Source organism: Streptococcus sp. CCH5-D3, assembly GCF_001556435.1.
Classification (GTDB): domain Bacteria; phylum Bacillota; class Bacilli; order Lactobacillales; family Streptococcaceae; genus Streptococcus.
Genome location: NZ_LSIW01000172.1, coordinates 1 through 56,282 on the forward strand (window position 1 = coordinate 1; position 56,282 = coordinate 56,282).

General features: G+C 40.8%; 46 protein-coding genes and 5 pseudogenes. 42 read left to right on the top strand and 9 right to left on the bottom strand.

Translation table 11 applies throughout. The features are described 5' to 3' along the window. Positions 1-129 precede the first annotated feature (129 nt). Positions 130-408, top strand: a pseudogene (tnpA, locus tag AX662_RS10510) (IS200/IS605 family transposase); the annotation flags it as partial. 551 nt (positions 409-959) lie between these two features. Next, positions 960-1,457: a sigma factor gene (locus AX662_RS09790; RefSeq protein ID WP_060972338.1), complete on the top strand. Its 498-nt coding sequence runs from the start codon at positions 960-962 to the stop codon at positions 1,455-1,457. 112 nt (positions 1,458-1,569) lie between these two features. Here AX662_RS09790 and AX662_RS09795 read toward each other — a convergent pair whose 3' ends face one another. Next, positions 1,570-2,412: a mechanosensitive ion channel family protein gene (locus AX662_RS09795; RefSeq protein ID WP_060972339.1), complete on the bottom strand. Its 843-nt coding sequence runs from the start codon at positions 2,410-2,412 to the stop codon at positions 1,570-1,572. Positions 2,413-2,554: 142 nt separating this feature from the next. On the opposite strand from AX662_RS09795, the gene tig reads away from it, so the two are divergent. From tig to AX662_RS09835, 8 genes are all read left to right on the top strand, one after another. Then, positions 2,555-3,838, top strand: coding sequence for a trigger factor (gene tig, locus AX662_RS09800; protein ID WP_060972340.1), 1,284 nt, complete (start codon positions 2,555-2,557; stop codon positions 3,836-3,838). A gap of 157 nt (positions 3,839-3,995) precedes the next feature. Further along, positions 3,996-4,571: a DNA-directed RNA polymerase subunit delta gene (rpoE, locus tag AX662_RS09805; RefSeq protein WP_002885605.1), complete on the top strand. Its 576-nt coding sequence runs from the start codon at positions 3,996-3,998 to the stop codon at positions 4,569-4,571. Positions 4,572-4,823: 252 nt separating this feature from the next. Next, positions 4,824-6,428, top strand: coding sequence for a CTP synthase (locus AX662_RS09810; RefSeq protein WP_002889723.1), 1,605 nt, complete (start codon positions 4,824-4,826; stop codon positions 6,426-6,428). A 94-nt stretch (positions 6,429-6,522) separates the two neighbouring features. Then, on the top strand, positions 6,523-6,993 hold the full coding sequence (locus AX662_RS09815; RefSeq protein ID WP_037598883.1) for a DUF3013 family protein: 471 nt from the start codon (positions 6,523-6,525) through the stop codon (positions 6,991-6,993). A 15-nt stretch (positions 6,994-7,008) separates the two neighbouring features. Then, positions 7,009-7,455 carry an NUDIX hydrolase gene (locus AX662_RS09820; RefSeq protein ID WP_037604207.1) on the top strand — a complete coding sequence of 149 codons (447 nt, stop codon included), beginning with the start codon at positions 7,009-7,011 and terminating at the stop codon, positions 7,453-7,455. Further along, positions 7,456-8,409, top strand: coding sequence for a 50S ribosomal protein L11 methyltransferase (gene prmA, locus AX662_RS09825; protein ID WP_048673993.1), 954 nt, complete (start codon positions 7,456-7,458; stop codon positions 8,407-8,409). It abuts the gene before it with no gap. Continuing rightward, positions 8,410-9,153, top strand: a complete 744-nt coding sequence (locus tag AX662_RS09830) for a 16S rRNA (uracil(1498)-N(3))-methyltransferase (RefSeq protein WP_060972341.1) — start codon at positions 8,410-8,412, stop codon at positions 9,151-9,153. Between the two features lie 165 nt (positions 9,154-9,318). Further along, the gene (locus AX662_RS09835) at positions 9,319-11,859 is read left to right on the top strand and encodes a bifunctional 2',3'-cyclic-nucleotide 2'-phosphodiesterase/3'-nucleotidase (protein ID WP_060972342.1); all 2,541 of its coding nucleotides are present in this window, start codon (positions 9,319-9,321) and stop codon (positions 11,857-11,859) included. A 41-nt stretch (positions 11,860-11,900) separates the two neighbouring features. Here the strand turns inward: AX662_RS09835 and nrdI are convergent, their stop codons facing one another. After that, positions 11,901-12,359 carry a class Ib ribonucleoside-diphosphate reductase assembly flavoprotein NrdI gene (gene nrdI, locus AX662_RS09840; protein ID WP_022496522.1) on the bottom strand — a complete coding sequence of 153 codons (459 nt, stop codon included), beginning with the start codon at positions 12,357-12,359 and terminating at the stop codon, positions 11,901-11,903. Positions 12,360-12,525: 166 nt separating this feature from the next. Here nrdI and AX662_RS09845 point away from each other — a divergent pair, with 166 nt between their 5' ends. From AX662_RS09845 to ilvA, 4 genes are all read left to right on the top strand, one after another. Then, the gene (locus tag AX662_RS09845; RefSeq protein ID WP_060972343.1) at positions 12,526-14,745 is read left to right on the top strand and encodes a RelA/SpoT family protein; all 2,220 of its coding nucleotides are present in this window, start codon (positions 12,526-12,528) and stop codon (positions 14,743-14,745) included. A gap of 12 nt (positions 14,746-14,757) precedes the next feature. Beyond that, on the top strand, positions 14,758-15,201 hold the full coding sequence (gene dtd, locus AX662_RS09850) for a D-aminoacyl-tRNA deacylase (RefSeq protein WP_060972344.1): 444 nt from the start codon (positions 14,758-14,760) through the stop codon (positions 15,199-15,201). Positions 15,202-15,586: 385 nt separating this feature from the next. Next, entirely contained in the window at positions 15,587-18,988 is a 3,402-nt protein-coding gene (locus AX662_RS09855) for a glycoside hydrolase family 66 protein (RefSeq protein ID WP_060972345.1), read from the top strand. Between the two features lie 110 nt (positions 18,989-19,098). Next, positions 19,099-20,349: a threonine ammonia-lyase IlvA gene (ilvA, locus tag AX662_RS09860; protein WP_048673985.1), complete on the top strand. Its 1,251-nt coding sequence runs from the start codon at positions 19,099-19,101 to the stop codon at positions 20,347-20,349. 126 nt (positions 20,350-20,475) lie between these two features. Here ilvA and def read toward each other — a convergent pair whose 3' ends face one another. Together def and AX662_RS09870 are read right to left on the bottom strand one after the other, a co-directional pair. Then, positions 20,476-21,090 carry a peptide deformylase gene (gene def, locus AX662_RS09865; protein ID WP_060972346.1) on the bottom strand — a complete coding sequence of 205 codons (615 nt, stop codon included), beginning with the start codon at positions 21,088-21,090 and terminating at the stop codon, positions 20,476-20,478. A gap of 93 nt (positions 21,091-21,183) precedes the next feature. Next, on the bottom strand, positions 21,184-21,822 hold the full coding sequence (locus AX662_RS09870) for a Crp/Fnr family transcriptional regulator (protein WP_060972347.1): 639 nt from the start codon (positions 21,820-21,822) through the stop codon (positions 21,184-21,186). Between the two features lie 107 nt (positions 21,823-21,929). On the opposite strand from AX662_RS09870, the gene AX662_RS09875 reads away from it, so the two are divergent. Together AX662_RS09875 and rpsO are read left to right on the top strand one after the other, a co-directional pair. Further along, positions 21,930-23,093, top strand: a complete 1,164-nt coding sequence (locus AX662_RS09875; protein ID WP_060972348.1) for an MFS transporter — start codon at positions 21,930-21,932, stop codon at positions 23,091-23,093. 141 nt (positions 23,094-23,234) lie between these two features. Then, on the top strand, positions 23,235-23,504 hold the full coding sequence (gene rpsO, locus AX662_RS09880; protein WP_008535715.1) for a 30S ribosomal protein S15: 270 nt from the start codon (positions 23,235-23,237) through the stop codon (positions 23,502-23,504). Between the two features lie 454 nt (positions 23,505-23,958). On the opposite strand, the gene AX662_RS09885 is transcribed toward rpsO, so the two are convergent. Next, complete coding sequence (locus tag AX662_RS09885) at positions 23,959-24,549, bottom strand: VanZ family protein (RefSeq protein ID WP_049529346.1); 591 nt, start codon at positions 24,547-24,549, stop codon at positions 23,959-23,961. A 298-nt stretch (positions 24,550-24,847) separates the two neighbouring features. Between AX662_RS09885 and AX662_RS09890 the strand changes: the two genes are divergently transcribed. Next, positions 24,848-27,415, top strand: coding sequence for an SEC10/PgrA surface exclusion domain-containing protein (locus AX662_RS09890; RefSeq protein ID WP_060972349.1), 2,568 nt, complete (start codon positions 24,848-24,850; stop codon positions 27,413-27,415). Positions 27,416-27,504: 89 nt separating this feature from the next. On the opposite strand, the gene AX662_RS09895 is transcribed toward AX662_RS09890, so the two are convergent. Further along, positions 27,505-28,245 (bottom strand): amino acid ABC transporter ATP-binding protein, encoded by a 741-nt coding sequence (locus AX662_RS09895; RefSeq protein ID WP_002886432.1) that lies wholly within the window; start codon positions 28,243-28,245, stop codon positions 27,505-27,507. Next, a complete protein-coding gene (locus AX662_RS09900; protein ID WP_014633815.1) occupies positions 28,245-29,792 on the bottom strand; it encodes an ABC transporter substrate-binding protein/permease in 1,548 nt (515 codons plus the stop codon). The genes AX662_RS09895 and AX662_RS09900 overlap by 1 nt, the downstream gene beginning before the upstream one ends. 205 nt (positions 29,793-29,997) lie before the next feature. On the opposite strand from AX662_RS09900, the gene AX662_RS09905 reads away from it, so the two are divergent. Beyond that, positions 29,998-30,852, top strand: a complete 855-nt coding sequence (locus tag AX662_RS09905; RefSeq protein WP_002883622.1) for an undecaprenyl-diphosphate phosphatase — start codon at positions 29,998-30,000, stop codon at positions 30,850-30,852. Positions 30,853-30,913: 61 nt separating this feature from the next. Here the strand turns inward: AX662_RS09905 and AX662_RS09910 are convergent, their stop codons facing one another. Beyond that, complete coding sequence (locus AX662_RS09910) at positions 30,914-31,285, bottom strand: DUF3021 family protein (RefSeq protein WP_041826644.1); 372 nt, start codon at positions 31,283-31,285, stop codon at positions 30,914-30,916. 206 nt (positions 31,286-31,491) lie between these two features. On the opposite strand from AX662_RS09910, the gene mecA reads away from it, so the two are divergent. The 23 genes and pseudogenes from mecA (at position 31,492) to AX662_RS10025 (ending at position 54,577) form a co-directional block, all read left to right on the top strand. Next, complete coding sequence (gene mecA / locus AX662_RS09915; protein ID WP_014633817.1) at positions 31,492-32,241, top strand: adaptor protein MecA; 750 nt, start codon at positions 31,492-31,494, stop codon at positions 32,239-32,241. Positions 32,242-32,244: 3 nt separating this feature from the next. After that, positions 32,245-33,402, top strand: coding sequence for a glycosyltransferase family 4 protein (locus AX662_RS09920; protein ID WP_014633818.1), 1,158 nt, complete (start codon positions 32,245-32,247; stop codon positions 33,400-33,402). Positions 33,403-33,564: 162 nt separating this feature from the next. After that, positions 33,565-34,335: a Fe-S cluster assembly ATPase SufC gene (gene sufC, locus AX662_RS09925; protein ID WP_002883600.1), complete on the top strand. Its 771-nt coding sequence runs from the start codon at positions 33,565-33,567 to the stop codon at positions 34,333-34,335. A 36-nt stretch (positions 34,336-34,371) separates the two neighbouring features. Continuing rightward, positions 34,372-35,634: a Fe-S cluster assembly protein SufD gene (gene sufD, locus AX662_RS09930; RefSeq protein ID WP_060972350.1), complete on the top strand. Its 1,263-nt coding sequence runs from the start codon at positions 34,372-34,374 to the stop codon at positions 35,632-35,634. A gap of 53 nt (positions 35,635-35,687) precedes the next feature. Further along, complete coding sequence (locus AX662_RS09935; RefSeq protein ID WP_060972351.1) at positions 35,688-36,920, top strand: cysteine desulfurase; 1,233 nt, start codon at positions 35,688-35,690, stop codon at positions 36,918-36,920. After that, the gene (gene sufU, locus AX662_RS09940; RefSeq protein WP_060972352.1) at positions 36,907-37,338 is read left to right on the top strand and encodes a Fe-S cluster assembly sulfur transfer protein SufU; all 432 of its coding nucleotides are present in this window, start codon (positions 36,907-36,909) and stop codon (positions 37,336-37,338) included. Before AX662_RS09935 ends, sufU begins: the two co-directional genes overlap by 14 nt. A gap of 75 nt (positions 37,339-37,413) precedes the next feature. Further along, positions 37,414-38,832, top strand: coding sequence for a Fe-S cluster assembly protein SufB (gene sufB / locus AX662_RS09945; RefSeq protein ID WP_002883666.1), 1,419 nt, complete (start codon positions 37,414-37,416; stop codon positions 38,830-38,832). Between the two features lie 174 nt (positions 38,833-39,006). Then, positions 39,007-39,366 carry a hypothetical protein gene (locus AX662_RS09950; RefSeq protein WP_002886442.1) on the top strand — a complete coding sequence of 120 codons (360 nt, stop codon included), beginning with the start codon at positions 39,007-39,009 and terminating at the stop codon, positions 39,364-39,366. 79 nt (positions 39,367-39,445) lie between these two features. Then, complete coding sequence (hslO, locus tag AX662_RS09955; RefSeq protein ID WP_002883609.1) at positions 39,446-40,312, top strand: Hsp33 family molecular chaperone HslO; 867 nt, start codon at positions 39,446-39,448, stop codon at positions 40,310-40,312. After that, positions 40,305-41,282, top strand: coding sequence for a tRNA dihydrouridine synthase DusB (gene dusB, locus AX662_RS09960; protein WP_002883588.1), 978 nt, complete (start codon positions 40,305-40,307; stop codon positions 41,280-41,282). The genes hslO and dusB overlap by 8 nt, the downstream gene beginning before the upstream one ends. A gap of 163 nt (positions 41,283-41,445) precedes the next feature. Next, entirely contained in the window at positions 41,446-41,889 is a 444-nt protein-coding gene (locus AX662_RS09965; RefSeq protein ID WP_038675197.1) for a zinc-dependent MarR family transcriptional regulator, read from the top strand. Between the two features lies 1 nt (position 41,890). Continuing rightward, positions 41,891-42,598, top strand: coding sequence for a metal ABC transporter ATP-binding protein (locus AX662_RS09970; RefSeq protein WP_038675201.1), 708 nt, complete (start codon positions 41,891-41,893; stop codon positions 42,596-42,598). Beyond that, positions 42,591-43,403, top strand: a complete 813-nt coding sequence (locus AX662_RS09975; protein ID WP_049529339.1) for a metal ABC transporter permease — start codon at positions 42,591-42,593, stop codon at positions 43,401-43,403. The genes AX662_RS09970 and AX662_RS09975 overlap by 8 nt, the downstream gene beginning before the upstream one ends. A 163-nt stretch (positions 43,404-43,566) precedes the next feature. Further along, positions 43,567-44,506: pseudogene (locus AX662_RS09980) on the top strand (AEC family transporter). 153 nt (positions 44,507-44,659) lie between these two features. Continuing rightward, positions 44,660-46,846: a PTS transporter subunit IIBC gene (locus tag AX662_RS09985; protein ID WP_049529337.1), complete on the top strand. Its 2,187-nt coding sequence runs from the start codon at positions 44,660-44,662 to the stop codon at positions 46,844-46,846. A gap of 97 nt (positions 46,847-46,943) precedes the next feature. Further along, on the top strand, positions 46,944-47,759 hold the full coding sequence (locus tag AX662_RS09990) for an endonuclease/exonuclease/phosphatase family protein (RefSeq protein WP_037600399.1): 816 nt from the start codon (positions 46,944-46,946) through the stop codon (positions 47,757-47,759). Positions 47,760-47,862: 103 nt separating this feature from the next. Continuing rightward, complete coding sequence (locus AX662_RS09995; protein ID WP_022496539.1) at positions 47,863-49,212, top strand: glucose-6-phosphate isomerase; 1,350 nt, start codon at positions 47,863-47,865, stop codon at positions 49,210-49,212. 184 nt (positions 49,213-49,396) lie between these two features. Further along, positions 49,397-50,197: an SDR family oxidoreductase gene (locus AX662_RS10000; RefSeq protein ID WP_022496540.1), complete on the top strand. Its 801-nt coding sequence runs from the start codon at positions 49,397-49,399 to the stop codon at positions 50,195-50,197. Between the two features lie 62 nt (positions 50,198-50,259). Then, positions 50,260-52,087: pseudogene (locus AX662_RS10005) on the top strand (BglG family transcription antiterminator). Beyond that, positions 52,087-52,584, top strand: a complete 498-nt coding sequence (locus AX662_RS10010; RefSeq protein WP_022496542.1) for a transcriptional regulator GutM — start codon at positions 52,087-52,089, stop codon at positions 52,582-52,584. Before AX662_RS10005 ends, AX662_RS10010 begins: the two are co-directional and overlap by 1 nt. Next, positions 52,581-53,123, top strand: a complete 543-nt coding sequence (gene srlA, locus AX662_RS10015; protein ID WP_022496543.1) for a PTS glucitol/sorbitol transporter subunit IIC — start codon at positions 52,581-52,583, stop codon at positions 53,121-53,123. Before AX662_RS10010 ends, srlA begins: the two co-directional genes overlap by 4 nt. 16 nt (positions 53,124-53,139) lie before the next feature. Then, complete coding sequence (gene srlE / locus AX662_RS10020) at positions 53,140-54,120, top strand: PTS glucitol/sorbitol transporter subunit IIB (RefSeq protein ID WP_022496544.1); 981 nt, start codon at positions 53,140-53,142, stop codon at positions 54,118-54,120. A gap of 94 nt (positions 54,121-54,214) precedes the next feature. Beyond that, positions 54,215-54,577 (top strand): PTS glucitol/sorbitol transporter subunit IIA, encoded by a 363-nt coding sequence (locus AX662_RS10025; protein WP_022496545.1) that lies wholly within the window; start codon positions 54,215-54,217, stop codon positions 54,575-54,577. A gap of 353 nt (positions 54,578-54,930) precedes the next feature. Here the strand turns inward: AX662_RS10025 and AX662_RS10035 are convergent. Beyond that, a pseudogene (locus AX662_RS10035) lies at positions 54,931-55,413 on the bottom strand (transposase); the annotation flags it as partial. On the opposite strand from AX662_RS10035, the pseudogene AX662_RS10040 reads away from it, so the two are divergent. Beyond that, positions 55,405-56,282: pseudogene (locus AX662_RS10040) on the top strand (transposase); the annotation flags it as partial. The pseudogenes AX662_RS10035 and AX662_RS10040 overlap by 9 nt on opposite strands.

Sequence of the window (56,282 nt, forward strand, 5' to 3'; positions counted from 1 at the left end):
CGAGTCCTACTGGCGGAGTATAATTCTCATTGCTAGACCTAGGTCTAGCTTTTTTTGTTTTACGAAAACCACTAGCTGGGCTAGTGGTTCCGAAAAGCTTTTAGCGATGTATCAAAAAAGTCCCCCTAATTGGTGAGTATACCACCGAAACTAAGTATTTCCTCATTTATGGGATATTTAAAGGGTAAAAGTAGCTTAATGATATTTGATCGACACGCTAATTTAAAGTATAAATCTGGAAATCGCAAATTTTGGTTTCGAGGGTTTTATGTTGATACGGTTGGGCGAAATCAGAAGTGACTTGAAGAATATATTCGTAATCAATTACAAGAAGACGTGATAGCAGATCGGCTCAGTCTTTTTGAGGAATATGATCCGTTTACAGGTGAGAAGAATAAAAGAAAGTAGTCTTAAAGAGACCCACTAGTCGGGTCAGCTAGCAAAGGTAGTGCTGAAGGGAAACCATTCGGTAGGCCTTTAGGCCTCGGCCGGTAGCAGAGGCTTTTAGCCGAAGAGCAAGCCACCGGTTCTCACGGGTGGTTTTGACTAATCTGTTTATCAATTATAGTGAGTGGCGAAAAGCTAATATCTAGAGTGGATATAGTGGTATAGGGTAATCTAGTTTTGTTTAAATCTGGATATGAGTGACAGTTTCAAAAACAAGGGAAACCTTAATATTTTACTCTTTATTTCCGATTAATTCTGTGGTATTCTTAATAAGTCTTATAAGTTCTTCCTAATGATGGTTTGGTCGCTTTTCATTATAGTTCTTATGGGAATTTTTGTGTATACTCAAAAAGCTCTATAATCTCTACAGTGGTTTTACCCACTTCAGAAATTATAGAGCCTATCATTTTTATAGTGACATATATGTCTCTATTTTATTTCTTATCTATCTCTTATAATAGATTTCGTAATTATTTTAATTACAAATATTTTATCTATTTATAGGAGGTTTAATGGAACAAGAAGTTTTTGTTCACGCATATGAAGTTGTAAGGCCGATTGTACTTAAGGCTAGTAGACAATATTTCATCCAACTTTGGGACCAAGCTGATATGGAGCAGGAAGCAATGATGACACTTTATCAGCTTTTAAAAAAGTTTCCTGAGTTAGCGTCTGATGATGATAAGCTTCGACGTTATTTCAAAACTAAGTTTAGGAATAGGTTGAATGATGAGGTTAGAAGACAGGAGTCTGTAAAACGACAAGCTAATAGACAATGTTATATCGAAATTTCAGATATTGCTTTTTGTCTTCCGAATAAAGAGTTAGATGCGGTAGATAGGCTTGTTTATGATGAGCAGCTTAATGCTTTCCGTAATCAGTTGTCTTCGGAAGATGCTACTAAGTTAGACCGTCTGCTAGCTGGAGAATGTTTTAGAGGTCGAAAAAAGATGATCAGGGAGTTAAAATTTTGGATGGTAGATTTTGATCCTTATAATGAAGATGATTAATTTTGAATATAGATTCTAGTCTAGTATTATTGAGTAAAAGTCATAAAAAACACTTCGAAAGTAGATTTCTGTTATCTATCTTTTGAAGTGTTTTTAATGTAGTGTAAAGAATTTATTTTACTGCTATAGGGTTCCCAATGAATCTTGGAAGTTCAATATTTTCTTTGGTTAGGGCTTCTTGGTAAAGTTTTAAGAAATCAGCATAGATATGAGTTTGTTGTCCATTTTTCGTAAAAATATCAATACGAAATACTAGTTGTCCAGAAGGAGTTGTGCTTAATCCAATGATATTTGGAGCTCCACAGATTTGAGGATAGTTTTCAATGTTTTCTTGATTTACTTTTTGTATGATGCTTGTCACCTTATTGATATCGGTTGACGGATAGACTGGGATATCAATTTGAGCTCTCATGTCCCCTCGAGATTTGTTAGATACAATTGTGATATTTCTGTTAGGTATAAAATGGAGGGTTCCATCAAATCCTCGAATTTGAGTAGTTCGAATACCTACGGTTGAAACAAGGCCTGTAACGGCTCCTACTTCAACTGCGTCACCGACTTCAAATTGGTTTTCTAACAATATGAAAAAACCATTAACGACATCAGATAGGAAGCCTTGAGCTCCTAGACCAAGAGCAACCCCAGCAAGTCCTGCCCCAGCAAGGAGGCTAGATACTGGGACCCCAAGGATACTAAGAAGACAGTAAACAAGGAAGAAGTATAGCACGTAGTTCATGCAATTGTGTAGTAATCGTTCAATGGTTTTTTGTCGAGCAGGTGTTTGAATTGTCCAAGCTAGAGAGCGTCCCACTGTATGTTTAAAAAGGAAGTTGATAATCTTCTTACTAAGAAGAAAGATGATGAGGAGAATAAGGAGTTTAATCCCTTTCGTAATGAGTACCATTAGGGTCTCTTCAAAATTAAATTGTTGGATGTATCTTTGTAAAATATTCATAGCTCTAGTTTATCAAAATTTTGAAAAAGTAGCAGTTTCTAACGATTTTCTTGTGATTAAATTGGATAAAAAAACTTTTAAAAGGCTTTGAAATATGGTAAACTAAACTGTATCTATAAAAAATTTTAAGGAGAATGACTACATGTCTGTATCATTTGAAAACACAGCCACTAACCGTGGTGTGGTGACATTCACTATCGGTCAAGATAAAATTCAACCAGCTTTGGATCAAGCATTTAACAAGGTTAAAAAGAATTTGAACGCTCCAGGCTTCCGTAAAGGACACATGCCTCGTGCCGTATTTAACCAAAAATTTGGTGAAGAAGCTCTTTACGACGATGCTTTGAATGCAATTCTTCCAGCAGCTTATGAAGCAGCGATTGCTGAACTTGGTCTTGATGTTGTTGCACAACCAAAAATTGATGTAAAATCAATTGAAAAAGGTCAAGATTGGACACTTACTGCAGAAGTTGTTACAAAACCTGAAGTAAAACTTGGTGCATATAAAGATCTTGAAGTTTCAGTTGATGCTTCTAAAGAAGTTACTGATGAAGAAGTTGATGCTAAGCTTGAAAACGAACGCAAAAACTTGGCTGAATTGGTTGTTAAAGAAGGTGCAGCTGAAAATGGTGACACTGTTGTTATCGACTTTGTTGGTTCAGTAGACGGTGTTGAATTTGATGGTGGTAAAGGTGAAAACCACTCTCTTGAACTTGGTTCAGGTCAATTTATCCCAGGTTTCGAAGACCAATTGGTTGGAGCAAAAGCTGGTGATGAAGTAGAAGTTAAAGTAACTTTCCCAGAAGACTATCAAGCTGCTGACCTTGCAGGTAAAGCTGCTGTATTTGTTACTAAAGTTAACGAAGTTAAAGCTAAAGAAGTTCCAGCTCTTGATGATGAGTTGGCTAAAGATCTTGACGATGAAGTTGAAACTCTTGATGAGTTGAAAGCTAAATACCGTAAAGAACTTGAAGCAGCTAAAGAAATCGCATTTGATGACGCTGTTGAAGGTGCTGCACTTGATTTGGCTGTTGAAAACGCTGAAATCGTTGAATTGCCAGCAGAAATGGTTGAAGACGAAGTTCACCGTGCTATGAACGAATTCATGGGCAACATGCAACGTCAAGGTATCTCTCCTGAAATGTACTTCCAAATCACTGGTACAACTCAAGAAGATCTTCACAAACAATATGAAGCTGACGCTGACAAACGTGTGAAAACTAACCTTGTTATCGAAGCTGTTGCTGCTGCTGAAGGATTCGACGCTACAGAAGAAGAAATCCAAAAAGAAATTAACGATCTTGCAGCTGAGTACAACATGGAAGTATCACAAGTTTCTGCACTTCTTTCACCTGAAATGCTTAAACACGATATCACTATGAAGAAAGCTGTTGAAGTTATCACAAGCACAGCAAAAGTTAAATAATATGACTAAAATCAAGTTTCTGTTGAGACTTGATTTTTTCTTCTATAAATGCTTTGACTATTGACTCTTTTTAGCGTAAAATAAAAGGTAGCGAAAAATTGATTGCTGAGCTATTTCTGATAGAAACTAGCTTGAGTAAGAATGAAGGAGAACCACTTTGGAACTAGACGTATTTGCTGGACAAGAAAAAAGTGAATTATCAATGATTGAAGTGGCCCGTGCTATCTTAGAAACACGTGGTCGTGATAATGAAATGTATTTCAATGATTTGGTCAATGAAATTCAAAATTACTTAGAAAAATCGGATGCTGATATCCGCAATGCTTTGCCATTCTTTTATTCAGATTTGAATACGGATGGAAGTTTCATTCCACTAGGTGATAACAAATGGGGCTTGCGTTCATGGTATGCAATTGATGAAATCGATGAAGAGGTCATCACATTGGAAGATACTGATGAAAATGCACCAAAACGTAAGAACAAGAAAGTTAATGCCTTCATGGATGGTGATGAAGATGCCATCGATTATAATGACGATGATCCAGAAGACGAGAACTTTACACCTGATTCTGATAGTCTTGAATATGACGACGATAGCGAAGATGATGAGAAAGCTGAAGTGGAATCTTATGACTCTGAGCTGAATGAAATTATTCCAGATGATGATTTGGATGATGTTGAGTTGTCAGAAGAAGATGATGACGATGACTATGAGGATGAGTCAAACGACTAAGTTTTCATTGACAAATGGTCTTGGATAGTTTAGACTATTTATCGGGCACCTCTTTTGAAGAGGTCATGATTAAGGCTCCCAGAGTAAAACTCTTGGGGGTCATTTTTGTTTTTAGTCATTTACTGGACTTGTCTAAGGTGAGGTACTTTGTACGGCTCCAATCAGGTACTAGGAAAGGACTATCGTGATTATCTGAGTGGGTAACCAATCTGCTATCTGTAGTTGTTTTGAATTATATTATAAGGAGTTAACATGACAAAATATATTTTCGTCACTGGTGGTGTGGTATCTTCAATTGGTAAAGGGATTGTAGCTGCAAGTCTTGGGCGTTTGCTTAAGAACCGTGGTCTTAAGGTTACGATTCAAAAATTTGATCCTTACATCAATATTGACCCAGGAACAATGAGTCCTTACCAACACGGTGAAGTTTATGTCACTGATGATGGTACTGAAACTGACCTTGACCTTGGTCACTACGAACGTTTTATTGATATCAATCTTAATAAATACTCTAACGTGACTACTGGTAAGATTTATAGCGAAGTTTTGCGTAAGGAACGTAAAGGAGAGTATCTTGGTGCGACTGTTCAGGTGATTCCGCATATCACAGATGCTTTGAAAGACAAGATTAAGCGCGCAGCGACAACAACTGATTCAGATGTCATTATCACTGAAGTTGGTGGTACGGTTGGTGATATTGAAAGTCTTCCATTCCTTGAAGCTCTTCGTCAAATGAAGGCTGATGTGGGCTCTGACAACGTTATGTATATCCACACAACGCTTCTTCCTTATTTGAAGGCTGCTGGTGAAATGAAGACAAAGCCAACGCAACACTCTGTTAAGGAATTGCGTGGTTTGGGTATCCAACCAAATATGTTGGTTATTCGTACAGAACAACCTGCTGGTCAAGGAATCAAGAATAAATTAGCTCAGTTCTGTGATGTTGCACCTGAGGCTGTTATCGAATCACTCGACGTGGAACATATCTATCAAGTGCCACTTAATATGCAGGCTCAAGGTATGGATCAAATCGTTTGTGATCATTTGAAACTGGATGCTCCAGCTGCAGATATGACAGAGTGGTCTGCTATGGTTGATAAGGTGCTTAACCTTAAGAAAACAACTAAAATTGCTCTTGTTGGTAAGTATGTGGAGCTTCACGATGCTTACTTGTCAGTAGTTGAGGCACTTAAACACTCAGGTTTGGCAAATGATACTGCCATTGATATTGACTGGGTCAATGCTAATGATTTGACTGCTGAAAATGTTGCTTCTCGTTTGGCTGATGCTGATGGTATTATTGTTCCTGGTGGTTTCGGTCAACGTGGTACTGAAGGTAAGATTCAAGCTATTCGTTATGCACGTGAGAATGATGTGCCAATGTTGGGTGTCTGTCTCGGTATGCAATTGACATGTATTGAGTTTGCTCGCCACATTCTTCACTTGGATGGCGCTAATTCAGCTGAGCTTGATCCAAACACAAAATATCCAATTATCGATATTATGCGTGATCAAATTGACATTGAAGACATGGGTGGTACTCTTCGTCTTGGTCTTTACCCATGTAAGTTGAAACCAGGTTCTAAGGCAGCTGCAGCTTATGGCAACCAAGAAGTTGTTCAACGTCGTCACCGTCACCGTTATGAATTTAATACTAAGTTCCGTGAACAGTTTGAGGCTGAGGGCTTTGTATTCTCAGGTGTGTCACCAGATAATCGTTTGATGGAAGTTGTAGAACTCCCAGACAAGAAATTCTTTGTGGCAGCGCAATACCACCCAGAATATCATAGCCGTCCAAACCATGCGGAAGAACTTTACAGTGCCTTTGTGACAGCAGCAGTTGAAAATGCTAAATAATTATCTAAGACAGAGTGGGATAGCCTACTCTGTTTTTTATTAGTTCCTTTTATGCTAAAATAAAGGGAATAATAAGAAAGAACGAGGAAAACAAATGGCTAAATTTGGCTTTTTGTCAGTATTAGAAGAAGAACTGGATAAGCACTTGGACTATGATTTTGCTATGGACTGGGATAAAAAGAATCATGCTGTGGAAGTAACGTTTATCCTGGAAGCGCAAAACAGTAGCAATGTCGAGACTATTGATGATAAGGGTGAAGTGTCTGATGAAGATGTCATTTTTGAGGATTACGTGCTCTTTTACAATCCAGCAAAATCACGTTTTGATGAAGAGGACTACCTAGTGACAATTCCATATGAACCTAAGAAAGGTCTATCTCGTGAGTTTTTGTCCTATTTTGCGGAGACCTTGAATGAGGTGGCAACAGAAGGATTGAGTGACTTGATGGATTTTCTATCTGATGATGGACCTGAGGAATTCGGTTTGGTTTGGGACAAAGAAGCTTTCGAAAAAGGGAAAGCTCAACTTGAAGAGAAGGAATTTTTTGCTTATCCAAGGTATTAAAGGGAGCGAAAAGGGATGGATGCTTATTTAAAAGATCAGTTCGATTTTACAGGTGTTAAGGCTGCCTTACTCGTAGAGCAAAGTATTTTGGTCATTCTCAGAGATAATAAACCAGATATTCCTTGGCCAAATACATGGGAGTTGCCAGGTGGTGGAAGAGAAGGTCAAGAAACGCCTCTTGAATGTCTTCAACGTGAGGTCTGGGAGGAGCTGGGCTTGACTTTGAAAGAGGAATCGATTATTTGGTCGAAAATCTATCCTAGTATGTTGGATAAAGATAGGTCAGCTGTCTTTGTGGTTGGCCAAATTAGCCAAGAGCAGTATCGTGAGATTCGTTTTGGTGACGAGGGACAGGAATTTAAACTAATGCCTGTAGAGGATTTTATAAAAGCAGAAGGTGTCATTGCCCAGTTGCAGGAACGCTTTAAAGACTATTTAGTAGGAAAGGAAACAGAGAAATAAATGGACAAATGGCAAGAATTAACGATTGAAGTTAATCGTGAGGTCGAAGAAGCGGCTTCTAATATTTTAATTGAGTCTGGGAGCCAGGGTGTGGCTATTGATGATAGTGCAGATTATTTGGAAAATGCGGACCGTTTTGGGGAACTTTATCCTGAGGTTGAGCAGGTTGAAACGGTTAAAATTACGGCTTATTATCCAGAGTCAGCAGATATCGAGGCCATTACTAAGCAGGTCAATGAGCGTTTGGCTGAGTTGACAGATTTTGGTCTTGAAACTGGAGATATTCACTTAGCTACTCAAGAATTGGTTGAAGAAGATTGGGCTGAGAATTGGAAAAAATACTATGAACCAGCTCGCATTACCCATGACCTGACTATCGTACCGTCATGGACGGATTATGAGGCATCAGAGGGGGAAAAGGTCATTAAGTTGGATCCTGGTATGGCCTTTGGGACAGGAACACATCCAACAACTAAGATGAGCCTCTTTGCCTTGGAGCAGGTGCTTCGTGGTGGTGAGACGGTGATTGATGTGGGGACTGGTTCAGGAGTCCTCTCGATTGCTAGCTCTCTGCTTGGTGCCAAGGAAATCTACGCTTATGACCTTGACGATGTAGCGGTTCGAGTGGCACAGGAAAACATTGATATGAATCCTGGTATGGAAAATATTCATGTTGCTGCGGGAGATCTTTTGAAGGGCGTGACGCAAGAAGCTGATGTTATCGTGGCTAATATTCTGGCGGATATTCTCATCCACCTGACAGAAGATGCCGACCGTTTGGTTAAGGATGAAGGTTATTTGATTATGTCAGGGATTATCTCTGAAAAATGGGATATGGTGCGTGAATCGGCTGAGAAAGCTGGTTTCTTCCTAGAAACTCACATGGTTCAGGGAGAGTGGAATGCCTGTGTCTTCAAGAAGACAGATGATATTTCAGGTGTGATTGGAGGCTAAATGCAACAGTATTTTATAAAGGGGCAGGTTGAAAATCCAGTAATTATCAAAGACAAGGATACTGTGAAGCATATGTTTAACGTTATGCGTTTAACAGAGGATGATCAGGTTGTCTTGGTTTTTGAAGATGGTATCAAGCGTCTTGCGCGTGTGACTGACCGTGAGAATCACGTCTTTGAAGTGATTGAAGATTTAACTGATAATGTCGAGATGCCTGTATCTGTAACCATTGCCTCAGGTTTTCCCAAGGGAGATAAACTGGAGTTGGTGACACAAAAGGCAACAGAGCTTGGAGCTCAGGCTATTTGGGCCTTCCCTGCCGACTGGTCTGTGGTTAAGTGGGATGGTAAGAAGCTAGCCAAGAAGGAAGATAAGCTTGCCAAAATTGCTCTAGGAGCTGCAGAACAATCCAAGCGTAATCGTGTGCCAGAAGTCAGATTGTTCGAGAAAAAAGGGGAATTTCTATCAGAATTAGATAATTTTGATAAGATTTTTATCGCCTATGAGGAAACAGCCAAAGCAGGTGAGTTGGCTACTCTAGCTCGTGAGTTGGCTCAGGTAGAGAATGGTCAGAAAATTCTCTTTATCTTTGGACCAGAAGGTGGTATTTCTCCGTCTGAGATTGATGCATTTGAAGAAGCTGGTGGCGTTAAAATTGGCCTTGGACCGCGCATTATGCGGACGGAAACCGCTCCTCTCTACGCTTTGAGTAGTGTCAGTTATGCCTTGGAATTGAATAAGTAAGAGAAAGTTGGCCTTGTTCCAACTTTTTTTGTATTTGACACTTTTAAGCTAAGATTGCATCGTGCCATTAGTTTTGTATGACAAATCGAGCATTTCTAAAAAAGTTGATAATCTTATTTAGATTTAATATAATTGTACTATCTTTATAAAAGGGGAAGATTTTTAATGAAAACGAATCGTTATGTGACTCAATCTGCCGTGGTTTTGGGCCTTTTTGCTCTTTTGACTGTGCCACAAGTCCTAGGTCAAGCTGATGAGGCAACGGCACCAGTACCAACTACTTCTACAGAAACTGTGACAGATAGTGGAGCTGCTACCGTATCAGTACAAGGAACTGCGGGAACAGCTGTTCAAGGAGGAACAGAGACTGTATCTCCTACATCAACAACAGTAGCGACAAATGCATCTGCAGAGTCATCAGCTAATACCTCGACGGCCCAATCAAGTCAAGAAGCCAGTGCTGTTTTGACGAATGCCAATCAGGTGACACCAGCGGTGCCAGTACAGGCTGAAACTGTTACAGAGCCTGCTCATGAGGGGCAGACCGTTGATATGCAGATTTTGTCAACAACAGACCTTCATACCAACTTGGTTAACTATGATTATTATCAAGATAAGCCGTCTCAAACAGTTGGTTTGTCTAAAACTGCTGTCCTTATCAAAAAAGCCCGTGAAACTAATCCCAATACGGTCTTAGTGGACAGTGGGGATACGATTCAGGGAACTCCTTTTGGGACTTATAAGGCTTTGATTGACCCTGTTGCCCAAGGTGAGACTCACCCTATGTACAAAGCCTTTGAGATGCTGGGCTACGATGCCGAAACACTTGGAAACCACGAGTTTAACTATGGTCTAGAATTTTTGGATCGTATGGTTAAGGCTGCTAAGATTAACATTATCAATGCCAATGTGCGTAATGCTCAGACAGGTGACTACTATTACAACCCTTATAAGATTGTTAACAAGACCTTTACTGATACAGATGGCAAACAGGTAACGCTAAAAATCGGTATTACAGGTGTCCTTCCAACACAGATTTTGGTTTGGGATAAGGCCAATCTTGAAGGTAAGGTAACTGTTGACGATCCAATGGAGGCTGTTAAGGCTATCGTTCCTAAGATGAAGGCTGCAGGAGCTGACTTTATCCTTGTTGCTGCTCACTCTGGTATTGGTGACAATGAATACACTAAGAATGAGGAAAATGAAGGTTACCAAATTGCTGGTATCGAAGGTGTTGATGCTGTTGCGACAGGGCATTCTCATGCGGATTTCCCAAATGGGGATGGTACAAGTTTTTATGCGAAATACCCTGGTGTAGATGATGTCAATGGTCTCATCAATGGGAAACCTGTGGTTATGGCTGGTAAATTCGGAGATCATCTAGGCATCATGGATGTCAAATTGACTTACACGGATGGTAAATGGAAAGTTGTTAACAGTAAGGCCAAGCTTGAAAAGATTGATACTAAGTCAGATGTTGCGGACAAGGATTTAATTAATATGGCTGCTCATGACCATAATGGAACAATCAACTATGTTCGTAAGGAAGTTGGTGAGACTACTGCACCAATCACTAGCTACTTTGCTCAGGTTCAGGACGATCCATCTATTCAAATCGTTAATAATGCACAACTATGGTATGCTAAAAAACAAGTAGCTGGAACAGCAGATGCGAATCTTCCACTCCTCTCAGCTGCAGCACCTTTCAAGGCGGGGACTCGTGGGGATGCGACCTACTATACCGATATTCCAGCAGGACCATTAGCCATTAAGAATGTCGCGGACCTCTACCTCTACGACAATGTTACTGCCCTACTCAAGGTGACTGGTGCACAAATAAAAGAATGGTTGGAAATGTCTGCAGGACAGTTCAATCAAATTGATCCTAATAGCAAAGAGCCACAACAACTCATTAATAGTAGCTATCGCTCATACAATTACGATGTGATTGATGGGTTGACTTATAAGTTTGATTTGACACAACCTAACAAATACGATCGTGAAGGTAAGTTGGTTAACCCAGATGCTAGTCGTGTTCGTGACTTGACTTATCAAGGTAAACCCATTGATTTGAATCAGACTTTCCTTGTCATGACTAACAACTATCGTGCGACTGGTAACTTCCCTGGTGTTAAGGATGCTGCAGAAAAACGTCTCCTCAATCTTGAGAATCGTCAGGCAATCATTGATTATATCGTTAGTGAGAAAACGATTAACCCAACTGCTGATGGAAATTGGAGTTTCGTTCCTAATATTACGAATGCAGATATCCGTTTTGCCTCATCTGACAATGCACGTGCCCACCTTGCTGGTCAGGATGCCATTAGTTATGTAGGACCATCAACACAAGCAGGATTTGCAGAGTACCGCTTGGTTGTTAAGGAAAAGGCAAATCAAGTTGAGGATACGACTAAGAAAGAATCGGAGAAGTCACCAAAAGGTGTTGAGATGGCAGACCAAACTAAGCATGTGAAACCAAATGCTACTGCAGTTGCTAGCATGGCTAAATCTGCTTCAGCTATCCAATTGTCAAACGCTCAAGTCGTTATCTTACCTCAAGCTCAAGAACAAGAAGCTCAAGGTTCAAGTTCAGTTAAGACCTTGCCAAACACTGGTTCAGACGAATCTATGTCAGCAACTTTAGCTGGTATGGTTCTTATGACCTTGGCTGGATTCTTTGGAATCAAAAAACACGAAAAAAATTAAGCAAAGGAAAAAGCCCCTATCAGGGCTTTTTTGCTGTAGTTTTAGCGTTGGTTAAAGTTCTTTTGTGCTTCTAGAATAATAGGTGCCAGACGTTCGATATCAGACTGTGTGCCACGAAGCTCAAAGTCTCCCAACATAGGGAAGCCAAAACGTTGACTGTATTGTTTGGCGGTTAGGCAGTACTGGTTATTGAAGTTACGGTTACCAGAACCGATGATACCAAAGCAACGTTTGTGGTTATCATGGGCTGCGATAAAATCTCCCAGTGGATTGGTTAGGATTTCGACATCTCCATTGTCCACGCCATTTCCACCTTCAAGGTAGGTTGGCAAGAGTGCGACAAAGGGTTCATCTACTTGGAAGGTTTCATGATTAAGCTCTTTAATATTGATTTGGCGACATTCAATCCCGTGGTTGAGGGATAGGTAGTCAGACATACGTTTGACAAAGCTTTGGGTATTGCCACTTAGACTAATATAAACGAGGGTAAGTTGAGACATAAGCGTCCTCTTTCTATCTATATCTTGTGTTTGCTCAATCATTCTAACACAAGATGTTGTGTTTTTCAAGTTGGCTCCTTGCAGTTAATAATTGCCTATCTAGCTCTTTTTCTTTACTTGTAAAAGTGATAAAATAAAGGTTATTAAAAGAAGCGAAGGAAGAATCATGGCTAAAGATAAAAATGTAACAGGAGAAGAAATTTTCGACATTTGCTCGGCCTACATGTCAGCAGATGATTTGAAATTAGTTGAAAAAGCCTGGCATTATGCGACAGATGCTCATAGTGGGCAATCTCGTCAGTCAGGAGAACCTTATATTATTCACCCTATTCAAGTGGCAGGTATCCTGGCAGACCTTCATCTTGATGCAGTGACAGTAGCCTGTGGTTTCTTACACGATGTCGTTGAAGACACCGAAAAAACGCTCGATGATTTGGAAACGGATTTTGGTACGGATGTACGAAATATCGTAGATGGTGTTACTAAGCTTGGTAAGGTTGAGTACAAGTCCCACGAGGAGCAGTTGGCTGAAAACCACCGTAAGATGCTTATGGCCATGTCTAAGGATATCCGTGTCATCTTGGTTAAATTGGCCGACCGTTTACACAATATGCGTACCCTAAAGCATCTTCGCAAGGATAAGCAAGAGCGCATTTCTCGTGAAACCATGGAAATCTATGCTCCTTTGGCTCACCGTCTGGGTATCAGTCGTATCAAATGGGAATTGGAAGATATGTCCTTCCGTTACCTTAATGAGGTGGAATTCTACAAGATTTCTCACATGATGAAGGAAAAACGTCGTGAGCGTGAGGAACTTGTGGACGAGATTGTCGATAAAATTAAGACCTACACAGCTGAACAAGGACTTGTTGGTGATGTTTATGGTCGTCCAAAGCATATCTACTCTATTTATCGTAAGATGCGCGACAAGAAAAAGCGCTTCGATCAAATTTATGATTTGATTGCCATCCGTTGTGTCATGGAGACGCACAGTGATGTTTATGCCATGTTGGGATACATTCATGAGCTCTGGCGTCCGATGCCTGGCCGTTTCAAAGACTATATTGCCAATCCTAAATCCAATGGTTACCAGTCTATCCATACAACGGTTTATGGACCAAAAGGACCTATTGAAATCCAAATCCGTACCAAGGAAATGCACCAAGTTGCCGAATACGGGGTTGCAGCTCACTGGGCTTACAAGAAAGGGATCAAGGGCAAGGTAGATTCGAAAGAGTCCGCTTTGGGAATGAACTGGATTAAAGATCTTGTTGAACTTCAAGATGCCTCAAATGGTGATGCTATGGGATTTGTAGACTCTGTTAAAGAGGATATCTTCTCAGAGCGTATTTATGTCTTTACGCCAAATGGTGCTGTTCAGGAATTGCCTAAAGATTCAGGACCTATTGACTTTGCCTATGCTATCCATACCCAAGTTGGAGAGAAGGCTACAGGTGCTAAGGTTAATGGCCGTATGGTGCCCTTGACTGCCAAACTTAAGACAGGTGATGTGGTTGAGATTGTCACTAATGCCAATTCTTTTGGTCCTAGTCGTGACTGGATTAAGATGGTCAAGACAACTAAGGCCAGAAATAAAATTCGACAATTCTTTAAGAATCAGGATAAGGAAGCTTCTATCACCAAGGGTCGTGAACTTTTGATTGCCTACTTCCAAGAGCATGGCTATATTGCCAATAAGTACCTAGACAAGAAACATATTGAGGAAATTCTCCCTCGTATGAGTGTGCGTAGTGAAGAAGCTCTTTATGCCGCTGTTGGCTTTGGCGAAATTAGTGCTGCTGCTGTTTTCAATCGTCTGACAGAAAAAGAACGCCGTGAGGAGGAGCGTGCTAAGGCAAAAGCTGAAGCTGAAGAGCTAATGAACGGTGGCGAGGTTAAGACTGAGAAGAAAGAAGTTCTTAAGGTTAAGAGTGAAAATGGCGTCATCATTCAAGGTGCGTCGGGTCTCCTCATGCGTATCGCTAAGTGCTGTAACCCAGTACCTGGAGATGAGATTGAAGGTTACATCACCAAGGGCCGTGGAATTGCTATTCACCGTTCAGATTGTAATAATATCAAGAGTCAAGAAGGTTATGAACAACGTTTAATCGAAGTAGAGTGGGATGAACGTAATGCCAATAAATCTTACTTAGCTGAGATTGACATCTATGGCCTTAACCGTTCTGGTCTGTTGAATGATGTTCTTCAAATCTTGTCAAATACGACCAAGAGCATCGCTACGGTCAATGCGCAACCGACTAAGGACATGAAGTTTGCCAATATTCACGTTAGCTTTGAAATTGCCAACCTTATTGAATTGACTGGTTTAGTGGATAAGATTAAAATTATCCCAGACGTTTACAGTGTTAAACGTACCAATGGTTAAGGAGTTACTGCGATGAAGATTGTAATTCAGCGCGTGCAAAGTGCCTCTGTGGTTATTGAGGATTCTACGGTTGGTGCTATTAATCAGGGGCTCTTACTCTTGGTCGGAGTTGGTCCAGAGGATACCAAAGAGGACCTAGAGTATGCAGTTCGTAAGATTGTCAATATGCGTATTTTTTCAGATGAAGATGGCAAGATGAATCTTTCTGTTAAGGATATTGATGGCCAGATTTTGTCGATTTCTCAGTTTACGCTTTTTGCAGATACGAAAAAAGGGAATAGACCAGCATTTACGGGAGCTGCAAAGCCTGACATGGCTAGCCAGTTCTATGACGATTTCAACCAATCCTTGTCAGCTCATGTTCCTGTAGAAAGAGGACGCTTTGGTGCAGATATGCAGGTTAGTCTGGTCAATGACGGACCTGTGACCATTATTTTAGATACTAAAAATCGATAAACAAACCATTTCTCGCCTTGTGTGAGAGGTGTTTTTTTTTACTCTCATCGTATGGGCAATTTAGGTGCTCGATTTTCATTATTTGGGATTTATTTTTGTTATTTTAAGTAGGCTTAACCAAGTGAATATTTAATGAAATTAGAAAATGTTTTTCTCAAATTTCTGAAAAAATCTGACCATTCATGATGAAAAAATTACCGTTTACGAGGATTGCCGGAAATTCCCTTGTCTTACAAAAAAGATTAAGTTAACATTAGTTTCATAAGAAACACCAAGCGATTTTTATGAAACTAAAAAATAACTCGAGTTTACAGCATGCAAATACCAATAGTGATAATTTGAAACGCCGAGGTGATTTAAACTTTTTTTAGAGGGATAGAGAGATATGTCAAAGAAAGTAGCGTCAACTAAATTATTATCAGGGTTGTTTGTAGCCGGCGGTGTCCTAGGGATGAATCAGGTCGCCAAGGCAGATAGCATGGTCAGTTCAGAAGCAACAAAACCAGTCATTACAACTGAAGCAGATAACTTGGTGGTGGTACCAACGGAGGCAGTTGCTCCAGTTGCGACAACAGAAGTAGGTCCATCATCAGCCGCTGTTGCGACAGATACTGCAACAACAGCAACAGCTTCTACAATATTTTCACAAGCTGTGTCAGCAGAGAGTGCTAGCTCAGAAATGCTTGTAGCCAGTGAAGCACTAGCTCCTGAGTCAGCTGCTGTGGAAACCATCACATCATCATCTGATAATGCTACTGAAGTAGGACGCCATTCAACTGCTCAAGTGACACCAGTTACAGAAGTGATAGAGCAAAACTTAAATGGTGATGCTTACTTGACAGATCCAGAAACAACAAAAGCTGCTTATAGCAAGACAGATGGTGATATTAACTATTCTGTTGTTGTGTCTAATCCAACAGCAGAAACTAAGACGATGACTGTCAACTTGACACTTCAACATGCTTCAGAGATCATCGGTCAAGATAACGTTGACCTTACGCTAGCGGCAGGAACATCAGCTAAGGTTTCAAACTTGACAGTAGCGTCAGAGTGGTTGACAAACAATACAGGTTACTTGGTGACAATCAGTGTCAACGATAAATCAGGTAGTACTTTGTCAAGCAAGCGTGCTGGCCTGTCTGTTGAAGATGATTGGACAGTCTTCCCGCGTTACGGTATCGTAGCAGGTTCGCCAACGGATCAAAACAGTATTCTTGTTAAAAATCTTGAAGCCTACCGTAAAGAGCTTGAGCTCATGAAGTCTATGAATATCAACTCATATTTCTTCTATGATGCTTATAGTGAAGCTACAGATCCTTACCCAGAGGGTGTTGATAGCTTTGTTCAAAAATGGAATACCTGGAGTCATACTCAGGTTGACACTAAGGCTGTTAAAGAATTAGTTGACCAAGTTCATAAGTCAGGTGCTGTTGCCATGCTTTATAACATGATTTCAGCAGATTCAAATCCAAAGAATCCAGCCCTTCCACTTGCTGCTTTGGCTTATAACTTCTACGATAGCTTTGGTAAGAAGGGTGAGCCGATGACTTACACTATCGGTGATAACCCAACTCAAGTTTACTATGATCCGGCTAATCCAGATTGGCAAAAATACATTGCGGGTGTCATGAAATCAGCTATGGATCGTATGGGCTTCGATGGTTGGCAAGGTGATACAATTGGTGACAACCGTGTGACTGATTATGAGCACCGTAACAGCTCAGACGAGTCTGACTCATACATGATGTCTGATTCATATGCGTCATTTATTAATGCTATGAAAGACCTCATTGGTGAAAAGTACTACATCACAATCAATGATGTCAATGGTGGTAATGATGATAAATTAGCCAAGGCACGTCAAGATGTTGTTTATAATGAGCTCTGGACAAACGGTGGTTCAGTTATTCCAGGACGTATGCAGGTTGCCTATGGCGATTTGAAAGCACGTATCGATATGGTACGCAATAAAACTGGTAAATCACTTATCGTTGGTGCCTACATGGAAGAACCAGGTATTGATTATACTGTTCCTGGTGGAAAAGCAACTAACGGTGCTGGTAAAGATGCCCTTGCTGGTAAGTCATTGCAAGCTGACGCGACTCTTCTCGTAGATGCGACAGTAGCTGCAGCCGGTGGCTATCACATGTCCATTGCAGCCCTTGCCAATGCTAATGCAGCCCTAAACGTCCTTCAAAGTGCCTATTACCCAACTCAATACCTCAGTGTGGCTAAGGACACTATTCGTAAGCTTTACAATTACCAACAGTTTATCACTGCTTATGAAAATCTTCTCCGTGGTGAGGGTGTGATTAACAGCACTCAGTCTGTGTCTACCAAGAATACTGCTGGTGAAATCCTTTCTAAGGATGCTCTAGGTGTGACAGGAGATCAAGTTTGGACATTTGCTAAATCAGGAAAAGGTTTCTCAACTGTTCAAATGATTAACATGATGGGCATCAATGCGGGCTGGCATAATGAAGAGGGTTATGCGGATAATAAAACACCGGACGCTCAAGAAAATCTCACAGTTCGTCTTAGTCTAGCAGGTAAAACAGCCCAAGAAGCAGCTAAAATTACTGATCAAGTCTATGTGACGTCACCAGATGATTGGGCAACTTCAAGCATGAAGAAGGCACAAGCAAGTCTTGAAACAGATGAAAATGGTCAACCAGTACTTGTTATTTCAGTTCCTAAACTAACGCTTTGGAACATGCTCTATATCAAGGAAGACACAACAGCAACACCGGTAGAACCAGTTATCTTGAAACTAGTTACTAACCAAGCTGGTAAGAAAGCAGACAATACCGTAACATCTGAAGCAAGCTCAGAAACAGCTAAATCCGAAAATACAACAGTAAACAAAGGTTCAGAGGCTCCAACTGATACGAAACCATCTGTTGAAGCTCCTAAACTAGATGAAATAACTAAACCAGCACCAACAGTTGACGAGTTAGTAAACTCAACAGCCTCATCAGAAGTATCAGAAAGTGCAACAGTATCATCGGAAGCATCAGAAACTGAAATTAGTTCAGAAGCATCAACTTCAGAGACTTCAGCATCTGAATCAGAGAATTCAATCAGCACAGTCGTTTCAGAATCAGAAGTAGTTAAAGAACCAGCTGTTTCATTGACAGAATCAGAAAGTCAAGTGAGCACTTCAGAAGTGACTTCGGCAATTTCAGAAACAGTGAGCACATCTGAGGAAGTCATCCTTGATGGACTATCAGAAAACATCAATAGTTGGAATAGACTCTCTGCGGCTCCTCGCGTCTCAGAAAACTTACCAAGTACTTCTGAAACGATTACAGAAGCAGCGTCACTCTTTAGCAATTATGCAAGATATTCAGAAACAGCAAGCTCAGAATCTCACTCTATGGTAGCAGCTTCTTCAGAAGCTTCTATTGAAAAATTAGCAGTATCAATCTTGAAAGATACTGAGGGTGGCTTGTACGATGCAACTACAATCAGAAATATTGTTGAGATGATTGATAGCATTACAACAAATGTTAGCTATACTCGCAGTAGCCGTCAAGACCTTGTCAATACAGCTTCGTCAGATAACACTTACAGTGGTAGTCAAGATCTTAACCTTGCAAGTAAGACAACGACGCAAGCAGGTGAAAAAGGAACAACTGAAGATCTTAAGGCTACAATCGCTAAAACAGCAAAATCTCACAAGTGGGGAGAACATGCTGTAGCTATCCTTACAGCTATTGTCCTTGCAGGTGCGGCAACCCTTGCAGCTCTTCGTAACTTCTTGATGTCAAAAAAAGTTGATAAATAATAAGTAGAACTCTTTGTGTAAACAAGGAGTTTTCTTTATACTGGCTGCTATTTTTTCTGAAAATTGTGATACAATAGAAATAGTTTGAATATTGTGTCAAAGGAGAGCCAATGATTACTGCAAATGATATCGTAAAGGCTAATGAAGTCTTAAAAAACGTGGTGGAACGCACACCACTAGATTTTGATCGCTACTTATCTGAAAAATACGGGGCGACCATTTATATTAAAAAAGAAAATATGCAAAAGGTACGCTCTTTCAAATTGCGAGGAGCCTACTATGCTATTCATCAATTGAGTGATGAGGATAAGGCGCGTGGTGTGGTTTGTGCATCAGCCGGAAACCATGCTCAGGGGGTTGCCTACACTTGTAACGAGATGAGGATTCCGGCAACCATCTTTATGCCAGTAACAACGCCTCTCCAAAAAATTGGTCAAGTCCGTTTCTTTGGTGGCAAGTTTGTAACAATCAAATTGGTGGGAGATACCTTTGATGCTTCTGCTCAAGCAGCACAGGAATATACCAAGTCTGAAGGCATGACTTTCATTGATCCATTCGACGATTATAATGTCCAAGCGGGTCAAGGAACAGTTGCTTATGAAATTTATGAGCAGGCTCAGGAGGAGGGTGTTTCCTTCGATAGTATCTTGGTTCCAGTAGGTGGCGGAGGCCTTATCTCTGGTGTGGCTACTTATATCAAGGATGTGGCACCATCTATGGAAGTTATTGGTGTTGAGGCTAGTGGTGCTCGTAGTATGCGTGCTGCCTTTGACCGTGGTTATCCTATAAAACTCGAAGAAATTGATAAGTTTGCGGATGGGATTGCTGTTCAAAAGGTAGGTGTCAAGACCTATGAAGTTGCACGTAAATATGTTGACCGTCTCTTGGGAGTTGATGAAGGCTTGATTTCAGAAACCCTAATTGATATGTACTCTAAGGTTGGTACCATTGCAGAACCTGCAGGTGCAGCATCAGTAGCAGCTTTGGAAGTGATTAAAGATGAGATTAAAGGAAAAACCATCGTCTGCATCATTTCAGGTGGTAACAATGATATCAACCGTATGCCAGAGATGGAAGAACGTGCGCTTATCTACGATGGCATCAAGCATTACTTTGTGGTTAACTTCCCACAACGTCCAGGTGCCCTTCGTGAATTTGTAAATGATATCTTGGGACCAAATGATGATATCACTCGTTTTGAGTACATCAAACGTGCTAATAAAGGAAAAGGTCCAGTTCTCATTGGTATCGCTCTTAGTGACAAGAACGATTATGATGGACTTCTCGATCGTCTTTCAGCCTTTGACCCAAGTTATATCAACCTTCACGGTAACGAAACACTTTACAATATGCTTGTCTGAGGACAGGTTCACATAATGAAAAAAGAATCGACGAAAGTCGGTTTTTTTCTACTTTAACCCAGCTATACGGAGGCACTAAGGCTTTATCTTCAAATTAAAACCTCAGTATTGCTACTGAGGCTTTCTTTATTCGATAATCAAGAGTCCATCTTTAATGGCGAATGGATTGTCTTTATTGATGCGGTCGTAGAACATGATACCGTTAGTATGGTCGATTTCATGTTGAACAACAATTGAGTTGTAACCACGGAGTTTAATGCGTTTCTTTTCACCCTCTTTGTTGTAGTATTCAACAGTTACTCGAGCATGACGAACCACATAACCAGGAACGTCGCGGTCGACTGAGAGGCATCCTTCTCCATCACCCAAGGCAGCATCCTGAACAGAATGGGCAACTACTTTAGGGTTGTACATGATTTCTTGAAGGCTATATGCTTCTTTTGGTGGATTACCTTCAGCGTCTTCAGGGTTTGGAACGAGAACCGCGATAATGCGTTTTGAAATATCCAATTGTGGGGCTGCAAGACCGACTCCCCCACGAAGCCCCATTTTTTCAGCAATAACAGGATCTTGTGAATTACGAAGAAACTGCATCATTTTTTCACCTAGGATAATGTCTTCGTCTGATAGTGGGAAGGTTACATCTTCAGCGACAGCACGCAAGGTTGGGTTTCCTTCGCGAATGATATCATTCATATCAATCATATGGCTGGCGCGGATAATTTTGGTTTGAGCGTCCATTTGTTTACCTCTATTTTCTTTGATTTACTTGTTTATAACTATAGCACAAAAGGGTTGAAAATTAAACCATCAAGGGTTAAAGTGAGGCTTTTTCTAATCGATAAAAGCCAGTTTTTCCAAGGTTTGTCGTTGTAAAATACGATAGGTCTTAAAAGCTTCTTTTTCAATAATTCCTTGATTGATAAATTGTTTGATGACTCGTTGCACATGGCGATAGCTAGTCCCAAAACTGGCAGCTAGGATAGATGGTGATAGTTGAAAAACACCTTCTTCCTCAATACTCAACATATGAGTAGCCAGACGCTCTTTGACAGAGTAGCTTGCATTTGTTGAGGCAGTAATACCCTGTTTATGCAGTGCCATGGCTAGGTTATGCCCAATTTGATAGAGAAAAACGGGATCTTTGAGGAGCTCTTTTTTATTATTTAAAGGGAGCTGAACTGCTTGAACCTCTTCTAAAGCAATGACTGATGACCCTGCTGGTTGATTGGTCATGAGTTCTACATCTCCAAATATTTGTGGTTGGTTAAGCATTTCTAGGATATGTTCTTTACCATTGAAGAGAGAACGCACAATTTTTACCTTTCCTGACAAAATGTAGGTTAGCTCTGTGATAGCTTTTCCTTGGGTACAAATATAATCATTCTTTTGAAAGGTGACTTTCTGTAATTGGTCGAGGTAGGGGGGTGGAAAGACCTGGTCAAGTTGAGGTCTTATGTCATGATTACGCATACATCTCCTTTTTTAGGACCTAGGTCCTATTTTTTAAAGTCTCCTTAGATTATAATGAAAAAATAACTATCAGACAAGTAAGGAAAGGATGTTCTAATCCCTATATTATGACACGAATTTTAGAAAAAATGAGCCTTCTGGGGCTATCCTTGCTCTTGATTTCGGCCTTTTCGATTTCAACAGCGCTACCACCTATGTTGGACTACTATAGCCCAACCTTTTCTGCCTCGCAAGTGGAGCTTTTAGTATCTGTCCCTTCATTTTCCGTAGTAGCGATGCTCTTACTTAATTCATTTATTGACAAATGGCTAAGTGATAGACAGCTAATTGTGACTGGATTGCTTTTACTTAGTAGTGCTGGGATTTTTCCTTTTTTTGTACAATCCTATCCTCTTGTCTTACTGTCACGTATTGCTTTTGGGATGGGGATTGGCCTTATCAATGCTAAGGCGATTGCCATCATCAGTCAACGTTTTCAAGGTAAAGAACGGGTTCAGATGTTAGGTATTCGTGGCTCCATGGAGTTGATTGGTGGAGCTTCGTGTTCTCTTTTGGTTGGTCAACTATTGAAAATCCATTGGACCTTTGCCTTTCTTATTTATGGTCTTGGTTTTGTGATTCTGACCATGTACCTCCTTTTTGTGCCAACGATGGATCAGGTGGAGAGGAAGCAGATTATAGAAAGTAAACAAGGTCTAAACAAAAAAGACCTTAGTATGATCCTTGGCATGGCCCTTTTAGCAGGATTTGTCATCTGTATTAATTCTTCGATTAGTTTGCGCGTGCCTCTATTTCAGGTTGCTGGTAATACCATTGCGAGTGGGCAATCAGCTTTAGTACTTAGTTTAGAGCAGGGAATTGGAATTGTAGCTGGACTAAGTTTCGCTTCTCTTATAGGATATTTTAAGAATCATCTTTTGCATATAGTGATGTTTTTATTGGCGGTTTGTCTCTTTGGGATGTCAGTGGCTAGTAACTTACCGATTTTGATTTTATCCTCAGTTGGTGTTGGTTTCTTCTATAGTACTGTTTTGACAATTATCTTTAACCGACTTTCTGAGCGTATTGCTAGAAATCTGTTGAACAAAGCGACAGCCTATGTCCTCTTGGGGTGTAACCTAGGGTCTGCCCTCTCTCCTTATGTTTTGAAATTATTGGCACTTGTATCTCCAAGTTTTAGTTGGATTTTCCTAGCCTATGCTATAGTAAGTTTCCTACTTTTCCTTGGGTTTTTGATGAAATCAAGAATGACAAAAAAGTCTAAGATGTAGAAATCTAAACAGTGAATCTTGTGATTGACAAAGATTAGTAGATAAGCTAAAATAGAGAGGTCGTAAAGACAAACCAACTCTTTCTTGGTTTTAGGAGAGCCAATCCTAAGACTCGGATGGAGCAAAAAAAGGAGAAAAAACATGGCAATCTCAAAAGAGAAAAAAAATGAAATCATTGCTCAATACGCACGTCACGAAGGTGACACTGGTTCAGTAGAGGTTCAAGTTGCTGTCCTTACTTGGGAAATCAACCACCTTAACGACCACATTAAACAACACAAAAAAGACCACGCTACTTACCGTGGTTTGATGAAAAAAATCGGTCACCGTCGTAACTTGTTGGCATACCTTCGCCGTACAGACGTTAACCGTTACCGTGAGTTGATCAGCTCACTCGGACTTCGTCGTTAATAACGGTGCCAAGGGCGTAAAAAATCCGTATGAAAATAGGGGAACGACGTCGTGTTTAAAGAACACAAGGAGTTTCATCTTTTTCACTAGGATTTTAGCCCGAGTTCAGAACAGCTCTCTAGATTTAGAGGGCTGTTATTTTTTTGGTTTATGTTCAATCCTCAAGATACAAAGGCCGTCAAAAGTGCAAAGCAAAAATAGGAAAATTGACGAAGAAATTTTAGCTTCTAGGAGATTTTATCTTTTTTGCCAAGTGTCTAGGCCTTGTTCAATTGAATACACGAAAATGGAACTGCTCTATGATGGGGCAGTTTTTTTATTCGCTAGGATTTTAGCCTGAGTTCAAAACAGCTCTCTAGATGTAGAGGGCTGTTTTTCTGCATTCCTCTAAAAATTTCTTACGATGATTAATCTATAGAACAAAAAAAACTCCAAAATTAATTCTGGAAGTTTTTTAACTTAAAATCTTTTTGATAACTGTTTGAAATTGAGGGAGTTGATGGATAGCAGTTCCGACAAGGATACCTAACATATTTAAGGTGATATCTCCCAAATCAAAGACTCCCAAATGTCCGAAGTACTGAATGGATTCGACGGAGAAAAGGGTAAGGAGACAAAGTAGGAGATTACTCAATCGTGAAGAAAAGAGGAGTCCCAGAGGAATGAACATTAAGAGGTTCATGATGGGAACGAAGTGGCTACCCCAGTATAATTCCCGAGCAAAGGAAAGGGGGTTAAGTGAGAGACCTTGGGTACCAATGTTTTTCAAGAAAAGTAGGTAGAAGAGAGCAAGAAAGTAAATGAAGTAGAGTAGGAGTAGTGTCTGTTTTTTCAGCTTTCTAGTAAGAAGTAGTTTCAAAAAAGCGTAGACAAAGTAACTCAGTAGGACAATAATGACTAGGTTGAGTAAGACTTGAAAGTAGGAGCCATAATGGGCGATGTAATGAACGTACTGTTCGAGATGCCCCCTATAAAACCAATAAGACAAGGCCAGTGAGAGGATTCCTAGTAAGATGTTACTCAATGTTTTTAATGTTTTTGCCACTTTGCTCCTCCATTTGCATATGATGAGTACACATTATATCAAAAAAACGTTTAAAGAAAGTTAAGAAACTGTAACGAAGTTTTGATAGAATAAAAGGATAAGGCAGAATCAAAGACTAAAAAAGGACTTTGAAACAGCAACTCTACTTTTGACTAACAATTTAATGATTTTTGTAAACAGGCTATGAAAGCTTATAAAATAATTAAATTTTAAAAATTAGGAGTCAGCACCTTGTTTCGAGATTATTAAAATGTTATTATATAGTAGTGAATTTTTAACATAAAAAGGAGTTCGTCTTATGAATAAAAAGGTTTTGGCGACAGCTGGAATTGCAGCACTTGCAGTTTCTGCTACAGTTGCTAAAGCTGATGAGGTAACGACAAACGATCAAGCCTCAACAACAGCATCAGTATCATCGACAGCTACACAAGCTGTCCCAACTCAAGCCCAAGTCGAAGCGGCTAGAGAACAAGCCAGCGCTGCAAATCAAGCAGTATCGCAACAAGAGTCAGTTGTTGCTAATCATGAAGTAGCTGCAAACCAGGCTCAAGCAAACCTAGCGACAGCAGATTCTAACTTGCAAAAGGCACAAACAGCAGCCGATGAAGCAAGTCCAGAAACTATTGCTGCCGCTCAAGGTCAAGTAACTACTGCTGAAAATGCAGCTAAGGAAGCTAAGTCAGCAGTCGAAACAGCTCAATCAGCAGAAAAAACTGCTAAAGATGCAGCAGACAAACAGCAAGCTGTCGTTAATACAGATCAAGCTAATGTCAATGCTAAAGCTACTGAAGTGGCTAATGCTCAAAAATCAGTAGATGCCGCTAAAGCAGCTCTTAATGGTTCTAGTGCTTCTGAGGCAGCTTCTAACCAAGCTAAAGCGCAATCAGCTTTTGATGCTGCAACAGCAGCTGAGAAAAAAGCTCAAGAAGAATTGGCAGCCGCTCAGGCAGCTGATAAAGAAAAAGCTACTGCTATTTCAGCTAAAGAAGGGCAATTGACTGCAGACCAAAATGCAGCAAACCAAGCTAAAGCAGCTTATGAGACTGCTCAAACAGTAGCTAATGAAAAGGCAGCCGCACTTGCAGCCGCTGAAGCAGCTAAGAAAAAAGCAGAATCTTCAACAACTTCAACAGCTAATGTTCGTCAAAAATTCTCAGTGTCACAAGAGTATGTCAATGCTCTTAAGATTCATGAGTCTAAAACAGCGACCGCAGCAGAAAAAGCTCAAGCTGAACAAGTCTTGAAGAACGTTAATAAACGTGATCGTGGTAACAATAGTTATCAAGATAATGAAGCGGATAAAAATGTTAAAATTAGTGATTTGAATAATCTTAGTGAAGCTCAAATTACAGATTTGTCATTGTATGCTTCAAGTTTGATTAACCAAATTCGTACAGCCTTTGGTACAACTCAAACATCTGTTTCAAAAGGTAGTGTTCTTGCGGCTGACCGTGTTTCAGATGGTTATGTAGCAGATAACTGGGGTTGGGAAGCTATTACCCATCAACGACATGATAGTGCCGCCCTTGACCGTGCTGGTAAGTCATTTAATAGTGTAAGTATTGGTGAAAACCTTAATACATGGCAAGGTTTGACAGGACCATTTACCCTTAACGACATTAAGAAATATGTCTATGAAGCTATGCTTGACTTCATGTTTAACGGTAATGAGTGGAACCATGCTCGTTCTATCTCTGGACTTACAGCAGATGGTGGTGAGTCTTACATTGGAACAGACATCAGTGTTGTTGCCGGTGCCTTTAACGTTCACGTAAACAATGTCAATAAAAATTCTATCGCTTCTGATAGTAGCTTTGACACAACTAAGATTGCTAACCCATATGAAGGTAACCAATCTCAATCATCTTCAAATGCAAATCTTGCTGCTGCAAAAGCAGCTTATGAAGCTGCTAAGCAAGCTAACGATCAAGCTCAAAGTGACTTGGCTAGCAAGAAAGCGGCTTCTGAGTCAGCAACTCTTAAGCTTAAGAATACTCAGTCAGAACTTGCAGCTCTTAAAGCGACTGCAAGCAAGTTGGCAGCTGCTCAGAATAACCTTTCTGAAAAACAAGCAGCCCTTGCAACTGCTAAATCAGAATTGGAAAAAGCTAACGCTGCAGTTGAAAACCTTAATGCTAACGCACAAGAAAAAGCAGCAGCCCTTAGCAAAGCTCAAGCAACTCTTGATGAAAAACAAGCAGAGCTTAAAACAGCTAAAGATAAACTTGCGACAAGTTCTGCAACCTTGCAACGTTTGACAAATGCCTACAACGCTGCTAAGCAAGATACTGCTAAGAAACAAGTAGCATTGACACAAGCTAACCAAGCCTTGACTGCTGCTAAGAACCGTCTAGCAGCCCTTACAAATGCTTCAGGTAACCTAGCTAAGGCTAAAGCAGAACGTGCAACAGCCTTTGCCAAATTTACTGCGGCGAAAGCAGCTCTTTCAACTGAACGTGCGAAACTTGTTGAATTGTCAGCTAAGCGTGATAAATTAACGAGCGAATACACGACTGTTCAAACAGCCTTCGATAACTATATGAAAGCTAAGGCAGACAAAGAGCTTCAAACACAATTGGCTAAAGAGTATGCTAACATCATCTCTAAAGGTCTTACACCAGTACCTGTTTACGATGTAGATGGTAAAGTTGTTGCTTTCACAACACAAGAAAAAGCAGCTCAAACGGCGGCTCAAATTCCTGTAAATTATGGTCAAACAAAAGCTGAGAAACAAGCTCCTGTACAAGCAGCAGACAGCTTGCCAGAAACAGGTGAGTCAACTGCAGCAGGATTCAGTCTTGTAGGTCTCTTCATGACACTATTGGCCTTCCTTGGTTTCGTTGACAGACGTACACGTCGTAACTAATCATTATAGACAAAAAAACGGCAACTGCCGTTTTTTTGTATGTCTGAGAATCTAAAAAAGTTAAGGTCGAAACCTTAACTTTTTCGTTTTTAACCCAAGAAACGTTTGAGGAATTCCTTAGTACGTTCTTCTTTAGGATTTTCAAAGATTTGTTCTGGGCTACCTTGTTCAGCGATTACCCCTTTATCCATGAAGATGACACGGTCTGAAACATCACGTGCGAACTCCATTTCATGGGTAACGATAATCATGGTCAAACCAGTTTCAGATAGCTCCTGCATAGTCTTGAGTACTTCCCCTACCATTTCTGGGTCAAGGGCTGAAGTTGGCTCGTCAAAGAGGATGGCTTCTGGATCAACAGAGAGGGCACGGGCAATGGCCACACGTTGTTTTTGTCCCCCTGAAAGTTGTTTGGGTTTAGCTTTCCAGTATTGTTCCCCCATACCAACTTTCTCCAAGTTAGCTTTGGCGATGCTTTCAGCTTCTTTACGGTCACGTTTGAGAACAGTTGTTTGAGCTACGATAGCATTTTCCAAGACATTAAGGTTTTCAAAGAGGTTGAAGGATTGGAAAACCATACCGAGTCTTTCACGATAGGTAGTGAGGTCGTAACCTTTTTCAAGGACGTTGTCCCCATGATAGAGGATTTCACCACCTGAAGGTGATTCTAGTAGGTTAATAGAGCGAAGGAAGGTTGATTTCCCTGAACCTGAAGAACCAATAATTGAGATAACCTCACCCTTTTTGACACTGAGGGAGATATCTTTGAGGACTTCATTTTTTCCGTATGATTTTTTGAGGTTTTTAATTTCTAAAATCGTCTCAGTCATTAGTGAACCCCTCCTTGTGTGTAAGTATCTTGATCCAAACGGCGTTCTACATAACGCAAGATGCGTGTCACTGTGAAGGTAAGGACAAAGTAGATTGCTGCGATAACAAAGAATGTTTGGAAGTATTGATAAGTTTGGCTTGCGACAGTGTTACCAGCGAAGTAAAGTTCCACAACAGAGATAACGTTCAAAACAGAGGTATCCTTGATATTGATAACGAACTCATTACCAGTAGCTGGCAAGATGTTACGGATAACCTGTGGAAGAACAATCTTACGCATGGTTTGACCATGGGTAAATCCAAGAGCAGTTGCAGCTTCAAATTGTCCTTTATCTACAGCGAAGATACCGCCACGAACGATTTCACTCATGTAGGCTCCGGTGTTGATAGAAACGATGAAGACAGCTGCTAGAGTACGGTCAATATTGATACCAAAGGCTTGGGCAGTACCGTAGTAGATAACCATAGATTGTACAATCATTGGTGTACCACGGAAAACCTCGATATAGACATTAAGAACCCAACCGAAGAGTTTTTGGATCAAGGCTACAAATTTATTAGCAGCCTTAGGAGCTGTGCGGTAAACACCAATCATAAGACCGATGAAAGTACCTACAACTGTACCGATAATTGAGATAAGAAGGGTAATTCCTGTACCACGTAGGAATTGTGGCCAGTTCTTAGCGATGATAGTGCTCATCTGACTAAAGAAGTTTCCTTTTTTAGCCTCATCAGTCTTATCTGCAGGTTGGATGTTAATGATGTGATCCATCAGTTTGACACGTTCCTCTTGGCTGATTCCAGCAAGGACCTTATTGACTTGCTCCATTTGTTGGCTGTCTCCTTTTCGAAGACCGACGGCCAAGGATACGTCATCGTCTGAAACCTGGAAACCACCATCTTTAAGCGTAATCATCTTATATTTTGAGCTAGCTTCTTCGGCAGTTTTTGCTTCAGGACGCTCTGAAACATAACCATCGATGATACCAGATGCAAGGGCTTGGCGCATAGCACCGAAGTCTCCCATAGCGGTTTGTTTGCTGACACCTGGGATTTGATCAATCAAATTATAGAGATAAACCCCTTGTTGAGCTGTGATTTTAGCATCCTTGAAGTCTTTGAGGCTCTTAGCGTTGGCATAATCACCATCTGAGCTGACAACCATGACAGGTTCGCTTCGGTAGTAGCTGTCTGAAAAGTCAATTTCTTGACGACGTTCAGCTGTTGGGCTCATACCTGCGATAATCATATCAATCTTGCCGGAAGTGAGGGCAGGAATCAAACCTGTCCAAGCTGTTTTAACCACCAAGGGTTTCTTGCCTTGGGCTTCAGCGATTTTTTTAGCGATTTGCACGTCATAACCGTTGGCATACTGTTTAGTACCTTCGATTGGAACGGCTCCGTTTGAGTCATCGTCCTGCGTCCAGTTGAAAGGTGCATAGGCAGCTTCCATACCGACACGGAGATACTCGTCTGCTTGAGCGCTTGATACTCCGCCAAAAACGAGGAGGAGCGCTGCAAAGCAGGCTACAATAATTTTTTTCATTGAAACAATGTCTCCTATAAAAATGTCATACCTTACTATTTTACAGGAAATTAGGACTAATGACAATAAGCTGGGATTAGAAAAACAATCTCTATATCAAGATTGTCTTCAAATACAAGTTGTAATTTGATATAATGGGAAGGACGATTTGGAGCCTTGATCATTTTTGCTGTGATGAGGCTAGCATTTTAAAACGGAGATAATTATGCAAACGGCACAATTTATTATTGAATTACTAAAAGCAGTCTTTCTTGGGATTGTCGAAGGTATCACTGAGTGGCTACCGATTTCATCTACAGGTCACTTGATTTTGGTGAATGAATTCTTGAACTTGAGACAAAGTAAAGATTTCATCGATATGTTTAATATCGTTATCCAACTTGGTGCTATTCTGGCGGTTATGGTCATTTACTTTAAACGTTTGAATCCCTTCCAACCTGGTAAGACAGCACGTGAAGTGCAATTAACTTGGCAACTTTGGCTCAAGGTGGTCATTGCCTGTATTCCCTCAGCATTCTTTGGTTTACTTTTAGATGACTGGATGGAGGCCCATCTCAGTAATTTCTTTGTAGTAGCTATCATGTTGGTGGTCTACGGGATTGCCTTTATTTGGATTGAGGACCGCAATCGACGTGTAGAACCTAAGGTAACGGATTTGGCACGTATGTCTTACAAGACAGCTTTCTATATTGGTCTTTTCCAAGTCTTGAGTATCATTCCAGGGACAAGCCGTTCAGGTGCTACTATTCTTGGGGGTATCATCGTTGGTACTAGTCGTAGCGTAGCTGCTGACTTTACCTTCTTCCTTGGTATTCCAACCATGTTTGGTTATAGTGGACTTAAGGCGGTTAAGTATTTCATTGACGGGAATACCTTGACAGGTGGACAAGTGGCTATTCTCTTGGTAGCTAGTGTGACAGCCTTTGTTGTCAGCTTGTTCGTGATTCGCTTCTTGATGAATTACATTAAGAAACATGATTTCACAGTTTTCGGAAAATACCGTATCGTGCTTGGTATTATTGTGCTTCTTTATGGAGCTGTCAAACTTATTTTCGGATAATTACTTTTAAGTAAACTGAAAAAGGACTTCATTTGAAGTCCTTTTTTATCTGGTTTAGAGATTATTTGTGGAGAAGTTTTCCAAAGATAAGGTAAGCTAGCAACCATAGGACCAGTCCGCAAGTCAAGAAGCTAGCTAGGATTTTCAAGAAGTCCACGATATTATGCAAGGGATACCATCCGGACAAACAGAGAATTGGAAGGATGGTAACACACATGATTGAGAAGTGGAGAGGAGATTGCTGTTTGAGCGATAAACGGTTATCGTCGTAAATGGGTGCAGTTGCTAGTATGATGGCGACGATTATCCCTGTAAGAAAGGTAGATTTGTTTACTTGATAAGGTTGCCCCGATAAGTAGAGAAAGAGCGTCAATAAACTCGTTATTCCTCCAGCAATGCTAGCTCGTAGCCACCCTTTTTTATAGGCAGTCATGGTCATCACCTCCATGTATATCTTCACTTTTATTATACTCCAATCTAGGATAGATGACAGGTATAAATGGGGAAATACAAGGTTTTGTTAGTATTAAGAAGTTTTTAGAAATCCTTTCCAAAATAAGACTCAAACTTGCTCAGAAATTGCTATCTCTTGGCTTTTCTAGTATAATGAAATAACTACTCGTGCGAGGTTTTTTACATATGGAAATGAAACAAATAAGCGAGACAACTCTAAAAATCATGATTACCATGGAAGATCTTGAAGAACATGGTATGGAATTGAAGGATTTCTTGATTCCCCAGGAAAAAACAGAGGAATTTTTCTATACTGTCATGGATGAGTTGGACTTGCCTGATAACTTTAAAAATAGTGGAATGCTGAGCTTCCGTGTCACGCCACGCAAGGATCGTGTGGATGTCTTTGTGACTAAATCAGATCTTAAGGAAGACCTTGATTTCAACGATTTGTCAGATATGGATGACTATTCAGGGCTTTCTCCAGAAGAGTTTCTAAAGGCCCTTGAGGGTAACTTTATGGACAAGGGTGACATCGAAGCACACCATAAGCTCGAAGAGCTTGAAAAGACCTTGGAAGAGGTTGATAAGGCTATGACAGAGCCTACCAAGGAAGTGGCTGAAGAAAATATTCGTGAAGACTATACCCACTATGTCTTGGCCTTCTCTGACTTTGATCAAGTGGTGACTTTTACGCAAGGTTTGAAGGATATACCTGTTGAAGGTTCTGAGCTTTATAAACTTGGGGATGTCTACTACATGACGATCCTTCTTTACTTGGCTGATGAGCCTGATTATTACGCGAACAATATGTATGCGCGTTTTCTTGAATATGCGAATGTAGCAGACCGAACACGTGCCTACCTACAAGAGCATGCAACAATCTTGATGGAAGAGGACGCCTTACCGGTACTACAAGCAACGAAATGGAGCTAAGACATGCCTTGGACCATTAACTATATATTCGTTTTGATTGGGACCTTTTTGATTGCCATTGTGACGACCCCATTGGTACGCTCTTTGGCCTTACGTGTCGGAGCTGTTGACAATCCCAATGCAAGACGTATCAATAAAAAGCCCATGCCTAGTGCTGGCGGTCTAGCTATTTTGTTGGCCTTTGTACTAGCGACCTTGGTCTTTATGCCTATGATTATCCATAAGGATATCTGGCATGTTTCTTACATTAGGTACATCTTGCCGGTTGTTGTGGGGGGATCTGTCGTAGCTCTGACGGGCTTCATTGATGATATCTTGGAATTAAAGCCTCTACCTAAGATGCTTGGTATTGTTATTGGAGCTGTTATCGTTTGGGCTTTTACAGACTTCCGATTTGATAGCTTTAAGATTCCATTTGGTGGTCCCATGATTCATTTTGGGCCAGTCCTGACCTTGATTTTAACGGTGTTATGGATTGCGGCCATCACCAATGCCATTAATCTGATTGATGGTTTGGATGGCTTGGTTGGAGGAGTTTCTATCATTTCCCTTATGACTATGGGGGTGATTTCTTATTTCTTCCTCTATGATACTGATATTTTCTTGACCATGACCATCTTTGTCTTGGTGGCTGCCATTATGGGCTTCTTCCCTTACAATTATCATCCAGCGATTATCTATCTAGGTGATACGGGGGCGCTTTTTATTGGCTTTATGATTGGTGTCTTGTCATTGCAAGGATTGAAAAATGCAACCGCAGTAGCTATTTTGTCACCTGTTATTATCCTTGGAGTGCCTATTGTCGACACAGTGGTAGCCATTGTCCGACGTAAATTGTCAGGGCGACCAGCCATGGAGGCTGACAAGATGCACTTGCATCATCGTCTCCTAGCCATGGGCTTCACTCATCGAGGAGCGGTTCTGGTGGTTTATGCCATCGCTATCCTCTTTTCATTGATTGCCCTCTTGTTAAACGTTTCCAGTCGTCTCGGTGGTATTCTCTTACTCTTGAGTTTGATTTTGGGAATGGAAATTCTGATTGAAGGGCTTGAGATTTGGGGCGTTGGTCGAACACCTCTCTTCAATTTCCTAAAATTTATCGGGAATAGCGATTATCGTCAAGCAACCATGTTAAAATGGAAGCAAGGGCGAAAAAATTAAACATTTGAAAAGCCAAGTAATGGCTTTTTTGTTATAATGATTCTAATTAAGGAAAATGGAAGTTCTCTTTTTATTTTCCAGAAAATAGTAAGACTATTTTCAAAAAAATAATGCAAATTAGCGAGCAAGTGCTCGCTGTATATATGAAAAAAGGAGTATACAATGTCTGTACTTGAAATCAAAAATCTTCATGTTTCTGTTGAAGATAAAGAAATCTTGAAGGGTCTTAATTTGACTCTTAAAACTGGTGAAATTGCTGCTATCATGGGGCCTAACGGAACTGGTAAATCTACCCTTTCAGCTGCTATCATGGGTAACCCAAACTATGAAATCACAGAAGGGGACATCCTTTTTGATGGCGAAAGCATCCTTGATTTGGAAGTTGACGAACGTGCACGCCTAGGTCTTTTCCTTGCTATGCAATACCCAGCTGAAATCCCAGGAATCACAAATGCTGAGTTCATCCGTGCGGCTATGAACGCTGGAAAAGAAGATGACGAAAAGATTTCTGTTCTTGATTTCATCACTAAGTTGGATGAAAAGATGGAATTGCTTGGTATGCGTGAAGAAATGGCTGAGCGTTACCTTAATGAAGGTTTCTCAGGTGGTGAGAAAAAACGTAACGAAATCCTTCAATTGCTCATGTTGGAACCTAAGTTTGCTCTTCTCGATGAGATTGACTCAGGTCTTGATATTGATGCCCTTAAAGTGGTTTCAAAAGGGGTTAACGCTATGCGTGGCGAAGGCTTCGGTGCTATGATTATCACTCACTACCAACGTCTCTTGAACTACATCACTCCAGATGTCGTACACGTAATGATGGAAGGTAAAGTGGTTCTTTCAGGCGGTCCTGAATTGGCTGCTCGTCTTGAGCAAGAAGGTTATGCGAAAATCGCTGAAGAGCTCGGTTACGAGTACCACGAAGAAGCGTAAGTCTGTTACTCGAAATAACTAGAAAAGGAGTAACCTATGTCAAAAGAATCTATTATCGCTTTTTCACAAGCAAAGGCAGAGCCACTTTGGTTGCAAGACCTTCGTCAAGCAGCCTTTGATAAGCTTGAAAGTTTGGCTCTTCCAAAAATTGAGCGTGTTAAATTCCACCGTTGGAATCTCGGTGATGGAACGATTACTGAAAATGAACCATCAGCAAATGTGCCTGATTTTACAGCGCTTGGAAACAACCCTAAATTGGTCCAAGTAGGAACAAATACTGTACTTGAACAATTGCCAGCTGACTTGATTAGTCAAGGTGTGGTCTTCACAGACCTTACGACTGCTCTTGAGGAAATCCCAGAAGTCGTTGAAGCCTTCTTTGGTAAGGCTGTAGCCTATGACGAGGACAAATTGGCAGCTTATAACTATGCCTATTTCAATAGTGCAGCAGTCCTTTATGTACCAGATAATGTTGAAGTTGACTTGCCAGTTGAAAGCTATTTTTACCAAGATGGAACTTCAAATGTTCCATTTAACAAACACGTTTTGATCGTGGCTGGTAAAAACAGTAAATTGACTTACCTTGAGCGCTTTGAAACGCTAGGTGAAGCGACTGAAAAAGCTAGTGCCAATATTTCAGTTGAAGTCATTGCTCAAGACGGTGCACAAGTCAAGTTTGCGGCTATTGACCGTTTGGGTGAAAACGTCACAACTTATATTAGTCGTCGAGGTCGTATCGGTCGTGATGCCAGCATTGACTGGGCTCTCGGGATCATGAACGAGGGCAATGTTATTGCTGACTTTGATAGTGACTTGATTGGCAATGGAAGTCATGCCAACCTTAAAGTTATTGGTCTTTCATCAGGTCGTCAGGTTCAAGGGATTGATACTCGTGTGACGAACTATGGTAACAACTCTGTGGGACATATCCTCCAACATGGTGTTATTTTGGAACGTGGTACTTTGACTTTCAATGGTATTGGTCACATTGTCAAAGGTGCTAAGGGTGCTGATGCACAACAAGAAAGCCGTGTGCTTATGCTTTCTGACAAGGCACGTTCAGACGCCAACCCAATCCTCTTGATTGACGAAAACGAAGTTACAGCAGGACATGCTGCTTCAATCGGTCAGGTAGATCCAGAGGATATGTATTACCTTATGAGTCGTGGACTTGATCAAGACACTGCAGAACGTTTGGTTATTCGCGGTTTCTTAGGAGCAGTTATTACTGAAATCCCAGTTAAAGAAGTGCGCGATGAAATGATTTCTGTAACTGATACAAAACTAAACAAACGTTAGGAACTATCGACACAGATAGTCTAACCTATGATATATCTAGATAGGGAGATAAGATGTCAGCTTTAGATGCCTATAAGATTCGACAAGATTTTGCCATTTTAGATCAGGTAGTTAATGATGAACCTTTGGTATACTTGGATAATGCAGCAACGACTCAGAAGCCTCAAGTAGTTTTGGATACTCTCATGGCCTACTATCATGAGGACAATGCCAATGTTCACCGTGGTGTGCACACTTTGGCTGAGCGTGCAACAGCTGCTTACGAAGCTAGTCGTGAAAAGCTTCGTCAGTTTATCAATGCTAAATCAACCAAAGAGGTCCTCTTTACACGTGGAACGACAACTGGTCTTAACTGGGTTGGTCGTTTTGCAGAGCAGGTTCTTGAGCCAGGAGATGAGGTGGTTATTTCAATTATGGAACACCACTCGAATATCATTCCTTGGCAGGAAGCTTGTAAGAAGACGGGGGCTAAACTTGTTTATGCCTACTTGAAAGATGGCCAATTGGATATGGAAGATTTGGCCAACAAGATTACTGAAAAGACAAAATTTGTCAGTCTAGCTCAGGTCTCTAACGTTTTAGGCTGCATCAATCCTGTCAAAGAAATTGCCAAGCTCGCCCACCAAGTTGGTGCCTATATGGTGGTGGATGGTGCCCAATCGGCGCCCCACATGGCCATTGATGTTCAGGATTTGGATTGTGATTTCTTTACCCTTTCTGGACATAAGATGTTAGGTCCAACAGGGATTGGGGTTCTTTATGGCAAGGAAGAGATTCTTAACCAGATGAATCCTATTGAATTCGGTGGTGAGATGATTGATTTTGTTTACGAACAGGAAGCCACTTGGAAGGAATTGCCTTGGAAATTTGAGGCTGGTACACCTAACATTGCGGGGGCTATTGCTCTTGGTGCTGCTGTGGACTACCTCTCTGCTTTAGGTATGGAAAATATTCATGCTTACGAGCAAGAATTGGTAGACTATGTTTTGCCTAAGCTTCAGGCGATTGATGGTCTGACAGTCTACGGTCCAGAAGATCCTACTCAGCATGCAGGTGTTATTGCCTTTAATATTGATGGGCTTCACCCTCATGATGTGGCGACAGCTCTTGATTATGAAGGAGTGGCAGTGCGTGCGGGTCACCACTGTGCTCAGCCTTTAATTAATCATTTAGGAATCTCATCAGCTGCCCGAGCAAGCTTCTATATTTACAATACCAAAGAGGATTGCGACAAGCTTGTAGAGGCAATTCTTGCGACGAAGGAGTTTTTCAATGGCACTCTCTAGACTAGATAGTTTATATATGGCTGTTGTGGCCGATCACTCTAAGAGCCCTCACCATCATGGTGTCCTACCTGATGTGGAGCAACTTCAACTAAATAATCCGACTTGTGGAGATGTTATCAATCTGTCAGTCAAATTTGATGGTGACGTGATTGAAGACATTGCCTTTGCTGGTGATGGTTGTACCATTTCTACAGCTTCATCAAGTATGATGACGGATGCAGTTATTGGAAAAACCAAGGCAGAGGCTTTGGAGCTAGCGGAGATTTTCTCTCTTATGATTCAAGGAGATCATAAAGATAAAGATAAGCTAGGCGAAGCCAAGCTCTTGGCGGGGGTTTCTAAATTTCCACAACGTATCAAATGTGCAACACTCTCTTGGAATGCCCTCAAAAAAGCCATAGAGAGAAGCGAGCTTTAGGAAGTCAAGGAGCAGTTAGTCTCCTTGACCAAGCAAAAAGGAAAACGAATCAAACCTTTAATAAAGGAAAATACTATGACTGAAACAAATGAAAAAGTAGAACCAAAACCCATTGATTTGGGGGAATATAAATACGGTTTCCATGACGATGTGACACCAGTCTTTTCAACAGGAAAAGGAATCAGCGAGGATGTGGTCCGTGCCATGTCTGCTGAAAAAGGGGAGCCTGAGTGGATGCTTGAATTCCGCTTGAAATCATTGGAAACCTTTAACAAAATGGCCATGCAAGAGTGGGGACCAGACCTTTCTGGTATTAACTTTGATGACTTGACATATTTCCAAAAAGCATCAGACAAACCTGCTCGTGACTGGGAAGACGTTCCTGAGAAAATCAAGGAAACTTTTGAACGTATTGGTATCCCAGAAGCAGAGCGTGCCTATCTTGCTGGAGCCTCAGCTCAGTATGAATCAGAAGTGGTTTACCACAACATGAAAGAAGAGTATGACAAGTTGGGTATTATCTTTACAGATACGGACTCAGCTCTTAAAGAGCATCCAGAGCTCTTCAAGAAGTACTTCTCAAAACTGGTTCCGCCAACAGACAATAAATTTGCGGCCCTTAACTCTGCCTTCTGGTCAGGTGGTACCTTTATTTATGTACCTAAAGGTGTCAAGGTGGATATTCCGCTTCAAACCTACTTCCGTATCAATAACGAAGCGACTGCTCAGTTTGAACGTACCCTTATCATCGTTGATGAAGGTGCCAGCGTTCACTATGTTGAAGGATGTACAGCGCCAACATACACAACGGCTAGCCTTCATGCAGCCATTGTTGAAATCTTTGCACTTGATGGTGCCTACATGCGCTACTCAACTATCCAAAACTGGTCAGATAGCGTCTACAACTTGGTAACTAAACGTGCTACCGCTAAGAAAAATGCGACTGTTGAGTGGATTGATGGTAACCTTGGGGCCGAAGTCACTATGAAGTACCCATCTGTTTACCTTGATGGAGAAGGTGCGCGTGGTACCATGCTTTCAATTGCCTTCGCCAATGCAGGTCAACACCAAGATACAGGGGCTAAGATGATTCACAATGCACCGCATACATCATCATCTATTGTTTCTAAATCAATCGCTCGTAACGGTGGTAAGGTTGACTACCGTGGACAAGTCACTTTCAACAAGGATTCTAAGAAATCGGTATCTCACATCGAATGTGATACCATCTTGATGGATGACTTGTCTAAATCAGACACTATCCCATTCAACGAAATCCACAACTCACAAGTTGCCCTTGAACACGAAGCTAAAGTTTCTAAGATTTCTGAAGAGCAACTCTACTACCTCATGAGCCGTGGACTCTCAGAACAAGAAGCAACAGAGATGATTGTTATGGGATTTGTGGAACCATTCACCAAAGAACTTCCAATGGAATATGCCGTTGAGCTTAACCGCTTGATTAGTTATGAAATGGAAGGATCAGTTGGGTAAAAACTCTGATAATCTAAAGGGACCAGATGGTCCTTTTTGTTTTGCATGAAAAATCGAGAAATGAGCTCTAGATAACTGTTAGGAACAGAGTAATTGCAAAGTGTAGAAAGCGTTTACAACTTTTATTTAAAAAGATATAATAGATTTGAATAGCAAGTAATGGAGGGGACTAATATGGGAGTGTATAACAGTGACTGGCTACTCAATCAAATTCGAGGAACAGCTAATGTGGTCAGTAAGGCTTTTAAATTTGAGACTCTGGATATTGATTTAGGTCAGGTGGAGGACGAGCAAGGTCACACGATTGATGGCAATGACTACATTGACGACTTGTTAATCCATGAACAGTACGATCAGGCAACTACCTTCATTCATAGTCAACTCAAGCGTTTGACGACTAATGACTATAACCTCCTTGTCAGTGTCTATATGGAGTATTTGGAGAATTTGCCACCTGTAATAAGGCAGAAACACCATTTTGACGATAGAAAAATAGCAAGTTTGAGGGAAAAACTGTCCGAATTTTCATGGTAATTTGGTAGAGAGTGTGGAAGAGAAACGCCGAGCGTTTACGATTTTTCCACCCTCTTTTTTGTGTTATAATAGAATCACTATGGATAAATTAATTAAAACAATTTCAGAATCAGGTTCTTTCCGTGCTTATGTTCTTGATAGCACAGAAACTGTTAGAACCGCACAAGAAAAACACAATACATTGTCATCATCAACAGTTGCTTTGGGACGTACCCTTATTGCCAACCAAATCTTGGCTGCTAACCAAAAGGGTGAGAGCAAAATTACGGTTAAGGTTATCGGAAATAGCTCTTTTGGGCATATCATCTCTGTAGCTGATACCAAAGGACATGTTAAGGGCTACATCCAAAATCCAGGTGTGGACATCAAGAAAACAGCTACTGGTGAAGTTTTGGTGGGTCCTTTCATGGGACAAGGACAGTTTGTCTCAATCATCGATTATGGAACTGGTAATCCTTACACATCATCAACACCACTTATTTCTGGTGAAATTGGTGAAGACTTTGCCTACTATTTGACAGAATCTGAGCAAACGCCATCTGCTGTTGGTCTTAATGTACTTCTTGACGAAGAGGACAAGGTCAAGGTTGCTGGTGGTTTCATGCTTCAGGTCTTGCCAGGAGCTAGCGAGGAAGAAATCGCTCGTTACGAAAAACGCATCCAAGAGATGCCAGCCATTTCAACGCTTTTGGAGTCTGATGACCATATCGAAGCCCTCTTGAATGCCATTTATGGGGATGAACCTTTCAAACGTTTGTCTGAAGAGGAGCTTAGTTTTGAGTGTGATTGCTCACGTGAACGTTTTGAAAATGCCCTCTTGACGCTTGGTAAGGATGAACTTCAAGCCATGAAAGACGAGGACCATGGGGCTGAAATCGTCTGTCAATTCTGCCAAACAAAGTATGAATTTTCAGAAGCTGACTTGGAGGAACTCATCAATGACTAAACTTAATTCGTCCTTCATGATTGGAAACGTGGAGATTCCTCATCGTACAGTACTAGCTCCTATGGCAGGTGTGACTAACTCGGCTTTCCGTACTATTGCCAAGGAATTTGGTGCAGGTCTCGTGGTTATGGAGATGATCTCTGAAAAAGGGCTCCTATATAATAATGAGAAGACCCTTCACATGCTTCATATCGATGAGAATGAGCATCCAATGTCTATCCAGCTTTTCGGTGGTGATGCTGAGGGCTTGAAGCGTGCAGCGGACTTTATCCAGACTAATACCAAGGCTGATATCGTTGATATCAACATGGGTTGTCCAGTCAATAAGGTCGTCAAAAATGAAGCGGGTGCCAAGTGGCTCAAGGATCCAGACAAGATTTACCACATCGTCAAGGAAGTAACATCAGTACTTGATATTCCTTTGACTGTTAAGATGCGTACAGGTTGGTCAGACAGTGATTTGGCTGTGGAAAATGCTCTTGCGGCTGAGTCTGCAGGTGTTTCTGCCCTTGCTATGCACGGTCGTACTCGTGAGCAGATGTACACAGGTCACTGTGATCACGAGACTTTGGCCCGTGTTGCTAAGGCTATCACTAAGATTCCATTTATCGGAAATGGTGATGTTCGTAGCGTTCAAGATGCCAAACTCATGATTGAAGAACTTGGTGTAGACGCCGTTATGGTGGGTCGTGCAGCTATGAACAATCCTTACATCTTCACGCAAATCAACCACTTCTTTGAAACGGGAGAGGAGTTGCCAGAGCTTCCATTTGATAAGAAATTGGACATCGCTGAAGACCACCTCAAACGTTTGGTAGACCTTAAAGGTGAAAAGATTGCTGTTCGTGAATTCCGCGGTCTTGCACCACACTATCTTCGTGGAACAGCCGGAGCAGCCAAGGTTCGTGGAGAAGTCTCACGTGCCGAGTCTGTGGCTCAGGTCGAAGAAATCTTTGCAACTTTACGATAAATCTATATATGATAAAAACTTAACCAGCTTGGTTAGGTTTTTATTTTACCCTTATTCTTCCTTGATAGTGATGATAGCCCATCACCAATCTTTTTCTTGGTCCTCCCTTGCAAAACCTTGGTATTTTCGATATAATTAACTGGTTAAGTAAATGGAGAAAGCAATGCTAGAACTAGAAGAACAAGTAAATCAATTGATTAATCAGATTTTGCTCAAGGCTGAAAATCAGCATGAGCTCCTCATTGGTCAGTGCCGTAGTCAGGTTAAGTTGACCAATACTCAGGAGCATATTCTCATGCTTTTGTCTGAGGGACGAAAGACCAATTCTGAGTTGGCTAAGACCCTCAATGTTAGCCAGGCTGCTGTTACCAAGGCAGTTAAAACCTTGGTCAAAGAGGGCATGTTGGAGGCTAAGAAAGATAAGGATGATGGGCGCGTGACCTACTTTGTCTTGACACAAGAAGCTCAACCCATAGCCCAAGAGCATGAGGAACACCACCAAGAGACCTTGGGGGTCTATCGGTCTGTATTGGATCAGTTCGATAATCAAGAGCGTCAGGTGATTGGACGTTTCTTGACAAAATTAGCAGAAAAAATCGAGGATTAAGATGCGCTATATTACAGTTGAAGGACTGAGCTTCCAGTATGATTCGGAGCCTGTTCTGGACAATATTCACTATCATTTGGATTCTGGGGAGTTTGTGACCCTAACTGGGGAAAATGGAGCTGCCAAGTCAACGCTTATTAAGGCTACCCTAGGAATTCTCAAGCCTAAGAAGGGAACTGTAACCATCTCTGAAACCAATAAAGATGGTAAAAAGCTTCGCATGGCCTATCTTCCACAGCAGATTGCCAGCTTTAATGCAGGTTTTCCAAGCACGGTCTACGAGTTTGTTAAGTCTGGCCGTTATCCTCGCCAGGGCTGGTTCCGTCGTTTGACTAAGCACGACTTGGAGCATGTTCAACGTGCCCTTGAGTCTGTAGGAATGTGGGAAAATCGTCACAAGCAAATTGGTCATCTCTCAGGTGGGCAAAAGCAACGTGCCGTTATTGCTCGTATTTTTGCCTCGGATCCAGATATCTTTGTCTTGGATGAGCCAACGACGGGTATGGATGCAGGAACAGCCAATACTTTCTATGAACTCATGCACCACTCGGCTCACAAGCATGGCAAGTCTGTCTTGATGATTACCCACGATCCAGAGGAAGTCAAGGAGTACACAGACCGTAATATTCATCTAGTTCGTAACCAGAAATTGCCTTGGCGTTGTTTCAATGTCCATGAAAAGGATGGAGAGGAGCACAAACATGATTAGTGAATTATTAGCCTATGATTTTATGCAACGTGCTATTCTCGCCGTGATTGCTATCAGTATCTTTTCGCCAATTTTGGGGCTTTTCTTAATTCTTCGTCGTCAGAGTCTGATGAGCGATACCTTGAGTCACGTGTCCCTAGCTGGGGTGGCTGTTGGGATTTTCTTGGGACAATCAACCACTTGGATGACCCTTGTGGTTGTGGTTATTGCCGCTTTGGTTTTGGAATATCTCAGGGTCAGTTACAAGCATTATATGGAGATTTCAACGGCTATCCTCATGTCAATGGGATTGGCAGTGGCTCTTATTCTTAGTAACAAGGCAGGTAGCAGTAGCATGAGTCTAGATAGCTATCTTTTCGGTTCTATTATCACGATTAGCTCAGAGCAGGTGCGTGCCCTCTTTGTCATTGCGGCTATTGTACTGGTCTTGACTCTACTCTTTATTCGTCCTATGTATCTTTTGACCTTTGACGAGGATACCGCTCATGTGGATGGCTTGCCAGTTCGTCTTATGTCCCTCCTCTTCAATATTGTGACTGGGATAGCGATTGCCCTAATGATTCCAGCAGCAGGATCACTTTTGGTTTCTACCATCATGATTCTTCCGGCAGCGATAGGTATGAAAATAGGTCAAACCTTCAAGTCTGTCATTTTCTGGGCTATTGGTATTGGTTTGATTGGTATGCTCTCTGGTATCTTTATTTCCTATTATTGGGAAACACCAGCCAGTGCAACTATCACCCTTATCTTCATCGCCTTCTTTGGTCTGGTATCCATCTTTGAACCTCTCTTAAAAGCAGAATAAATAATAGAAGAAAAGGGCTTGAGAAATCAAGCTCTTTTTGTGATATACTAAAGTGGTTTTTGAGACTCGGTTAAAAAATATTGGTGGCTTTGGAGTCTGAAAAAATCAGTCAAATTTTTCTATTGTCCACCATAAATCGCATCAGTAACAAAAAGGAGAAAACATGGAAATCTTTTTAACGAGTATATCGGGCATTCTAGTCATCTTGGGTATGATTTTAGTGGGATTCGTTATGGGTGAAAAAGGCTGGTTTGATGACAAGTCACGTGGTCTGATTGCAAAGTTAGTTACTCAAATTGCCCTGCCTTGTTACATGCTCTACACCATCACACAACGCTTTACAGCAGCAGATTTACTTAAAATGTTGCCAGATTTGCGTTTTCCTGCACTTTCCATGGTGATTTTACTTGGGATTGCGACAGCGGTGGCTAGCATTTTTGCAGTGAAAAAGGAGCGTCGTGGCCTCTTTATTTCCATGTTTTTTAATTCGAATACTATTTTTGTGGGGCTCCCTATTAATCAAGCCCTTTTCGGCGATGCTAGCATTCCCTACGTTCTTATCTATTATATGTGTAATACGACATTTTTCTGGACCTTGGGAACTTACCTTATTCAGCGAGATGGGGAGGGAGAGGCAGAATTTGATTTAAAAACAAGTCTGAAAAAGATCTTCTCACCCCCCTCTAATGGGCTTTATGCTGGGGCTTGTTATCGTTATTCTTCATATTAAATTACCGGTCTTTCTGGCCAGTGACTTGCAGTATTTAGGTAGCTTGACAACTCCTTTATCTATGATTTTCATCGGTTTGTCGGTATCCAATGCAGGTGTGAAACAACTCATTCTAAAAAAAGATCAACTATTGATTCTTTTAGGGCGCTTTGTAGTTGCTCCTCTCTTGATGGCTGCCATTGTTTACTGGGCACCTCTCCCAACTTTGATGAAACAAGTTTTTATCATCCAGTCTGCCATGCCTGTCATGACCAATGCTCCTGTTGTTGCTAAACTCTATGGAGCTGATAGTGATTACGCTGCTGTTATGGTTACTGAGACCACCCTTGCAACCATGGTTGTTATCCCAATTTTGATGGTTCTGATGGCTTGAAAATAATCAAGTAACCCCTGTTTTTCTGGTTTTTTTTAAATTTGTAAAAAAATTCAAAAAAAGTTTACGAAAACGCTTTACAAATCCTAAAAAGATGCTATAATAATTACATAAGTTATGCAAGCGTTTGCATCAAACGTAGGAGGAAATGAAATGAATAAGCTAAAAGAAAAATTTGGCTTTGAGTTCTGGCAAAAATTCGGTAAAGCCCTCATGGTTGTTATCGCGGTTATGCCAGCAGCAGGTCTCATGATCTCACTCGGTAAAACAGTTGCCATGATTAATCCAAACATGGCACCGCTCGTTATTACTGGTGGATTTCTTGAGCAGATTGGTTGGGGGGTTATCGGTAACCTTCACATCTTGTTCGCCCTTGCCATTGGTGGTAGCTGGGCTAAGGAACGTGCAGGCGGTGCCTTTGCGGCAGGTCTTGCCTTTATCTTGATTAACCGTTTGACTGGTTCAATCTTTGGTGTTACTTCAGATATTCTTGCTGATAAGGCTGCTACAGTCCACACCATTTTTGGTCAATCAATCAAGGTATCTGATTACTTCATCAGTGTTTTGGAAGCTCCAGCCCTCAACATGGGTGTGTTCGTAGGTATCATCTCTGGTTTCATCGGAGCTACTGCCTTCAACAAATACTATAACTTCCGTAAATTGCCAGAAGCTTTGTCATTCTTCAATGGTAAACGCTTCGTACCATTCGTAGTTATTCTTCGTTCAGCTATCGCAGCTATCGTCCTTGCTATCGTATGGCCAGTTATCCAATCAGGAATCAACGGCTTCGGTATGTGGATTGCCAACTCAAAAGAAACTGCTCCAATCTTGGCACCGTTCTTGTTCGGTACTTTGGAACGTCTTCTCTTGCCATTTGGTCTCCACCACATGTTGACTATCCCAATTAACTACACTCAATTGGGTGGTACTTACCACGTATTGACTGGTGCCGCTAAAGGTACTGAAGTATTGGGTCAAGACCCACTCTGGCTTGCTTGGGTTACTGACCTTGCAAACCTTAAAGGTGCACACCCAGAACAATACAAACACCTTCTTGAATCTGTTACACCAGCCCGCTTTAAAGTTGGTCAAATGATCGGTTCATTCGGTATCTTGATGGGTATCGTCGTAGCCATCTACCGTAACGTCGATGATGATAAAAAACATCAATACAAAGGGATGTTGACTGCAACTGCACTTGCAACATTCTTGACAGGGGTAACAGAGCCAATCGAGTACATGTTCATGTTCGTGGCTACTCCACTTTACATCGTTTATGCTTTGGTACAAGGATGTGCCTTTGCCATGGCTGATATCGTTAACCTTCGTGTTCACTCATTCGGTTCTATCGAGTTCTTGACACGTACACCACTTGCTATTAACGCTGGTTTGGCGATGGATATCGTTAACTTCATTTGGGTAACTGTACTCTTTGGTGTTATCATGTTCTTCATCGCGAACTTCATGATTAAGAAATTTGACTACGCTACACCAGGACGTAACGGTAACTATGAGCAAGGTGATGATGCTCCATCAGAATCTGCTGGATCAGCAAGTGCTGGAACAAGCTCAGCAAGCTCACAAGTTATCAACATCATCAACCTTCTTGGTGGACGTGCTAACATCGTCGACGTTGACGCATGTATGACTCGTCTCCGTGTTACTGTTAAAGATGCTGATAAAGTCGGAACTGAAGAACAATGGAAAGCTGAAGGAGCTATGGGTCTTGTCATGAAAGGACAAGGGGTTCAAGCTATCTATGGTCCTAAAGCAGACGTATTGAAATCTGATATTCAAGACGTTCTTGATTCAGGTGAAGTTATTCCTGAAACACTTCCAAGTCAAATGACTGCTGTTCAAAAAGCAGAAGCTACCTTCAAAGGTGTGACTGACGAAGTACATTCAGTTGCTGATGGTCAAGTTATCAACATCGAAGATGTTAAAGACCCAGTATTCTCACAAAAAATGATGGGTGACGGTTTCGCTGTAGAACCAGAAAACGGTAAAATCGTTTCACCAGTAGCTGGTAAAGTGACAAGCATCTTCCCAACTAAACACGCTCTTGGTTTGGTAACAGACAATGGTCTTGAAGTTTTGGTTCACATCGGACTTGACACTGTTAGTCTTGAAGGTAAACCATTCGACGTTAAAGTTACTGAAGGTCAAACAGTTGCTGCAGGTGATCTCTTGGTTGAAGCGAACCTTGATGCTATCCGTGAAGCAGGTCGTGAAACATCTACAGTTGTTGTCTTTACAAATGTAGATGCAATCAAATCAGTTAAAGTAGAACATACAGGTAAATTGGCTGCTAACGCTCCAGTTGCAAAAGTAGAACTTTAATTTGCTAAACGATAAACAAGCAGACAGCCCTTGGGCTGTTTTGTTTGTAAATGACCCTATGTCATTTCTAGATGCAAGTCAGAAGAGGGATAAACTTATGAAATTTCTAACTTTAAATACCCACAGTTGGATGGAAGAAGATGCAGAAGGGAAATTCCAAACCTTAAAGGAACAGATTCTTAAAGCTCAGTATGATATTATTTGCTTCCAAGAAGTTAACCAAGAAATAGAGACTTCTGTTGTAGACACGGATGATTACTATCATGCACTTCCATCAGCAACACCAATCCACCAAGATCACTTTGTCCGTCTTCTTGTGGAAAAGTTGGCTGAAGAAGGTCTTCAATACCATTGGACTTGGGCTTATAATCACATTGGTTATGATCACCTTAATGAAGGGGTTGCCGTCTTGTCACGTCAACCATTGACAGCTAGCGAAATCTTGGTTTCAGATGTTGATGATCCAACTGACTACCATACACGCCGTGTAGCAGTTGCTGAAACCACTGTAGATGGCCGAGAAGTGGCTGTTGCTAGTGTTCACCTTTCATGGTGGGACAAAGGTTTCCAAGAAGAGTGGGTACGTATTGAGGAACGTTTCAAAGCTATTGGAAAACCACTCATCCTAGCAGGTGACTTTAACAACCCAGCAGGTCGCGAAGGTTATCAAGCCATTTTGGCTAGCCCACTCAATCTTCAAGATAGTTTTGAAGTAGCTAAAGAAACAACTGGTAGCTATACAGTTGGACCTGGTATCGATGGCTGGAAGGGCAATGAAGAGCCTTTACGTATCGATTATGTCTTTGCAAGCCAAGAGTGGACAGTAAATCGCCTTAGTGTCATTTTTGATGGAAACAATCAACCTCTAGTAAGTGATCACTATGGCCTTGAAGCAGACCTTGCATTTAGATAGTAACTGTAGCCTATCTTGACCTAATAAGGGTAAAAAGTATTGTCAAAAGATAAATAAAAGAGTAGAATAAAGGGTAGAATTGATTTTTTTAAAGGAGAAACTAATGGCTCATATTACATTTGATTATTCAAAAGTATTAGACAAATTTGTTGCACCACATGAAGTGGAATACATGCAAGCACAAGTTACAGCAGCAGATAATGCTCTACGAAACGGAACAGGTCCCGGAGCAGAAATGACAGGCTGGTTGAATCTGCCTGAAGAATATGATAAAGATGAATTTGCTCGTATTCAAAAGGCGGCTGCTAAAATCCAATCTGATAGTGAAGTGTTAATCGTCATCGGTATTGGAGGATCTTATTTAGGGGCACGTGCAGCGATTGATTTCTTGAATAATTCTTTTGTAAATCTACAAAGCAAGGAAGAACGTAAGGCACCTCAAATCCTCTATGCTGGAAACTCTATCTCATCAAGCTATTTGGCTGATTTGGTAGACTATGTATCAGACAAAGATTTCTCTGTCAACGTTATTTCTAAGTCAGGAACAACTACAGAGCCTGCTATTGCTTTCCGTGTCTTCAAAGAACTCTTGGTTAAGAAGTATGGTCAGGAAGAAGCAAATAAACGGATTTATGCAACTACAGACCGCGCTAAAGGTGCAGTTAAGGTTGAAGCAGATGCTAATGGCTGGGATACTTTTGTAGTGCCTGATAGTGTTGGTGGTCGTTTTACAGTATTGACAGCAGTGGGACTCTTGCCAATCGCAGCTGCAGGGGCTGATATCAGCAAGTTGATGGAAGGAGCAAATGCTGCTCGCAAGGCTTATGCTTCTGATAAGTTGGCTGAAAATGAAGCATATCAATATGCAGTTGTACGCAATATCTTGTACCGTAAAGGTTATCTGACAGAAGTTCTAGCTAACTACGAACCATCATTGCAATACTTCTCAGAATGGTGGAAGCAATTGGCTGGTGAGTCAGAAGGTAAAGACCAAAAAGGTATTTACCCAACTTCAGCGAACTTCTCAACAGACCTGCACTCTTTGGGGCAATTTATTCAAGAAGGAACTCGTATCCTCTTTGAAACAGTTATTCGTGTAGATAAGCCTCGCAAAAATGTGTTGATTCCTGAATTAGCAGAAGACTTGGATGGCCTTGGCTATCTGCAAGGAAAAGATGTTGACTTTGTCAATAAGAAAGCAACAGATGGAGTGCTGTTAGCTCATACAGACGGCGGAGTGCCAAATATGTTTGTGACCCTGCCTGAGCAAGATGAGTTCACTTTGGGCTATACTATTTACTTCTTTGAGTTAGCTATTGCTCTTTCTGGCTACCTGAATGGTATCAATCCATTTGACCAACCAGGTGTGGAAGCATACAAGAAGAATATGTTTGCCTTGCTTGGTAAACCAGGCTTTGAAGAGCTTGGTGCTGAGTTGAATGCACGTCTTTGATTCTCATATGCTTTGAGTTCATTTAGAATATAAAAAGATCCACAAGTTCATTTCTAGTGGATTTTTTAGTACAAGCCTCTTAATTAGTTTATTAATTTTTTGAACAGTGTAAAAAAGAGTGTCTTAATTCTTTTATGAAAGCGCTGTATAATTGCCTTGTAAATAAAATTTGAGAGGTATCAAAATGAATGATTGGTTAGACATTAAAGGCAAAACAGTTCTTGTGACGGGTGCGTCATCTGGGATTGGTAAGGCAATAGTCGAAGAATTGTTGGAATTAGGAGTCAATGTAGCGAATTTTGATCTTAGCGACAACGATTTGCGTCACCCGAATCTATTATTTGTAAAAGTTGATGTAACTTCTCGCTCTGAAGTAGAAGCAGGAGTCGCTAAAATAGTTGAAAGATTTGGCAATATTGATGCGGTAGTCAATAATGCGGGGATTAATGTACCTAGATTATTAATCGATGCAGAAAATCCTAAAGGTCCTTACGAGTTGGACGATGAGACGTTCGAAAAAATAACAATGATTAATCAAAAAGGTTTGTATTTGGTTAGTCAGGCAGTAGGACGTATTTTAGTGAAAAATGGAAAAGGTGTAATTGTGAACATGGCTTCAGAAGCAGGCTTGGAAGGTTCTGAAGGACAAAGTGCCTATGCTGCAACAAAAGCAGCAGTCTATAGTTACACTCGTTCATGGGCGAAAGAGCTTGGTAAGCATGGTGTACGTGTGGTTGGAATTGCTCCAGGAATTATGGAAGCTACGGGACTTCGAACTCTTTCTTATGAGGAAGCTCTTGCTTATACCCGTGGAAAGACGGTAGAAGATATTCGAGCTGGTTATGCTTCAACCTCAACGACTCCATTGGGACGGAGTGGGAAACTACGTGAAGTAGCTGATCTTGTAGCGTTCTATATTTCAGACCGTTCTAGCTATATAACAGGTGTCACTACAAATATTGCCGGAGGTAAAACTCGCGGATAAAACAATGAAGGTGGGGAAGAGAGTTGACCTTAGTAAATCGATGGTATAATATTTTAGACAAAATGGTTTCGCAGCCAACTTATTCCTTGGTAGATATGCGCTCAGAACTGGATATTAGTTTGCAAACCTTGCAAAAGAGTATCCAACAATTAAATGATGTTTTGGCTCCTAATATCCAGATTATCTCACAAGATGATCTGTTAATGTTGGAAGTGTATGACTATACAGAGTTGGAAAGGATTTTATCTGGTAGTTTAAAACAGGAGAGTGACTTCAATTCTTCCAGTAAAAGAATTGCCTATTTGCTAAAACGTTTAATTGAGTCAACCTCCCCTCTTCTTATTGACGACTTGGCTGAGGAAGTAGGTGTTAGTAGAAGTACCCTTAATAAGGATTTAAAACAAGTAAAATCTTTGGCAGAGAGTTACTCTATTACTATTTCAGGAAAGCCCAACCGTGGGCTGGAGGTCTTGGGGAGCGAGCTGAATTTGCGCTTGCTCTATATTCACCAAGTGGCTCCTTACTTTGAAGAAAGGACACTCACTGAGGCAACCTCTTCTTTTCTGGAGACGCTAGTCCAGGACTATAAAATCCCTAAAGAAACACAGGAACTCCTTCGAAAGACCATTTCAATTATGGTGGAACGTATTCATACATCTAAGGTGTTGAATTGTCCTATTCCTTATTATAAGAATGATTTAACAGAGACACCTTTGGCTGAGAAATTAATCTATCATATTGAGATGACTTATAAGATTTCCCTCAGTCAGTTTGAAATAGACTTTTTGTGTTTTCCGTTTAATGTCCGTTTTATTGACACTTTAAGCAAGCCGTCTTATCAATCTGAACAGGTTGCAAACATTTTTCAAGGGATTGTCAAGAAAGTCAAAGAAACAATGTTGGTTCACTTTGATGATGAAGAATTATTTGAAGAAATAAAGTCTCATCTAGGCGCTTTAATCAATCGACTGATTTTCCATGTGCAAGCTAATGATATATTTCATGGCGAGGTTCAAACTCAATATCCTTTTGCTTTTGAAATGGCGAAAATTGCTGGAGAAGAACTATCTGCAATTTTGGGTTCAGAATTGGAATTATCTGAAATCGGATATCTGGCTTTGTATTTTGAAATGATTTTAAGAAAGCAAAATTCTGCTGTTAAGGGTTCTCGCAAGCAGATAGCTGTAGTTTGCACAACAGGAAGAGGAACCGCTGCGATGATTATTCAGCAACTCAGACGAGTCCTTGGAAATGATGTAGACATTACTCAGTATTCTGAAGAGGATTTTAATGTGGAATTGAATCAGGACTATTTCGCGATTTTTACGACAGTTCCTCTAAAATATAAAGATTCTAAATCTCCAGTCATTCAAGTTAATCATCTTTTTGATGATCAATGGCTGCAGGAAGAATGGCAGAAAGCCAATGCTTTTCATCAAAAAAAATCTAGAAACAGTTAGCTTACGCTTTCTTCGATTAAGCCCCCAAAAAACCTATCAGCAATACTTGCTAAATATGGTTGCAGAGTTAGGGAAACTTCAGATGATTGATAAAGGTTTTATAGAACGGATAATTGATAGGGAGAAAAAGCAATCAACCATTTTTGGTGGAGGAATTGCCTTCCCCCATACAATTAACCAGGGTTATGCAAAGACTATTTTAATGTTTGGAAAACTAGAAGAGCCTTATCAAAAAGGAGATGAATGGATTGAATTTATCTTTCTAGTCGCCATTCCCTCAGAAATTGAAACAAAAATGGAAAGTGAATTACTGGAATTGTATGATGATATTTTTAGAATTGCAGGAGAGCCTTCTCTGAAAGAGGCATTGAGATCGGTAGAAACAGAGACAGAGTTTCTATCATTTTCTAAGAGCAAAGGAGTATTTTAATGAATTCGCTAATAATTTTCGCCGTATTTGTAATGGCAGCTTATATATTTCAAATGTTCCTCGGCTGGCAGCAACTCAAAGACTTCAATAAGACCTATACGATGCTCCGAAAACTGGGTCGCGTAGCGATTGGCAGGAAGTCCGGAAGAATCAAATCCGGTACGATTGTCATGTTCGCGGTTGATGAAAACGGTCGGGTTCTTAAAGCTAGCAAAATGCAAGGAGTCACAATCTTAGCGCGTTTTCAAAATATGGACGATTATGTTGGAGAAGACATCCATTATTTTGACAAGTATAATCCTCTTGTGAGAAAAGAAAATAAGTTGATGCAATCAGCCATAGAAGATGCTAGAAAAGTCTATCTTTTGCATGAGGCAGGTATTGAGAAAGAGACAAGTTCATCTGATTCTTTTTTGGGATTTGGCTTTTATGCGAATTACTTACAATTATCTATTAAACAGTTATTAAAAAAAAATAAGAAAAGGGGTTCCTTATGAATCACATTACAAAATTTGCAGAGAATTTTATGAAACTCTTCCAATTAGGTGGAGAAACCTTTATTAGCTGGATGACAAATATTGTACCGCTTGTCCTAATGCTATTGATTGCAATGAATACCCTTATCGCTTTCTTGGGAGAAGAGAAGGTCAATTCCCTGGCTAAGATTTCTGCCAAAAATCCTGTTAGCCGGTATATGATTTTACCTTTCATTTCAGCCTTTATGCTGGGGAACCCGATGTCAATCAGTATGGGACGTTTTTTACCAGAATATTATAAACCTAGTTTTGTAGCAGCTCAGATGCAGTTCTGCCACACTTCAAATGGTGTATTTCCGCATATCAATCCTGGGGAATTGTTTGTATGGATGGGAATCGCGACAGGGATTCAAACTTTAGGCTTGAGTCAAATGGACTTAGCCATTCGTTACATGCTTGTTGGGATTGTCATGAACTTTGTAGGTGGCTGGGTAACAGATTTTACAACTGCTTATGTTGCGAAACAGCAAGGGGTTACCTTGAGTAAAACATTTGATTGATAGAAAGAGTGAATTTATGTCATATAAGAGTATAAAAGTTGTTAAAGGAAATGGCGGTTTCGGAGGACCTTTGGTCATTACTCCTAGTGAGGCAAAGCATAAATTTATCTATATCACTGGCGGCGGAGAAAAGCCAGATATTGTGGATAAAATTGCTGATTTGACAGGTATGGAAGCTGTTAATGGATTTAAAACATCTATTCCTGATGAGGAAATTGCTTTGGCAATTGTAGATTGTGGCGGAACTCTTCGCTGTGGAATCTATCCTAAGAAGGGGATTCCGACGATCAATATTGTCGCTACAGGTAAAAGCGGACCTCTAGCTCAGTATATTACAGAGGAAATCTATGTATCAGCAGTTGGTCTTGATCAAATTTCCGCTGCTAATGAAGATGAAAAAGCGACAACGGTGGTTACTGAAAAACCAACTTACGATACTAGTAAAAAAATCACAGAACAAAAAGCAGAAACAAGTATTGTAGCAAGAATTGGGATGGGGGCTGGTAAGGTTGTTGCGACTTTCAACCAGGCTGCTCGTGAAGCCATCCAAACAATGCTCAATACTATTATTCCTTTCATGGCCTTTGTTTCTTTACTAATTGGGGTTATTCAGGGTTCTGGTGTTGGAAATTGGCTGGCAAAACTAATGGTTCCTCTAGCTGGGAACATTTGGGGACTCATTTTGATTGGCTTTATCTGTTCCTTGCCATTCTTATCTCCTTTGTTGGGCCCTGGAGCTGTTATCAGTCAGATTATCGGAACCTTAATTGGAGTCGAAATCGGAAAAGGAAATATTCCGCCTCAAATGGCTCTGCCAGCTATATTTGCTATCAACACTCAAAATGGCTGTGATTTCATTCCTGTAGCACTTGGGCTATCTGAGGCGAAAGCTGAAACTGTTGAGGTTGGTGTCCCTTCTGTTCTCTATTCACGTTTTCTCAATGGTGTTCCTCGGGTCTTAGTAGCTTGGGTCGCTAGTATTGGTCTTTATCAGTAGAGCATGGTTAGGTTGTGCACACATATAAAAAATAGTATCTTAAACTTATCTATTAGGAACATGAAAGATTAGAGAAAGGATGGATCGGAATTAGATGAAGAAAATTTTTGAAGCTAAAGTAATTCAAGTGGGACCTGAAGCTCAGAATATGATTCAAGACGCTAATATGCTCATTTTATTTGGAGAAGAAGCTCCGGGAGACTTAGCAGAGTATTGTTTTAAGATTGATAACAAAAATCTGCTAGGTTCAATACTAGAAGGCGGCAAGCTGGTGGTAGATAATCAGGAATATTCGATTACTGCCGTGGGAAATGTAGTAGAAAAAAATTTAACTGGACTGGGCCATATCACTATTTCTTTTGATGGTTCAAAAGAGGGCAGTCTGCCGGGCACTCTCCATGTTGCAGCAGACCAAGCAGTAGTAATTGAGAAAGGTTCTACCATTCAGATTTTCTAAGTAGCTCAAGTAGGATAGAAAATCAAATCCTGTAAACTATCAAAGCAGCAGCCTAAAACTAAACGCAGCCTCCCTTAGGGGAGGTTCGGATTGAAGACAAAGTCCTTAGAAGACACTTTTCTAAGGGCTTTTCTTTTTGTAAAGTTGTATAATAGAGGTAAGAAAAGTTGTGAGGTGCTAGCTATGTTTCACAAAGAAAAACCTGATTATCATCGCTGCCAATATGGCTTCTATACGATAGACGAATTGGTCCCAGAAGATCACTTTCTTCGCCAATTGGAATCAGAGGTTGATTTCGACTTTATGATACTGTCAATAATTTTGTGTAAACACTCAAGTAGAGTTATAGAGTGCTAATCAAATAAGCTTTCAAGTGTGTCAGAACATTGTCCAAACCCTTTATGGATTCGTTGACTTTGCTTGAAATTATAATCTTCAAACAAAGTAACTAAGTAACGTTCCAGAGCCTCCTCGTTAGGAAAAAGAACCTTCTTTTTCGTTTGACGTTTGATTTCTTTGTTAAGAGACTCAATGAGGTTTGTCGAATAAATGCTGTGCCAAATTTGATAGGGAAACTGAAAAAAAGTTAAAAGATTATCCGTTTTCTCCAGGCTTTCCGTGACTTTCCTATACTTTGGTTTCCATTCGGCGATAAAGTCCTCTAAAGCTTGTACTGCCATTTCTAAATTTTCAGCACGATAAATCATTTTAAATTACCCCAGAATAACCGCTCGATCAGATCGTTTCACCCTACTAGCCAGATTTCGACTAATATGAATCAAGCAACGTTGTTGTTTAGCTAATGGGTAAGCCTGACTGATAATCTGCTCAAGCCCTTAGAATCACAAAAACAACTAGATAGCTTACGAGTACGTAAAACAGATAAGATTGACGCTGAAAAACTAGCTACGTCTCAGTTCATCCTCAATCGTAAACCAAGCTATGTCCAAGAAGTGCTTTATCAAGAATTACGCGACCTCAGCCATTTCTATCAGAATCTTACTGGGGATATTTTCTGCGCTAAAAATCGTCTGCACAAGGTTCTACAGGTCTCTTTTCCTGAATTGTAAAACATCTTATCTTCACCAACTGTGGGAACAATATTGGAACTTGGTCATGACTTTTCCATGTAATAGTTTTGTACTGGAGTTAGATGACGCCGAATTAACAGCTATCATCCGTCAGTCTACGGCAAAACGCATCTCTGAAAAACGTGTGACTTACTTAGTAGATAAGCTTACAAAACTAGCTAATCAGTCTTATTGTGAGGTCAAGAAAACCTCTCCAATGATGGAAGAGATCAAATACTATGCAGGGGAGTTACTTAGGCTTTCTGAATATAGACAAGGCGTTTTAGAGGAGATGGTAACTTTGGCTCAACCTTTGCCAGAATACGAGATTCTTCTCTCTATTCCTGGAATCACTGAAACCACAGCGACAAGTATTATTGGCGAACTTGGTGACATTCGTCAATTTCATTCTGCCAATCAAATCAATGCTTTGATCAGCATTGACCTCAGCCACTATGAATCTGGGGACTTTCTAGCAAAGGAACATATCACCAAACGTGGGAATCCCTATGCCATAAAGGTTCTCTTTAAGTGCATTCATAACATAGCTTCAGCTGGCTACACCAATCCTTGTCATATAGCAGACTTCTATGAGAAACGGAAAAGACAATCGCAAGTGACTTCAACCAAACCAC

Bases quoted from the DNA above. Each gene is read 5' to 3' on its own strand.
- AX662_RS09790 (WP_060972338.1), top strand. From the start codon at position 960: ATGGAACAAGAAGTTTTTGTTCACGCATATGAAGTTGTAAGGCCGATT.
- AX662_RS09795 (WP_060972339.1), bottom strand. From the start codon at position 2,412: ATGAATATTTTACAAAGATACATCCAACAATTTAATTTTGAAGAGACC.
- tig (WP_060972340.1), top strand. From the start codon at position 2,555: ATGTCTGTATCATTTGAAAACACAGCCACTAACCGTGGTGTGGTGACA.
- AX662_RS09810 (WP_002889723.1), top strand. From the start codon at position 4,824: ATGACAAAATATATTTTCGTCACTGGTGGTGTGGTATCTTCAATTGGT.
- AX662_RS09815 (WP_037598883.1), top strand. From the start codon at position 6,523: ATGGCTAAATTTGGCTTTTTGTCAGTATTAGAAGAAGAACTGGATAAG.
- AX662_RS09820 (WP_037604207.1), top strand. From the start codon at position 7,009: ATGGATGCTTATTTAAAAGATCAGTTCGATTTTACAGGTGTTAAGGCT.
- prmA (WP_048673993.1), top strand. From the start codon at position 7,456: ATGGACAAATGGCAAGAATTAACGATTGAAGTTAATCGTGAGGTCGAA.
- AX662_RS09830 (WP_060972341.1), top strand. From the start codon at position 8,410: ATGCAACAGTATTTTATAAAGGGGCAGGTTGAAAATCCAGTAATTATC.
- AX662_RS09835 (WP_060972342.1), top strand. From the start codon at position 9,319: ATGAAAACGAATCGTTATGTGACTCAATCTGCCGTGGTTTTGGGCCTT.
- nrdI (WP_022496522.1), bottom strand. From the start codon at position 12,359: ATGTCTCAACTTACCCTCGTTTATATTAGTCTAAGTGGCAATACCCAA.
- AX662_RS09845 (WP_060972343.1), top strand. From the start codon at position 12,526: ATGGCTAAAGATAAAAATGTAACAGGAGAAGAAATTTTCGACATTTGC.
- dtd (WP_060972344.1), top strand. From the start codon at position 14,758: ATGAAGATTGTAATTCAGCGCGTGCAAAGTGCCTCTGTGGTTATTGAG.
- AX662_RS09855 (WP_060972345.1), top strand. From the start codon at position 15,587: ATGTCAAAGAAAGTAGCGTCAACTAAATTATTATCAGGGTTGTTTGTA.
- ilvA (WP_048673985.1), top strand. From the start codon at position 19,099: ATGATTACTGCAAATGATATCGTAAAGGCTAATGAAGTCTTAAAAAAC.
- def (WP_060972346.1), bottom strand. From the start codon at position 21,090: ATGGACGCTCAAACCAAAATTATCCGCGCCAGCCATATGATTGATATG.
- AX662_RS09870 (WP_060972347.1), bottom strand. From the start codon at position 21,822: ATGCGTAATCATGACATAAGACCTCAACTTGACCAGGTCTTTCCACCC.
- AX662_RS09875 (WP_060972348.1), top strand. From the start codon at position 21,930: ATGACACGAATTTTAGAAAAAATGAGCCTTCTGGGGCTATCCTTGCTC.
- rpsO (WP_008535715.1), top strand. From the start codon at position 23,235: ATGGCAATCTCAAAAGAGAAAAAAAATGAAATCATTGCTCAATACGCA.
- AX662_RS09890 (WP_060972349.1), top strand. From the start codon at position 24,848: ATGAATAAAAAGGTTTTGGCGACAGCTGGAATTGCAGCACTTGCAGTT.
- AX662_RS09895 (WP_002886432.1), bottom strand. From the start codon at position 28,245: ATGACTGAGACGATTTTAGAAATTAAAAACCTCAAAAAATCATACGGA.
- AX662_RS09900 (WP_014633815.1), bottom strand. From the start codon at position 29,792: ATGAAAAAAATTATTGTAGCCTGCTTTGCAGCGCTCCTCCTCGTTTTT.
- AX662_RS09905 (WP_002883622.1), top strand. From the start codon at position 29,998: ATGCAAACGGCACAATTTATTATTGAATTACTAAAAGCAGTCTTTCTT.
- AX662_RS09910 (WP_041826644.1), bottom strand. From the start codon at position 31,285: ATGACTGCCTATAAAAAAGGGTGGCTACGAGCTAGCATTGCTGGAGGA.
- mecA (WP_014633817.1), top strand. From the start codon at position 31,492: ATGGAAATGAAACAAATAAGCGAGACAACTCTAAAAATCATGATTACC.
- AX662_RS09920 (WP_014633818.1), top strand. From the start codon at position 32,245: ATGCCTTGGACCATTAACTATATATTCGTTTTGATTGGGACCTTTTTG.
- sufC (WP_002883600.1), top strand. From the start codon at position 33,565: ATGTCTGTACTTGAAATCAAAAATCTTCATGTTTCTGTTGAAGATAAA.
- sufD (WP_060972350.1), top strand. From the start codon at position 34,372: ATGTCAAAAGAATCTATTATCGCTTTTTCACAAGCAAAGGCAGAGCCA.
- AX662_RS09935 (WP_060972351.1), top strand. From the start codon at position 35,688: ATGTCAGCTTTAGATGCCTATAAGATTCGACAAGATTTTGCCATTTTA.
- sufU (WP_060972352.1), top strand. From the start codon at position 36,907: ATGGCACTCTCTAGACTAGATAGTTTATATATGGCTGTTGTGGCCGAT.
- sufB (WP_002883666.1), top strand. From the start codon at position 37,414: ATGACTGAAACAAATGAAAAAGTAGAACCAAAACCCATTGATTTGGGG.
- AX662_RS09950 (WP_002886442.1), top strand. From the start codon at position 39,007: ATGGGAGTGTATAACAGTGACTGGCTACTCAATCAAATTCGAGGAACA.
- hslO (WP_002883609.1), top strand. From the start codon at position 39,446: ATGGATAAATTAATTAAAACAATTTCAGAATCAGGTTCTTTCCGTGCT.
- dusB (WP_002883588.1), top strand. From the start codon at position 40,305: ATGACTAAACTTAATTCGTCCTTCATGATTGGAAACGTGGAGATTCCT.
- AX662_RS09965 (WP_038675197.1), top strand. From the start codon at position 41,446: ATGCTAGAACTAGAAGAACAAGTAAATCAATTGATTAATCAGATTTTG.
- AX662_RS09970 (WP_038675201.1), top strand. From the start codon at position 41,891: ATGCGCTATATTACAGTTGAAGGACTGAGCTTCCAGTATGATTCGGAG.
- AX662_RS09975 (WP_049529339.1), top strand. From the start codon at position 42,591: ATGATTAGTGAATTATTAGCCTATGATTTTATGCAACGTGCTATTCTC.
- AX662_RS09985 (WP_049529337.1), top strand. From the start codon at position 44,660: ATGAATAAGCTAAAAGAAAAATTTGGCTTTGAGTTCTGGCAAAAATTC.
- AX662_RS09990 (WP_037600399.1), top strand. From the start codon at position 46,944: ATGAAATTTCTAACTTTAAATACCCACAGTTGGATGGAAGAAGATGCA.
- AX662_RS09995 (WP_022496539.1), top strand. From the start codon at position 47,863: ATGGCTCATATTACATTTGATTATTCAAAAGTATTAGACAAATTTGTT.
- AX662_RS10000 (WP_022496540.1), top strand. From the start codon at position 49,397: ATGAATGATTGGTTAGACATTAAAGGCAAAACAGTTCTTGTGACGGGT.
- AX662_RS10010 (WP_022496542.1), top strand. From the start codon at position 52,087: ATGAATTCGCTAATAATTTTCGCCGTATTTGTAATGGCAGCTTATATA.
- srlA (WP_022496543.1), top strand. From the start codon at position 52,581: ATGAATCACATTACAAAATTTGCAGAGAATTTTATGAAACTCTTCCAA.
- srlE (WP_022496544.1), top strand. From the start codon at position 53,140: ATGTCATATAAGAGTATAAAAGTTGTTAAAGGAAATGGCGGTTTCGGA.
- AX662_RS10025 (WP_022496545.1), top strand. From the start codon at position 54,215: ATGAAGAAAATTTTTGAAGCTAAAGTAATTCAAGTGGGACCTGAAGCT.